The following is a 57,671-nucleotide window of genomic DNA, read 5'->3' as shown; positions in this document are numbered from 1 at the left end:
ACCAACTTTGGTATCTTCCGCAACCTGCTGTAATCTCTCCTCCGATAAAAATTCAGAGACCCTAATACTATTTCTTGTGGCGTGTGAGGTCAACGGTACCATACCGGTATCACTATGGCCACCTATGACCATACCATCAATATCAGATATTGGAGCTTCCATTGCCTCTGCCAATCTATACTTAAATCTAGCACTGTCCAAGGCACCGCCCATACCAATTATCCTGTTTTTTGGAAGACCGGTGGTTTTATGTACCAAATAGGTCATAGTATCCATTGGGTTACTGACTACTATAATAATTACATTTGGTGAATGCTGTAACAAGTTACTGGATACCGTTTTTACGATACCTGCGTTTATCCCTATCAACTCTTCCCTTGTCATACCCGGTTTTCTTGGAATACCGGAAGTAATTACTGCGATATGACTATCTGCAGTTTTTGCATAATCATTTGTACTGCCCGTAATTTTGGTGTCAAAACCCATTAACGATGCAGTTTGCATCAAATCCATCGCTTTTCCTTCAGCATATCCTTCCTTAATGTCCAAAATAACCACTTCAGAGGCAAAATCCTTGATAGCAATGTATTCCGCACAACTAGCACCTACTGCGCCTGCACCAACTACTGTAACTTTCATGTATGTCTATTTTTATGAATTAGTATTTATTAAATGGAAACGATCCATCTTAATATATTGATTTTATCAGCTCAAAAATAGGTATTTATTGACGAATTTCGGTCGGGAACGCCTTATTAAATTCTAGTATAGGGGTTGTAAAAACATCGATAAAATGCACATGTTGTTAAAAAAAAAGACGCTTTAACGAAGAAATCGGAAAATTGATGCAGTACATCGAATTTTAGTAATAACGCAAAAAGCATTGCGTTAATAATTGTGGATCCCAAATCCAACATAAATTAACCTACTTATGACTAAAAAGTTCCTCTCTTTGGTGGCTATTTGTGCCGTCATATTTTTGGCCAACTGTTCTAGGATAGAACAGAACAACGATCCCATTATTGGAATATGGTCGCAATCCAAAATTGTACCTGCAGAAAATTCATCTAAACAAACGATCCGTAAAGAATGGATATTCAATGATGTCTATTTAGGTAGATACCATGAAATCAACGGTACTACCATTTCCTTAAAAACCGATTTTAACTGGTCCAGACAAGGAGATACCTATACTATAGAATATAGGGGCCTTGACGGTAAACCAACCCATATCATTACCATAGTACAAGCCGATGATGGCACTACTTACCTTGAAAGTAACGAGGGAAGTACGTTGGCCGTTAGGGAATAAACGATTTTAACAGGGCCATGGGAAAAAGTCTGTCTGGAGCAATCTAGGCAGGCTTTTTTATTTTACCCTAATTTTGGCAGCATGACAACAAACAGTATCAGATTCTCTGTAAAACTCCACAAAAAATCCTTAAAGAATGCTCTTTAAGGATTTTTTATCAATGTATAACAAAACCTTATTTTGGTCTTTTGGCATTCATTATCTAAAACCAAAATTTATACCCAAGGTAGCAGTATTGAATTCTCCTAAATTATATTCCGCATTAAGCCTAAAAAAGCCCAGTTTAAGTTTTGTACCTACGGTACCGGTTACACCACTTACTTTTTTGGTTATGGAGAATGGGTCAATAAATTCCTCTGAAGTCAAGGGGCCTTCCGTAACCCTATAAGTACCCAAAACGTCTGTAACAGACTTTCCTAAAACGTATCCTAAACCACCATAAAAATTTATTATAGGGAGTTTTGTGGATACTACCGCACTAAAATTCCAACTATTGATGTTGGATTCTATACGCTGGTTTTCACCTTCCGCAATATTAACGTTTTCCAAATTATAGTCCCCGGAAATGTTGGTATACCCAATTACCGCAGAAATTGCTACGGGCAATATCTTATCCGCAGGTAACAATTTGGTAAAATCATGCTGTAAACCAATACCTACTAAACCTACAGAGGCATCTTCATATTGCATTTTGGGCAGAAAACGTGCCTTTATTTCCATTCCTTTGATTAAGCCTACACTTGCTTGAATATAGCCAGATGGCACAAAATCCACCCCTTCACCGGAAAGTCCGGATGGTAGTGTAAACTCTTTTCTTGTGGTAAAGCCAGCTACTTCACCTTCTACATATACCCTTGTACCGGTTATATCTCCCAAAGCCGTAGAAACCGCTCTAGCCGTACCAGGGTTCTCTACAAAATCCAGATTCTGATAATCGTTGGGATCAAGGATAAAGGTTTTCTTATCGGTCTTATTTTTAAATCCGGTTATATTACCAATAATTGAAATCTCAAACCCACCAAAAGGCTTTGCATCTGCAGTATTGTACCAACCTGTGGCCAAACTATAGACCACACTTTCGGAAAGGGGTTCCATATAGTCCGTGGTAAACTGCTCCGCATCTTCAACACCTGCTGCAAATACATCATTAAAATCTGTTTGCGCCATGAGGCCCAATGATGTGCATAAACATAAAACTGCAAGTAACTTCTTCATTTTTATAATTTTAGCTAAAAATAAAAAACCTGCGTTTTAGGCGCAGGTTTTTGTTGTGTAACTGGTATTTTCTATGTGTCAATGTTTGCATATACTGCATTCTTCTCAATAAATTCTCTCCTTGGAGGAACTTCATCTCCCATAAGCATTGAAAAGACACGATCGGTTTCTGTAGCATTATCAATTTGAATTTGACGTAAGGTCCTGAATTCAGGATTCATGGTCGTATCCCATAATTGCTCCGCGTTCATTTCCCCAAGACCTTTGTATCGCTGTATGCTTACACCACCACTGTAACTATCCGCTATGGCATCACGTTCCTTATCACTCCATGCATATTGCTTCTTCTGACCTTTCTTTACCAAATATAAAGGCGGTGTTGCAATATATACATGTCCACTTTCTATGAGTTCTCTCATATATCTAAAGAAGAACGTTAAAATCAAGGTTTCAATATGGCTACCATCCACATCGGCATCACACATGATAACTACTTTATGATACCTTAACTTATCCAAGTTTAAAGCCTTGCTGTCATCTTCCGTACCAATGGTTACACCCAGAGCGGTATACATATTTTTAATTTCCTCATTTTCAAATACCTTATGTTGCATGGCTTTTTCAACATTCAATATTTTACCTCGTAAAGGAAGAATGGCCTGGAAATTACGGTCACGGCCCATTTTGGCGGTACCCCCCGCAGAATCTCCCTCAACTAGGAATATCTCACATTTTTCAGGATCTTGCTCAGAACAATCCGACAGTTTACCGGGCAGTCCACCACCGCTCATAACATTCTTGCGCTGAACCATTTCACGCGCTTTGGAAGCCGCATGCCTAGCTTGTGCCGCAAGGATTACTTTCTGTACAATGGTTTTTGCATCATCTGGATGCTCCTCCAAATAATCCGTTAACATCTCTGACACTGCTTGGCTTACCGCTGCAGATACTTCACGGTTACCTAATTTTGTTTTGGTCTGACCTTCAAATTGGGGCTCAGAAACCTTTACGGAAACAATGGCAGTTAATCCTTCGCGAAAATCATCCCCTTGGATCTCAAATTTCAATTTATCCAACATACCTGAAGCATCGGCATATTTTTTAAGGGTAGACGTCAGCCCTCTTCTAAAACCGGATAAATGCGTTCCGCCTTCATGGGTATTTATATTGTTTACGTAGGAATGAAGGTTTTCCGTATAACTGGTATTATAGATCATAGCTACTTCAACGGGAATATCGTTTTTTTCCCCTTCCATGGCTATTACACCTTGTATCAATGATTCTCTATTACCGTCCAAAAATTTGACAAATTCCTTAAGCCCTTCATTAGAAAAGAACGTTTCACTTACATATTCGCCCTTTTCATCCTTTTGACGCTTATCGGTAATACTGATGGTTACCCCTTTGTTCAAGAACGAAAGCTCACGCATTCTGTTCGCCAAAGTTTCATAACTATATTCTATGGTCTGCGTAAAAATGGTATCGTCTGGATGAAAGGTTACCTCCGTTCCCCTTTCCGTAGTCTCTCCAATTCGTTTTACGGGATATAAGGCTTTACCCCTTGAATATTCCTGCTGCCAGATTACGCCGTCCCTATATACCGTTGCAGATAAATGATCAGACAGTGCGTTTACACAAGATACCCCCACCCCGTGAAGTCCACCGGAAACTTTATATGAATCTTTATCGAACTTACCACCGGCACCAATTTTGGTCATTACGACCTGTAATGCGGAAACACCCTCTTTTTTGTGCAAATCCACAGGTATACCCCTACCGTTATCCTTGGTGGTGATAGAATTGTCCTCGTTGATGATAACGCTAATCGTATCACAATGACCGCCCATTGCCTCATCAATGGAGTTATCCACTACTTCATAGACCAAATGGTGCAATCCCCGTACCCCAACATCACCAATATACATGGATGGACGCATACGTACATGCTCCATACCTTCCAAGGCTTGAATACTATCCGCCGAATAATTTTTCTTATTTGCTTCTTCGCTCATAAAATTAAGGTTGTTTTACTTCAAATTTTGCAATCTTACAAATATACGCAATACCCCATATAATATAGTGTTTCTGACCATTGGGCATTGGTAAGTTATCAACAATGATTGTGGAAAATTAACAATTACAACGTATTACCTGCCCATATGTATCTGAACAGTCCCATATACACCATTAATGGCAATACTGGACCTTTGGCTCACCTTATATAGAAATAGAAAGAATACCTAAACGAAATATATTCTAGTGTAGCAATATGCTAAGCAAATGCTTAAAAATTAACACTCAATCCTAAGAAATGACTGTATTGATTACAATTTAAACGGTATCCGTTTCTATTGTGTTTTTTTAAGATTTACTTTACATATAGCCTGTAACTTAGTATTATAATCATAAAACAAGTTAGCATGAATGAAGAACAATTTAAAGGAAAATGGAACATTGCAAAAGGTAAGCTAAAACAAAAGTATGGCAACCTTACAGATGATGATCTTACCTATGCCGAAGGAAAATCAGATGAGTTACTTGGTAGAATACAGGAAAAAACAGGGGAATCAAAAGAAAAACTAAAGAATTTTATAGATGCCCTATAATGTGGTAGGATTAAATCAAAAGCCCGTCCAAATATATTGGCCGGGCTTTTTTTTATCAGCTAATCATTAATTTATTAGTACGCATCTGTATGTACATTGGCGACCGCCCTTCCAGATGGATCGTTCATATTTTTAAATGCCTCATCCCATTCTAATGCAATTTGGGTACTACAAGCCACGGAAGCTTCCTGAGGAACACAAAGTGCCGCTGCATCCGACGGAAAATGCTCTTCAAAAATTGAACGGTAATAAAACTCCTCTTTTGATGTAGGCGTTTGTAATGGAAACCTGAATTTGGCATTGGCCAATTGCTCATCGCTCACCTCTTGGTTTACCACTTCTTTCAGCGTATCAATCCAATTATACCCTACTCCGTCAGAGAATTGTTCCTTTTGTCTCCATGCCACACTTTCCGGCAGCATATCTTCAAAGGCTTTACGTACCACCCATTTCTCCATACGTTCCCCATTGATCATTTTATCCTGTGGATTAATTCTCATGGCCACATCCATAAATTCTTTGTCCAAGAACGGCACCCTACCTTCAATACCCCAAGACGCCAAGGATTTGTTGGCCCTTAAACAGTCGTACATATGCAATTTGCTTAACTTACGTACAGTTTCTTCATGAAACTCCTGTGCGTTGGGTGCTTTATGAAAGTATAGGTAACCCCCAAACAATTCATCTGCACCTTCACCGGACAATACCATTTTTATACCCATAGATTTAATGACACGCGCCATTAAATACATTGGTGTAGAAGCACGTATGGTGGTAATATCATATGTTTCCAAGTTGTATACCACATCTTTAATGGCATCTAACCCTTCTTGTATGGTAAACTTTATCTCATGGTGTACGGTACCAATATGGTCCGCAACCTTTTGGGCAGCAGCCAAATCTGGCGAACCTTCCAAACCTACTGAAAATGAGTGCAATTGTGGATACCAAGCATCTGTTGTATCTCCACTTTCCACACGCTTTTGAGCATATTTCTTGGCAATGGCGGAAGTAACGGATGAATCAAGACCTCCTGACAACAATACGCCATAGGGAACATCTGACATTAATTGCCTGTGCACCGCAGCTTCAAGGGCTTCTTTTATTTTTTGAATGCTGGTTTCGTTTTCCTTAACCGCATCATACTCCATCCAATCCCTTTTGTACCATCTTTTTAATTCTCCGTCAGAACTATGTAAATAATGTCCCGGAGGAAAAAGTTCTATTTTTGTACATGTACCTTCTAGGGCTTTTAACTCAGAGGCAACATAAAACGTACCGTTCTTGTCCCAACCCATGTACAAAGGAATAATCCCCATATGATCACGGGCAACGAAATATTCATCTTTTTCGGCATCATAAATGGTAAATCCAAAAATACCGTTCATTTCATCAATAAAATCGACACCCTTTTCCTGATACAGAGCCAAAATAACCTCACAATCAGACTCAGTCTTAAAATCATAGGTGCCTTCAAATTGCTTACGTAATTCCCTATGGTTATAAATTTCGCCATTTGCGGCCAGTATCAATTTACCATTTGGACTCAATAATGGTTGCTTACCCGAAGCCGGATCTACAATGGCTAAACGCTCATGCGCCAATATTGCCTTATCATCTGCATAGATTCCACTCCAATCCGGACCTCTATGTCTTATTTTCTTTGACATTTCCAATAGTTGAGGCCTAAGTACTTCAGTACTTTCCTTAACATCAAATGCACATACTATTCCACACATAATCTGATTATTATAACATTTCGAATACAAATATCTATTTATACTTTCACATAACAAACAGATATAACATATATACTTACAATTTAAAACAATAAATTCTATTTTTACTTATGATTAAAATAAAAGCTTACAAAAAACTTGCCACTTCTTTCAATATTGTAATAATAAAAATTTAACCTCCTTTTACTATTCATACTAGTGGAATCTCCTTAATTTTAGGCCACTTAAAACAAATAGAATTATGAAAAAACTAACTTTACTAGCAACTTCAATGTTTGCGCTTCTACTAACAACGGTAGCTACGGCGCAAGATTTTTCAGGAATGGACAAAAGTCCTATGGACATGGCCGCTTTTCCTACTGATTACAAAGTAGCGGATAAAGCTGTACGTATTATTTACAGTAGACCACAATTAAAAGGCCGTTCTATGGCAGAACTTGCTCCTGCCAATAAAGTATGGAGAACCGGTGCCAATGAAGCCCCTGAAATTACATTTTATAAGGATGTAAACTTTGGCGGAAAGGACATTAAAGCCGGGACTTACGCCTTGTTCACCATGCCAGGTGAAAAGGAATGGACCGTAATTTTGAACAAAAAATTAAATCAATGGGGTTCTTATTTTTATGATGAAAGTGCAGATGTTGCCCGTATTAAAGTTCCAAATGGTAGCGACACCTCTTCAATAGAGGAATTTTCAATTGCCTTTAAAGAGGTTGAAGGTGGTGCCCATATGGTAATGGGTTGGGATAAAATCAGGGTAGCCGTACCTATTATGCTTTAAAGTAAATTATCCATACGATTTAGAAACCCCGGTTAAAGTTTTAACCGGGGTTTTTATTTCTTTAACGTACTATACCGTTTACGAAAGTCTGCTCCGCACGAATATTGGGTATATTTTCTAATGGGGCCGTCATTAAATCTTCACTATAAATGACAAAGTCCGCAAATTTACCGGGCTCAATACTTCCCTTTTCGTTCTCTTCAAAATTGGAGTATGCCGCCCAGATGGTCATGCCCTTTAAAGCTTCTTCCCTGGTCAAAGCTTCTTCCATATGAAAACCATCTTCTGGGTAACCACTGGTATCCCTTCTACCTACTGCTGCGTAAAAGGTCAAAAACGGACTCACATCCTCTACAGGGAAATCAGTCCCTAATGCAACCATGCCCGCCTTATTCAAAAGGGTCTTATAAGCATAGGCACCTTTAACACGATCGCCCAATCTGTCTTCTACCCAATACATATCGCTCGTAGCATGTGTTGGCTGTACCGAAGGAATTATACCTTCTTTAAAAAGGTCAAAATCCGTTGTTTCCAACACTTGGGCATGTTCTATTTTCCATCTTCTGTCGGTAGTTCCTTCCAATACTTTTTTATAGGCCCTTAAAACCGCAATATTTGCTGAATCACCAATAGCATGTGTATTCATTTGGTATTCTGAAATTGCCAATTTATTGGCCAAACGATTTAATTCCTCTACAGAGGTTACCATAGCACCATAGTGTGCCGGCAAATCGCTATATGGTTGTTTTAATGCCGCACCCCTAGAACCTAAAGCCCCATCTCCGTAGACTTTTACGGAACGTACGTTCAACAGATCGGTCTTTACAGGTCCTTTATTGATAAAATAATCGACATCTTCCTTGTTATTGCTAACCATAGCATATATTCTGATGGACAAATCACCGGCCTGTTGTAAACTATCGATCAATTCTATTGTTTCCCTATCTATACCGGCATCGTTTACCGTAGTAAGTCCATGATTCAAACAAATTCGTTCGGCATCCTTTAATGCTTTTATTTTTTCCTGTTTGGTCGGCAAAGGCATAATACTATCTATAAGCAACATAGGATTATCAATAAGAACTCCGGTAATACCGGAAAAGCCATCTTTCCATTTTTTTTGAATTTCCCCGCCATTTACCTTTGTACTCCAGTCTATACCGGCCATGTCCAACGCTTTCTGGTTTACCAAATAGGCATGACCATCTACCCGTTCCAAAACAACAGGTATATCGGGAAAAATGGTATCCAATTCCGCTTTGGTAGGAAATTCCTTTTCCTCCCAATCATTTTGGTCCCATCCCCTGCCCCTTAAAAATGATTTAGGATTTGCGTTATGGAATGCCCTGACTTTTTGTAATACTTCATCAAAACTTGTGGTCCCCACTAAATCCACCACCTGCTGATTTAGCCCTAAACCATAAAAATGGCAATGTGCATCAATAAGTCCCGGTGTAATTGTTCTGCCATCCGCATCGATCAGTTGATCAGAGGTATATATATCCCTAATTTCATCATTACTGCCCACAGCCAAAAATTTACCATCATGAACCGCAAAGGCTTGGGCTTTACCAAAATTTTCATCAACCAAATACACATTGGCATTTACGATGATAAGGTCTACCTTCTCTTTAAAATGTTCACATCCGGATATCACAACGAATAGAAGAAGAAGAATAAGTTTTTTCAAAATTGGGAAGTTTAGTTGAACAATAATATAGTTAACATCATTTAAAGATGTCAAAATAATATTGAAAACTAAGAAATTTTTTAAAAAAGATTTAAATCTTTAACGCACAGGCACTTGGCGTTTACCATAAATCTTGCTAGCGCCTTTTGCTGAATAACTTTCCCCAACTATACGATTGCCATCCAAAAGAAGTACAAATGAAACTCGTTCAAGCCCATCAATATTGACATTAAATTTGATGGCGTTCTCATTGATTTCAACATCTTGACCAGTTAAAACCCCATTTTTGAATTTCATAGCAACATCATAGCTCCCATTTTGTTTGGTTACGAACAATACGCCGTCCTTATATACTTCACTGATATTTTCGTTACCAAATGAAAAGCGCCAAACTCCCAAAGCACTGTCCGGTGAATGCTTGCCGGCAGCTACAATTTTATCTTCGTTTTTTAAATTTAAACTATCATTCATTACAGATGGAGCAAGTAGTATAACTTGAAGAAAAACGATAATTTTAATTACAATGTGCGCTATAAGCATTGGACTCAACATTCAATTATGTTCTTAAAACGTATGTTTTAACATAATATTTTATGTACCAATTGCTTTATGAGACGCTATACGTATGTTAGGAGCGGTTATTTTTTAGACTTAGGGGCTTTTTTTTCCTTAATCTTTACGTAAATAAGTTTTTTACGTCCTTTAGAATCTTCCCTGCGTTCAATTTCAAAATGAGGAATGGAGTTGATCAATGGGGTCAACTTTTGAAAACCATAGTTTCTAGAGTCAAAATTGGGTTGCTTTTTTTGCAGCAAACTACCTACATCACCTAAAAAGGCCCACCCATCATCGTCAGCGACATCATCTATGGTGGTTGCTATAAAACGTAGTGCTTTTGGCGTAATCTTATCTACCGTATTTTTAGTAGCCGGGGTTTCGTTTTTGGTATCTATAGACTCTTCCTCTGTTCTACTCTTCAATATTTCTATATAAATAAACTTGTCACAAGCAACAATAAACGGATTTGGCGTTTTACGCTCGCCAATACCAAATACCTGCATACCGGCCTCTCTCAACCTTGTTGCCAAACGGGTAAAATCACTATCACTACTAACAATACAAAAACCATTGACCTTACCTGAATACAAAATATCCATGGCATCTATAATCATGGCTGAATCCGTTGCGTTCTTACCTTGGGTATATCCATATTGCTGGATCGGGGTAATTGCATTTTCAAGTAGCACGTTTTTCCATTTTCCCAAACGCGGATTGGTCCAATCCCCATAAATTCTTTTTATGGTTGGATTACCATATTTGGCAATTTCCTCCATCATTTCCTTTACATATGCAGATGGTATATTATCACCATCTATCAATACTGCCAAATTTAAATCCATAAGGTTGTTTTATGTAAAGATAAGTGGTTTACCCTGTAATAAATAACGTTATAAAATTGATTCTTAATTTAACATGCCGCCATTGGCTAATAAGCGATGTTGGGACATACGTACTCCATGATTTTAAACTTTAGCCTAATTTATTTATGATCCGCAAAGTATTCATCTATAACATCCTGAAGAATTTCATGGGTCAACGGCTTATTTTTAAATCCGTCAATCGTTGAAATGGAGTCTGATTTATTTTTATCATCTGGGTTTAAGGATGTGGTAAGCATTACCAATATAATCTTACTTCTTTGCTCAACACTTAAATTCTCATAACCTTCCAAAAACTCCCATCCATCCATGCCGGGCATATTAATGTCAAGAAATATAATATCTGGTCTTGGATATGCTTCAAAATCTGTTTGTTCCAAATACTTTAAGGCATCATACCCACTTTCCAAATCAACAATCTTCTCGGTAATCTCTGCCTTGTTGATTACGCGTTTATGGATATAGTTGGTAGCATGGTCATCATCTATGAGCAAAATGCAACTTAATTTCTTTTTTAAAGGTATCATAATGGTTATGTTTTAAGTGTAAAGAAAAATTTACTTCCTTTTCCCAAGGAAGATTCTACCCAAATTTTGCCTCCATGCAAGTCAATAATCTTTTGGCAATGGGCTAGGCCAATACCCGTACCATCGTATTCATTTCGTGAGTGCAATCTTTTGAATATTTTAAAAATTTTATGTTGATGTTCCTTGGAAATACCAATACCGTTATCCGCTATACAAAACTGTATTTCATTTTGTTTTTTAAGGGAGCTTATCTTTATAATAGGACTCACTTCTTTTTTACCAAACTTTATGGCATTCAAAATAAGGTTTAAAAAAAGTTGGCGTACCTCATCTTTATATCCCATTACCGCAACATCCACAACATCATATTCAATGAGTGTATTGGTTTCCGTTATTTTTAAACTTAAGTCTTTTTTTAGATCTTCTATTATTTCTATAAAATTAACCTGTTGCATTTCTGCATCTTTTCCAATTCTGCTATAATCCAACAATGCCTTGACCAAATTCTGCATTCTTCCGGTAGCTTCCAAAATAAAATTTAAGCTATCCTTTCCTGTCTCGTCAAATTGAGTTCTATATTCATTTGATAATAGCTCAGAAAAACTGGTAACCGTCCGTAAGGGTTCCTGTAGGTCATGTGAAGCTATGAATGCAAACTGTTCCAGTTCCTTGTTTTTAGCCTCAAGTTTTTCCGCATAGGCAATCCGTTCATTTTCAATTCTCTTGAGCTCAGTAATATCGGTCCAACTAAATCGCTTAAAGGCTATGGTACCATTATTGTTCTTTGATGAGGAGACATTTAAAATTACATCTATGTCCTTACCTGAATTAGTTTTTAATTGAAGCTCCGCATTTTTGATACTCTTACCCTCGTTATATCCCTTAAGGGAATTCCTTAAGTTGGCCAAACTATTTTCATGGTGTAAAAACTCTATGGACCTTCCTAAAATTTCATCTTTGGAATACCCTAATTTGTTTGCAAGGGTTTCGTTACAACGAATTACCTCATTATTATTTTTAATACTAGCCAGCATCTCATTGGAGTTTTCATATAAGGAGCTATAGATACGTTCACTGATTTCTAGTTCCTTCTGGCTCTTTAACAATGCCTTGGTCCTTTCAAACACCTTTTTTTCCAGAAGTGATAATACCTTTTCCAAGCCTGCATAACCACTTTTTGCCGCCGATACCAAAGTAACGCAAACCCAAACTACTATTATGGCTATAAATGTATTGAACCCTTCTAGACTTCCTTGTGGTAAGGACGCTGATTTTTTCGACATACCCAGAATTATCAATATAGTACATAAAATTCCTATATAAATAGATATGTTTTTTGTGGGAAGTATCCAACTGTATAATATAACCAAACTATAAATGGCCCCAATAGCAATGCTGGAAGGCACATTAATATCTATAATGTAAATTATTGCCGCAATTAAGAACGCAATTGAAAACAATATGGCATTCTTAACATATAAAGGCGTTGCTTTTTGATCGGCCATAAACGAAACCTATATTTTCAGTTGTTTTTTCAACTGAGATATTTCAGCATCCTTTTCTTCCAATTCCAATCTTAATCTTGAATTTTCAAAATCATCTACCGAATTTGGTGCTTTCGCATCCAACAATTTGGGCAAATCACGGATCAAAGCAAATACGGTCGCAAAACTTATTATTGCCGTTAATAACCGTACCAAAGCACTTAACCTATATGCTGGCCACCAGAAGATTATTGCATCTAGAATATGAGTGGCGCCACATAAAATTATAAAAGCGGCAAAAAGCCAAAAAACAGGTAAAAAAGGCACTTTGGGTCTTTTTTGGACAAACCAAATTATTACGACAGGAATAATAAAGTAAGCCAACCAAATGGCTACATCACTACCTACGTACAGCCATCCATGAAAATCGCTCCATTTACCACAGACCCATCTTGGCGGCCAATCAGATGTGTCAAAAAGTTGCTGCAAAAAAGTTATAATTTCATTCATACTTAAACTTTTAAGATTTAGTCTTTAAATAAACTGCACTTACTATGGTCACCTTTTCCTACAATAAAATACTAATATAGTACAAAAGATGTTGTAATACCCTAACCGTTCAATGTCTATATTCATTGAAGAAATACCTATTATGCCTATAGAGTTCAATCATTTGAAGAATGCTTTAAACAAAAAGTTATTGAGGATTATTAGCCTTAATTGAGCCAATGGCCAAAAAAAGCAAAAAGGCCAATCCTAAAAAGCCGACCATTTTGTAAGAGCCAAAAGTAGAAAGACAAAAACTGAACACGCTTGGTGCCAATGCACTTGCCAATATCAAAAAACTCATAATTTTACCTGTTATACTCCCTAAATGTGTCCTACCAAAGAAACGAGGCCAAGCTACTGCATTCAATACCGCAAAAAAACCACCAAGTGTGCCAAAGCCAGCAATTAGCATAGGTACACCAACTGGAGTAGATAACAATAAAAACCCCAATGAGGCCAAAATACCGCCCAATAACATTAAATAGAGGTATAATTTTAAGGGTAAATAATCACTTAAAAAGTTAAACAAAGTAGAAACGGTTACCGCTACAACAGAGCCGGGCAAGAAAATTGCAATGGCATCTTCCTTTACAAATCCTTGTAAGGTAAAAATGGAAACAATATGAAAAGTAAGGCCCGTGATAAAAAAACTATTAAAGGCCAAGGTAAGTCCGTACATCCAAAAGGCACGCTCTTTTTTGGCTTCCTCTAACGTAAATTGTTTGGGCACGGTAGTTTTCCGTTGCTCTTGCGTATTTAAATGATTGACACCATCGGGCAGCAAACCGTGCTTTTCTGGTGATATTTTATAAAAAAGGAATATCAATATGCTAAAGAACAATAATCCTAAGGCCAAAAACTGCCAAGTTTGCGACCATCCATAACCTTCGATCAAACCATTGATCCATAAGGGTGAAGACGAAAAACCAAAAGAAAGGGCAACGCTACTAAAAGAATTGACCTTACCCCTATTTTTATCGAACCAGATCATTATTACATTCCTGGATGCCATTGTCAATACACCTTGACCGGCAAAGCGTAACATAAAAAATAATATAGTCATTAATACAAACGGCACAACCCAGGTATCAACGGATAACAACTCCTTAATATACGTACTCATGGACGCTGACCATGAGCATAAAAATAGGGTCAACCCTAAAGTAAGAGCCGCAAAAAAAGCTACATAGCGCGCCCCATAAACATCAAACCATACTCCTGCCCTACCAATGACCAAAGAGCTAACAATGGTACCTATCATATAGGCATTACTAAACTGATTTCTAGATAGGCCCAAGGCATCTTTAACCGGATCGGTAAAAACAGAAACACCAATAGTCTGCCCGGGTATACTGCAATAAATACCAATGGTCCCTATTACTAGAATAACATACCCATAAAAAACGGGACTTTTGGCGGGATCTATTAGTTGCTTTTGAAACAGGTGGTTAAACATATGCTGGTTACTGACAGTAAAAATACACCATAGCCACTAGCCCATAAAATTAACGGCCTAAGGAAACTTGAGAAAATCGTTATAAAAAGTTTAAACAAGGTAGATTTAAGGTCAAAGATTTTATACCTAACTTTCTAAACCTAACAACATAAATTTCAACTATGAATACTTGGAAATCATTCTTACTATTAACAACAATCATTATGATGGCGTGTTCCAATCAAGGGTACGCACAGGAAAGGGAGTTCTACGAACTTAAAACCTATACCATAAAAAACGAGGATCAAGAACAACGTATGGACCACTATTTGGAAAAGGCGTACCTACCTGCTTTAAAAAGAATGGGTATACCCCACATAGGTGTATTTAAAATGCATAACGACAAGTTTATACCAAGTAATAAAATATACATTTTAATACCTTATAAATCACTTGCCGAATTTGAAAGCACCGAGAAATTATTGGCATTGGACAAAGCCCATTTAACCCAAGGTGCAGATTATATTAATGCTAGTTTTGACAATCCACCTTACGAGCGCATTAATTCCGTGTTAATGCGTGCTTTCCCTGATATGCCCAAAATGAGACCTACTACCGTTGAAGGCCCAAGGAAGGACAGAGTCTATGAACTAAGAAGTTACGAATCTCCTACTGAAGCCCTGTACAAGAACAAGGTACATATGTTCAATGAAGGTGGAGAGGTTGAACTTTTTGAAAGTTTGGGCTTTAATGCCGTTTTTTATGCAGAAGTGATTTCTGGTGACCGCATGCCCAATCTTATGTATATGACTACATTTTCGGATATGAACAAACGAAATGACTTGTGGAAAAATTTTAGCGATTCACCCAAGTGGAAAGAAATTTCATCCATGAAAAAATACCAGAACAATATGAACAAATTAGATAAAGATTTGTTGTACCCAACCCCGTATTCTGATTATTAATTAATTTTCCAAAATAAATTCTACACGCCGGTTGAGCAATCTACCGGCTTTTGTTTTATTAGAAGCTATAGGTTTAGCACTACCATGACCCTGAATATGAATTCTATCTCCTTGAATTCCATTTACGGTTAAGAAGCGACCTACCTCCTTTGCCCTCATTAGGGACAATTCCTTATTGAATATCTCTGTTCCTATGGAATCTGTATGGCCGGTGATGGTGATTTTTAAATTAGGATTGTTTTTTAAATACTGCACAATACCATTCAATTCTTGCTGATACTCGGTTTTAAAGGTGCTTTTATTAAAATTGAAATGAACATCCTTGAAAACATGAACACTATCCAATTCATAATTGGGAGTGGACCGGTCCAAGCTATCGATAGGTGTAACCGAAACCATATCAAGATAATAATAAGACCCCTTGGTCAATTTTCTTTTGGTCTGATATTTTTGTGTTCTCCGATCGTTGTAAAAATTACCGATGATGATAAAGTTTTCTGTTCCATTAGCAACGAATTCCTTTGAAAGTTTTACCCATTCAACCTCATCCGCAAAAAATTTGGAATACTTAATTTCCAGTTTATTGGAAGTATCCCCTTCTACTTTTGAAAAATGCATATTTGATAGCACTTTTGAGGTCTCTATGGACACCGGAAATTCAGAAAAACGTATACCAAATTGCTTCACTGCAAAATCTGACCGTTCTGCCAGACTAATGTAAAACGTAACCGTATAACGTCTGCCTTTATCCAAGGTAGAAAACAGCTTGCCCTGAATATATTCCCTATAATTATCCGGGGCAAACATATAAAACCCTACATAGCCCTTCCCAAAATCTGCGGACTGTTGACCGTTAAAATTTTTGGGTGTCCCCATTGCGGTACTACAGCCATTAAAATAATCAGTAGAACCAAGGGTAGGCATATTCCAATCGCTAACATCTTGAGCTAGGTTTCCAAGCTTGACCGGGCATTGAACAAATTTTTCAAAACTTGGATTTACCACTACGTTCTGGCCAAGAACAGTAGTACTGCCAAATAACAAGAGTAGAACTATTACTTTATTTAGTGTGTTCAACAACATTGGGTCGGTATTGCACCCTAAAGTAGTAAAAAGTGTCCATAGGAAAGTTTTCTATACCTAAAACAAAAAAATGCCCTTCCCAAATATGGAAAAGGCATTTTCAACAATCCAAAACCTAACCAAAAACCTTTTAGTTATTGTACAGATATAACGATGCAGCAGAAGCAAGGTCATTACTGACCGCTGGCGCAATATTACCATTTGCATTCAAGGCATCTGAAAATCCGAGAACCTTACCATTACCAATTTCGGCAATGAACACCGTTTTTGTATTATGATCATAGGCCACATCTATAGGATTACCCATTTGTGTCAATGAACCTGCTACCCTTGTCTGCTCAGAAAGTGCCAGTGCACCTCCATTTTCAATAGCACCCAATTTAGTTGAAAAATCTTGGGTTACCTGAAAACCACCGTCGGTATTAGCATCAGCAGCATCCCCTATATCTGTCATTACCAATACATCATCAGCTTCACTATAATCGATACCATGTGTTCTAACTATACCATCAACAGTAATTCGTTTAGTAGGTGTAATGGCCCCGTCTGTAGTATTCGTAGCCAAAAAGTCTTCATAGACCGCCAGATCGCTCGTAGAATCCACTACAGCCAATAAAGTGTTCCCCATAAAGGTTATGCCCCAAGTATTGAAACCTGCATCGAACGTATTCAACAAATTAAAGCTTGAACCATTATACTCGTATACATAAAACTTGTTTTCAGTATTACTGGAAACAACTACCTTATTACCAAAAACGGCAATCTCCCTTGGGCTCTCTAAATCTGAACCACCGGTAAAATCAGCAACTAAATTTGCTAAATCTGTAACCGCAGCAAAACTTCCATAATACTCCAAAGCCATGCCTGACCTTGACGCTTGTATAATAGCATCGTTCATGGCGTTGTAATAAATACCTTCAGAAGAATCTGAACCTGTAACTACTGTTTTAGTCAACATTCCGTTGGCATTATAGACACTAACATTACCATTTGCAGTACTTGTTACATATAAGCTAGTTGACCTAGCAGTAGTAGAATCGCCGGTATTACCATCAGTTTCATCACTACTGAAATATATAGAGGATGCAGACGGTAAATCCTTATTAAAAGAAGGGGTTAGATTACCACCGGAGCCTATATCTGTATAACCTAAAACTTTTCCATTACCAATTTCTGAAATATACACTGCATCAGTTTCTGAATCATAAGCAACGTCAATTGGGTTACCCATTAAAGTAGATGGTCCGGCAACACGTACCTGCATTCCTACCGGTAGCAATTCCCCATCTGAAAGTGCATCAAATTTGGAAGAAAAATCGGTAATGACATGAAATCCACCATCATCTAAAGTATTTGCAGCATCACCAATATCGGTCAAGACCATAACATCATCAGACCCATCGTACACAATACCGTGCGTTCTTACAATACCTTCAATTGTAACTCTTTTTGATGGTCTAACTATACCATCCGTAGCATTTGAAAGAAAGTTATAGAATACGGCCAAATCTCCTGTTGTATCCACTACGGCATATAGGTCATCTCCTTTAAAGGCAATACCCCATACCGGAAATGGTACCTCAACAGTGTTCGTTAAGGACAATCCCGTACCGTTCATTTCATAAACAAAAAATCTATTGGAACCATTATCTGCCACTACGTAGGTAGAACCATTAACTGCCAGTTCCCTTGGGCTTTCCAGATCTGCACTACCCGTACCACTTGGTGTTACGACTGTACCGTCCATAAGCGTAGATACTTCTGAAAAAGCTTCCAATAATAAAGCGGACCTTGATGCCTGTACCACAATATCCGAAGATGCGTCATAATAGATACCTTCTGCCGCTGTAGTAGTAGTGACCAAGGTAACCAACGAATCTCCTGTAATACTAAATTTAGAAATGTTACCATTATTGTTATTGGTAACAAAAAGGTCTGTTCTACGACCTAAAACGGTCATACCGTCCTCACAAGGTTCACATAAAGAACCTCCACAATCCACACCGGTCTCGTCACCGTTCATAACGCCGTCGTCACAAGTTTCCGCGGTTGGAATTTCCATATTATCATCATCACTGCATGATGCAACAAATAACAATGTAATTAACATTGCACATAAATAAACTGATTTTTTCATACTTAATTGGATTATATTAATTAATAGTTGGGCACCCCTACCTACGAGAATATGCAAGCAAGGTTTTAATCCAATTGTTAAATATTTATTAAAAGAAAAAACCGCTAAACTTAGATGGAGACCATACGGTTTAGCGGTTTTGAAATGTTTGGAATTTGTCCTAAAAATCGAACTTATAAGTAGCTCCTCCAAGCACTTGAATACCTTGGACCTGAAAATTGGCCCAACGCTGATACTGATTGTTTGATAGGTTGGCCCCTTTTACAAAAAAAGAAAGCTGGTCGTTAAATCTATAACCTACATGTGCATTGGCATCAAAATACCCTTCTAATGTAATTGGGGTATCTATACCTGGTTGTGGAATGGCCGCACCAGAATTTGTATCGCTTGCAAAATCTTCTCTTTCTCCAACATAAAACAGATTGGCCCCCATAAACCATTGTTCGCCAATTTGATAATCCATGAATAATGAGGCTTTTAAATTAGGTAAGTTCCAGGCGGGGTTACCCGTTTCCGTGGTATAGTCATACACTTCGGCATTGACACCTAAGGTGAAATTACGGTTCACATCTACATTTAGTTCCCCAAAGATTCCAAGGGTTTTTATATCGTCATAAAACACCCTGAAGGAATTCCCTAAAAAATATCCGTTATCTTCACTTCTAGAATCTTCTTGTGGGTTTAATATAAATAACGGTTTTCTATTTTCTGCCGCATACGATCCTTTAATGTTATAACTTAAATTAGGTAACAGTTGCCCTTTAAATCCAACATAGGCATTATATTGACTATCGGTTGGCGCTACAAGCAATGTTGGTGACACAAACGGGTTGGCTTCCACAAAATCATAATACGAGTTTTGCTTTAATTCTCCGGTTACACCACCATAAGCAATAACAGATTCATCTAATAATCTGTAAGATGCCGTTACCGCTGGATAGATATAAAAGTTGCTTTCGCTGTTTTCCAAATCCATTCCGTACACCACATTTATACCAAGATTTAAAGACAAATCATCACGGAGCATTTTTAATGACGGATTAATGCCTGCCTGTAAATTACTATAGTCAATTGGTGAAGAATTAACGGCAGGGCCATAGCCATCGTTAGCAAAAGAACCCCCAACATAATCAACTTTTAGCTTAACGCCAAAAGCCTCTTCATTCATGGGGAATTCAAAACCAGTCGTTAAAATCGCCCTATTTTCTCCTGAACTTAACGCATCAAAAAACCTACGGTACTTTATATCCGCTCTCTTGAAATAAGCGTCCTCTACATTTATATGGGCACCTGCTTCACCCATAAAATAATTTTGTGTTTCATCTATACCGCTCAGCTCACTATCGCTAAATTCCCCTTCAGGTATTCCGTACCAATTGTATAATTGATGTTGCAGACCAATAGCCGCTCCCCAATCCAAATCACGGTCACGTTTTGCATATGATGCATCCAATCTTGTATCGTAGAAGGTATCTTTCAATTCCACATCTTTAATTCCACCACGAGATGATAGGTGATTAAAACCTATATCAAAATTCTCATCCCTATTAATGGTCCTACTTGTGTAAAACTCACCTAGCACATTGCCATAGTTACCCGCTCCAAAAGAGGCATAGGAATTAAATAACTGTGGTGGTGGTAGTTTTTCTACGGTAGACGCCGTTCCTTTTGAAGGTGTAAAGGTAGATGCTACAGGTACCGAAAAAATACTATAGGTAATGGGTTTCTTTTGCAAAACGATAGAATCGTTCAAATTGGGAACCGATTTAATTTTAAATGCGTCTGACACGGTTGGCGTATATGCTTTTGTAACCGTTACTGTCTCCGTGCCCAAATCATTGTCCTCATCATCTTGGGCAAAACCAATTTGCATGCCAAGGGACAGAAAAATTAAGGCAATAATATATTTATTGTACATAGGTGTTCTTTTACTGGTGTACATGATGTTTAATTAGGATTAACCGATGAATTACTTTGGGACTCTTTAGATTTAATGATTGCCAACTCCGCTTTGGCGTCTTCCACGATTTCCGGATACTGTCCAAAATTGTTTATGACACTTTCCAAAATATAGGTAGCCTGGTAGGCATCTTTAAGGGCATAGTAGTTTTTGGCCATTAAAACCAACCCTTTACCGCCCCATTCCTTATAGGTAGCGTAGTCCTTTGCCAATTTTTGTACGGCAATGTTAGAATTTTCATACGATCCTTCCTTATGCTCAAAATAGGCATCATAATACAATGCCTCTGCAGCAGTGGCTCCAGATGCAATCTTTAATACTTCTGCATACGCAGCTTTTGCCTTTGTCTCGTCATTGGTAGCTATGGCGGAACGTGCGATCATAATTTGCGCATCACTCTTAATACGGTTATCAATATTTGAAGTGGCCAAAACCTTATCCGCATATTCCAATGTTTTTTCATAGTTGCGCTGTCCATAATAGCCTTTCATTAAATTGGAACGGGCAAAAGTCCTGTTCTGTTGAATGTTGGCCTGGTTTTCCAATTTTAACAAATACGGCATTGCGGTTGCATAATCATCCTTACCAATATATACCTCACAGACCCTTGTCAAGGCTTGTTCGGCATACTCACTAGTACTACGGTCCGCCACATATTTATAGTAAGGAAGTGCCTTATCTTTTTCTCCTTTACCAAAGTAGAGTTGGGCCAAACTAAAGTTGGCATCAAGCGCATGTAGACCGTTTGGAAATTGTTGAATATAATTGGTATACCCACGTATGGCCGCATCTATATTTCTGTCCAGATTTTGTTTTTGTGCGGCATCAAAGGTTGCATTGTCCAGCTCGGCATCGGTCACTTCAACAAAATCAAGACCGCGAACCCATTCTGCATACTCATCTACCCTGCCCAGATCTACATAGACCAATTTTGCGGTAGCCACTGCCTGTATAGCCTCTTGGGTTTTAGGAAAATCACGAACAACCGTTTTAAACTTTACCAATGCGGCATCGTTGCGGTTGGCATTGTAATTCACCAAACCCTGCCTCATCAAGGCTTGTGGCACTAATGAGCTACCCCTATATTCCTTGATCAATCTATCGTAAGCTTCCAATCCGTCACTTTCCTTACCTTGGGCAACATAGGTGTTCCCCAGTTCAAAAAGCGCATCGTCCTTAAAACTGGAACGTGGATATTGTGCCACGAACATTTCTAAACTTTCAATTTTACTGGCACTACGGTCAACATAACCATAGCTCATGGCTTTTTGGTAAGCAGCGTAATCTTTCTCCGGTCCGGTCAGTTCAAGGGCCTTGTTATAAGTTTCTATTGCCGGCCAATATTTACTGGTAGCATAGTAGCTATCTCCCAACCTTAAAAACCCGTCGTGCAATTTTTCTACCTCTACATCCCTGTTTTTTACAAATGACCCAAAATAGGTAATGGCATTGGTATACTCCTTTTGCTTAAAAAAGGCATATGCCAAATTATAGTCTATATCCTTGTACATTTCGGTATTTTTTGCGGATGGATTGTTCTTGAAGGCCATAAAACCCTTTGCCGCTTCATCAAATTTATTGCTGTTATAATCGGCTTCGGCCTTCCAATAATTTGCCCTTGCCTTGAACAGCATATCTTCCGCACTTGCAAGTGATTTGCCAAAACTATCGGAAGCTGCCATATAATCGCCCTCCATATACAGTTCAATACCCCTGTAATATGCCACTTTTTGGTAAACGATCTTACTGGCATAATTTCTGTTCTCCTCCAATAACTGCATTGCGCCCGCAAAGTTTTTGGATGTGATGTAAGAATCTACAAGCAAAGTTTGCATTTCTTGTTGATGCTCATCATTAGGATAGGTTTTCAAATAATTTGTTATTACCGCAGGTACCGCCTCGTAAGCATTACCCACTTCATAACTTAAACGTGCATAATTCAAAAATGCATCTTTCTGAATCTCTGCATTATAGTCCATTTGCGAAGCATTTCTAAAGGCATTCAATGCTTCCTGCTTTTTATCCAGTTTCAAATAACATTCCGCCAAATGGTAGTATGCATTTTGAGCCACGCTGTTGGTACCGCCTATAATTTTATTGAATTGGGCAATGGCATTTGCATAGTCCCCGCCTTTGTAATAGGCATATCCAAGATAGTAATAGTCCGTATTGCTCCATTTACCCCCTTTGCCGTTATATTCCTTTAAATAAGGAATGGCGTTTTCATACTGATCAAGGTTAAAATAACTTTCACCAATGATCTTGTTGAGTTCAGAAACTTCCTTTCTGTCAGATTTTGGCAATTGTTTTTTGGCCAAGGCAATGGCTTCCTCAAATTTACCGAGCTTAAAATTCATATCTGCCTGATAGTAGCTCAGTTTTTCCTCTAATACGTTTTGATCGGTAATTTGGTCAAAACGTTCATTGGCCGTTTCATAATCATCTTCCTGATATGAGATATAGCCTAGGTAATATTTGGCCTGCGAACCATAAACAGGTGATGTGGTGACTTTTTCAAGGTATTTTTCGGCCTGTTTTGTTTTGCGTGATGAAAACAGGGAATACCCGTAGTTGAAATTGAACTTGTCCATTTCTCCACGTGATAATGAACCTTGGTCCACCTTATCGTACCATTTTAAGGCATACGGATACTTTCCCGTTTGAAAATAGTATTCGGCCACATCGGCAAAAGCGGAATTCCGTTTAGTAGAGGTAGGATATTTTTCAACAAAATCCTCCATTAATCTATCTGCACCAATTTGATTTAACCGCACTGCCGCATTGGCTGCATAGTAGGCACTATTGGCAGCGGTCTCCTCATCTTTTGTGGACACTTTGACCTTATTGAAAATGGTTTGTGCCGCTTGGTACTGTTCGTTGTTGTAAAGCGCTAAGGCGTCTTGAAAAGCTTTCTGTTCGTGCGTGTAAATTTTAGTCTCTTGGGCAGTGGCCAAAGCAACCAAACCCAACACCATTGGAAAGAAAGCGGTGATTTTTTTAAACATAGTGTTCTGTTACTATTTAAATATACCGGTTATCACATGTGATAACGGCAAAAATTGTTCCTAAGTATGTGCAATACCACTGCAAAAGAAAAGAATTTGAAAAAGGGTTCATTATAATCAATAGATACTTATTACTTTTATATCAACATTAGCACTATGGGAGAGATTGTTTTAGAACTTAAGGATGCCTCTATATTTCAAAAGGAAAGTTTGGTATTGAGCGAAGTAAGTTTAAAAATAGAAAAAGGAGAGTTTGTATACCTGATCGGTAAAACCGGAAGTGGCAAAAGTAGCTTTATGAAAACCTTGTACGGCGATCTACCGTTGCAAAAAGGGGAAGGCCATATTGTGGAGTTCGATCTAAAGACCTTAAAGGAAAAGGATATTCCGTTTTTACGAAGAAAATTGGGAATTGTTTTTCAAGATTTTAAACTTTTACCAGACCGGAACATTAATCAAAATATGTTGTTTGTCCTAAAGGCGACCGGATGGACGGACAAGGCCAAAATGGATACCCAGGTATTGAACGTGCTTGAAAAAGTGGGCATGAAGACAAAGGGCTTTAAATTTCCGCATGAACTTTCTGGTGGTGAGCAACAACGAATTGCCATAGCACGTGCTTTATTAAATGACCCGGAATTGATCATTGCCGATGAACCTACCGGAAACTTGGATCCACAAACCAGTGTAGAGGTCATGAAAGTTTTACAGGAAATCAATAAATCTGGCAGGACCATTCTTATGGCAACGCATGATTATGCCCTAATTCTTAAATACCCGGCAAAGACAATTAAATGTGATGCCAATAAGGTGTTTGAGGTGGTACAGAGAGCGGTTTAATTAAAAAATGTTAGCTCATTATGACCTAAATAGAACGTGAATGGAGAATTATATTGGAAAAATAGTTTCGCCTTATAATAAAGTCGATTTTATTGATTCTGTTAGACTTTCAATATCACAAGATAATATAGAAATAGAGTTTCCTTCAACAGAACGCAATTTCAATAACATAAAAACAATTATTGGTATTTTCAATGGAATTGGAAAAATCACCTTAGTAAATTGTCAAAACACAGCAAGGTCCAGTGGTGCAGGCGGAATAATTAAGAAGTATAATGTAGAATACTTATTTAAGGGTGGACATATTCATAAGCCCGAGTCTATTTATTTCGACAATGTAAATATAAAGATGTCAGGTTTACTTGATTGGACCAAAATTTCGTCTATAAACTTTACTGGAAAAGATTTATCAATTAAAAAGGTTAAGAGAATCACCATTTATAAATCAGATAATTATACAATAGAAATTTTTCCCTCCCACAATATAAGTTTAAAGAGAGAATTTAATGAAATCAATTTCAAAGAAAATATTGGTTTAAAAATCAGCTCTTTAAATAAAGATATTAATGTTTGGGATTACCTCCATTTAATAAAAGAATTAAAAAAAATTTTTTTTATTTTATCCAATAGAGATACTAAAATTGATGACACAACTTTCAATAGAAAAGAGGAGTTAGGCATCACCCTTTTTTGGGCAGGTAGTAATTCGTTAGGATCTCCATCCTATATAAATCCAAAAATTACGTTTGAGGATATTAAATTAGAATTGAACGAAATCATCCATAATTGGTTTGACAAAAAGGACTTACACACAAGCATAGAATTAATTTTAGAAAAAACAATCAATACTCAATTAAGTTATGAAAATTATTTTCTAAATAATTGTTTTGCGATTGAAACATTACATAGAAGATTCAATAATTACAAACTATTCGATAAGTCTGAATTCAAATCTATTAAGGAAAATATATTAAAATCAATTGAAAATAATGATTTGAGGAAATTGATAGAAAATAACTTAGCACATATAAATGAACCTAACTTTCGGAATAGATTAACTAATTATGAAGCTGATTTTTCACATTTACTTCCTGAAAATCAAAATGTGAAAAATTACATATCGAAAATCGTAAAAACTAGAAACTATCTTGTACACAGAGGAAATAGTAAAAATATTTTTGATGAATTCGATATGCTATATGCCTCTTTTTTTATTGAAACTGTTGTTAAAATAAATGTTTACAGAATCTTAGGGATAAAAAATAAATTGATTGAAAAATTACTGATTGAAACAGGTGAAAAAATTAATAGTTTATATCAATCTAATGACAGAATGCGTTTTGAAGATTAAACTTTTAAAAATCCTTTATAAATATAACAACAAATGATTATAGACGTACATACCCATATAAACAACTATCATGAAGATAGAGTGGTGTCATTAAACGAAAGTTTAGACAAGCTTTCACAAAACATGAAGGATAATAACATTGATTATTCTTTAGTACTCACGTCATATAAAGTCAATGAACATAGACCAAGTACCAAACATGTTGTAGAAGCTATAAAAGGGTATAATAATCTTGGGGTGGTTTCAGGTATTAGTTACTTACACTATAACCACAGAGATGTTATTGAGATTAGCGATTACCTTGAAAAAGGATTCATTAAAGGCTTAAAATTCTACCCAGGTTATGAGCCATTTTACCCGAATGATATTCGTTTCAAATTAATGTATGAAATGGCGATTGAATATGATGTACCTGTAATGTTTCATTCTGGTGACACCTATGCCCCAACTGGTAAAATTAAATACTCCCACCCTATTCATATTGATGATTTGGCTGTTGACTATCCAGAGTTAAAAATCGTGATTTGCCATGTGGGTAATCCGTGGATCAAGGATTGTATGGAGGTCGTTTATAAAAACAAAAATGTCTACGCAGATATATCCGGATTGGTTTTGGGTGATTTCTCAGATAAGTTTGAACGCTACATGAAAAAGGAAATCGAAGAAATGATTACTTATGCTGGCGACCCTAAATACCTACTTTATGGTACCGATTGGCCTATTTCGAATATGAAATCGTATCTAAAATTCATGGATCAACTTGATTTATCAAACGAGAAGAAAGAACTCATTCTTTGGAAAAATGCTGCTGAACTTTTTAAAATTGATATTAGTCAACTGTAGATACAATTCCAAAACACCTATGAATACCCAAATTTCAGGTATTACAAACTAGCCTCTGAAAAACCCAATCCATATTGCTCGGTAGGATATAAAATTCCTTTTTCCAACTTAAAAATAGCATGAAAAGGATCATCTATAATATCTAAATGACCGTCTAAATCTGCATATACTATGTTAGGCCTTGATAAGGCAAAGTGCAAACCTGCAGCTATACCTAATCCGCACTCGTCTATACAACCAACCATGGCATCTAGCTTGGCCGCCTTTGCCACGGAATTAATATGCATTCCTACCCAGATACCCCCAACTTTTTGAAGTTTGATATTGACCATATCCACACGTTCGTTCTGTGCCAAACGAAAGGCATCTGTCAATGTTTTTAGGCTTTCATCTGCCATAACGGGAATACTAACTTGATCGGTAACTTCACCCAATCGTTCCTCTGATTCCACTTTGGTGGGTTGTTCAAAAATTTCAATCCCAATCGCTGCGGTCGCTTTGACAAAATCTACCGATTCCTTAACGGAATAACCTTGGTTACCATCAAATCGTAAAGCTATATCCGGGTATTTTTCATGCAGCATCCGCATTTTAGCAATATCCTCTTCAAGATCGTTACCGCCTTTAATTTTCAAAATCGTAAAACCCTGCTCAATAAATGTACCCGCATAGGCCAAGGTTTCATTTACCCCCATTATACCAATAGTAATGCTTGTGGCAATGTGGTTACGGTATCCTCCCAAAAATTTATACAAAGGTACTTCTGCCTTTTTGGACATTATATCAAACAATGCCAGGTCTACCATGGCCAAGGCAGAAGAACGTTTGCCCAATAACTGTTTTAACTCCAACAACAATAAGGCATAAGTAAATGGGTCTTTCCCTATCAAATAAGGAATAATGATATTTTTAATGGCATGGGTAACCTCCGCCGGAGATTCATTGGTGACCACAGGATCGGGAGCGGCACAACCATACCCAACAATTTTACCATCGGTTTCAATTTTCAGGATAAAATTACTAGTGCGATCAATAGTCTCGTACGCAATGGTATAAGGATCGGAAAGTTTAAGGTCCAAACGCTCATATGAAATATGGGTTATTCTCATTTAAGTTTGGTCATTAAAAGTGCAATCAGGTCTTCTGCCCCATACTCCAACACATCATAGGCCGGCAATTTGGTCTCTAGGGTAATTGCCTTGCAAACGTCCAAGATTTCACTTTTTTCCATTCCTTCATGATTCACGGTAATGGCAATGACTTCCTTACCTGAAATTACCTGTATTGCATTGATCTGTTCTTCTAGCGAATGCATTTTATATCCGGGAAAACCGTCATATTCCATACGTTTGGGCGCATGTTGCAGAATGACATAATCCGGTCTTCCTGCGGCCAGAATTTCAAAACCACCAGGATACGCCGGGTTCATAAGACTACCTTGGCCTTCAATTACAATAACATCCGGATCCTCATTCTTGTAGGCACTCACCACGGCATGTTCTATCTCGCCAGAAACAAAATCATTGATACAGCTATCCATGACCATACTGTATTTTGCACCTTGCATCCAGCCGGTTTGTCCCGTTCCGATCATTTCGGCCTTTTTGCCCGCCTTACGGAATGCATGTACCAAAATCCAAGCTGTGGTCCGTTTGCCTAAAGCAGAATCGGTACCCAATACCGCTAATTTTAAACATTCCACTTTTTCGATATCCCCGGTAAAAAAATGGAGTTTATCGCGATCCGGCGTTTTTCTGATATCCCTGATCGTTACTTTTTTCTCGTTGGCCAAAGCCACCAATTCCGGATCATTGGTCAAAAAATCATGTAGACCGCTATCTACGTTCCAACCCTGTTGCAATGCTGCCTTGATCGTAGATTTGGCCACTAGAGGCAATCGGCCTCCATCTGGCGCAAGGCCAATGACCAAATAACTAGGCAACTGATTGGTTGCGCCAAGTGTTGAAATGGCCGTTTCAATGTCTTTAAAAACGGGTATTCCGTTAGGTCTACCGTCCAATACATCACCGGCATCCCTACCCGCATATTTTTCGTCTAGGACTCCAACTATCTCGTAGCGCTCCGTAAAACGGACCAAACCATGGGCGGTTTTTCCATTGGGCGTATTAAAGGCACCTTCACAGTACACCAGAGCCTTACCATCTATCACTTTTTTCATCTCTCGTATTAATTTTTTGCGGTGAGCACGGCCACAAAACGGTCAGGCTCAAAATTCATTTTTTCATCCAGTTCCAGAAGACCGATCAACCCCGCAGTGGATGCCGGTAAAATTCTGAACCCTTCCTTTTTATATAATAGGGAAGTCATTTCCCTTAATTTTTTGTCACTGATATTGAATGCCTCTCCTTCAGATTCCCATAGTGCATAAAGCGCCTCCTCCCCGTCAAAACTATGCCAATTGATCAAAGGTTCATTGTATTTGGTCTCCTTGATAACCGTGGGATTTAAATCTTTACAATGGCGCAAGCCCTGCAGATAGGATTCAACAATAGGATTTTTATGGGACGAAGATGCAGCGATCATTTTTGGTATTCGTGATGTCTTGCCTCGTTTATACAAATTTACAAAGCCCCTATAAACTCCGGCGAACAAGGTTCCGTTGGATACCGGTATGGCGCAGTATTTAGGTGCATCGCCCAAATCCTCAAAAATCTCTTGGGCAATCTGCGCATAGGCCGATATTTGTAATGGGGTATTGGCTCCGCCGGGATTGGCGTCATACCAACCATTCTCAATCGCCAACCTAGAACTTTCCGTTACCACATCCTCATAACTTCCCGGTATACGAATTATTTCCGCACCCAAGGCCTCCATTTCCATTACACGGTCCGTATGGTAACTCTCCGGAATGTAAATTTTACAAGCAATCCCGGCCAAATCAGAAGCCAGGGCCATAGCAACGCCATAATTGCCACAAGTAGCCAAACTTACAATAGTAAACTCCCTTCTCAACGCATCGTATAACTGAGCAAAGGCTATGCGGTCTTTTTGCGTTCCGGTAGGATTATCTCCTTCATACTTTAGGTACAATTGGCGTACATCAAACTCCCGCTCCAAGGTTTTTGCACGGTGAAGCCCTGTATCACCTACCTCTAAACTTATAATGTCCTCAAAACATTCCAAACGGTCTACCAAGGATTTACGGGTATCCTTGACCATATCACTGAGCCTACGTGCCTCTGCGGACACTTTATTTTCAGCCGTTTTTACACCGTCTTTAAGATTCATACCTATATAAAAATTCTTTTTTTAATATACGGTAATTAATTTGATTACCCCTTTAGAATAATAGTATTAAAATACCATAATTTAAGCTTGCATAGGTACTCCAATAATCGAAATAAATTTAAAAATTAACATCAATATTTATGGTGGCACTTGGCAATAGGCGATTTTATTATGTGAAACCTGTTCTCAATTAATTCAAATTTTAACAGTAGCACAATAAGCGCTTTAGCTAATTTTGACTACTTTTTTAAAATAGGCAACAAATCAATGAAATCAACCTCGTTAATTTTTCTTTTTACCCTTTTGTCCAGCACGTTAATGTATGCCCAAGATGAGTTACCTCTTCGTATGGACAATTCCAAGATCAGGCCCTTGCAAAAATTATTGGATAGCTCATTGCAGACCAATTTAAGGGATGAACTTACCTCGCATCCAGAATGGAACGACCTTATCATACAAAAGAAAATGGCGGTTGGTTTGGTGGATCTGAGTAATCCGGAAAAAGTTCGTTTTGCCCGCGTTAACGGCAACCATATGATGTATGCGGCAAGCCTTCCCAAGATTGCCATACTATTGGCCTCGATGGATGCTATTGAAAAAGGGGAATTAAAGGAAACTGCGGAAATTAAAAAGGATATGCGCTTAATGATCAGTAAATCTGACAATGCGGCTTCTACCCGTATGATTGATCGCGTAGGTTATGAAAAATTGGAAGCGGTGATGACTGATCCTAAATATGCTTTTTACGATGAGCAAAAAGGAGGCGGACTATGGGTTGGAAAACGTTATGGAAGTGGCGGGGACACCAATCGTGAACCCTTAAAAAATTTAAGCCATGCGGCATCGGTTACCCAGGTATGCAGGTACTATTATCTTTTAGCCAATGGTAAATTGGTAAACCGAAAAAGGTCCAAACAAATGTTGGATATTATGGAAGATCCGGAACTGCACCATAAATTTGTAAATACCCTGGACCAGATCGCACCCAATGCCCGTTTGTTCAGAAAATCAGGTTCATGGAGAACCTACCACTCAGATTCCATATTGGTTTGGGGAGAAGACAATAACAGAAGATACATATTGGTAGCGTTGATAGATGACGCCAATGGGGAACAAATTATAAGGGATTTGGTAAAACCCATTGAAAAGGTGTTGAAAAAGCCTGTACTTTAGGACTTGGAACAAAGAACCCTTTTTCTGCATGGTAGAAAGATTGATCAAAAAAATATTCGATGTACGTGAAGGCGAGTTCAAGGTTTCACTTTGGATGCTCGCCTACATTTTTTTGGTCATTGCCGTATTACTGATCATTAAACCCACTGTAAATGCCCTGTTCCTGTCTGAATTGGGTATTGAACAATTACCGTTCGCCTTTCTTTTAGTGGCCGTTACGGCCGTGGCAACATCCTATTTCTATTCTAGGGCAGTATCCAAATTTCCCTTAAAAAAGGTCATTGAGACCACCCTGATCAGTTCCATAATCATCTTGATAGGGTTGGGAATACTATTGTCATTAAATGTGGTTAGCGGTATATTACTCTATTTTTTCTATATCTGGGTGGCCATATATGCCGTTCTGTCCGCTTCCCAATTTTGGGTGTTGGCCAACTTGGTCTTCAATATCAGGGAAGCTAAAAGGTTGTTTGGCTTTATAGGTTCAGGTGCCATCATCGGTGGTATTTTTGGGGGTTACCTTACCTCTATTCTAGCTCCGCTCATTGGCAATGAAAACCTCATGTTCGTAGCGTCCCTACTCCTTTTTTTCTGTATTCCCCTATTACGTAAAATCTGGCATATACGGGTAAAAAAGAACGGTAGCGTCAAAAAACACAAAACTGCCTCTAATATTAGTGAGGCACCGTTACGGCTTATTCTTAAATCAAAACACCTTACCTATATAGCTTGCATTGTATCGGTAAGTGTAGTGGTGGCCAAATTGGTAGATTACCTCTTTAGTGAATTTGCCTCCACAGCCTTTACGGACGCGGACGAATTGACCGCATTTTTTGCATTTTGGTTTTCTACCTTCAACCTGCTGTCCTTGGTCATTCAACTTTTTTTTACACATAGGATCGTAGGTATTTGGGGCGTTGGCTTTTCCTTACTATTATTACCATTGGGCATTTTTGGCGGAAGCATGTTGTTTTTAATGCTTCCCGAGCTTTCTGCCGTTGTGGTCATCAAGGCGATGGATGGAGTCCTAAAACAGTCCATTCATAAAAGCGCTTCAGAATTACTGACACTACCCCTGCCTTTCGATTTAAAAAATAGGACCAAGTCGTTCATAGATGTTGTCGTTGATAGTTTGGCCACCGGTATTGCCGGATGCCTTTTGATATTTGTAGTCCGTGGGCTGGACCTACCTTCTATCTATATCGGGGCACTCATCATTGCACTGGTATGCCTTTGGCTGTACTTTATTTACAAGGTACGTATAGAGTATTACAAGACCTTCAGGTCCAATTTGGAAATGCTTACGGACTCCTCAAAAAAGACCAAAAAAATTTCAACCACCAAAGTTTCCGTTGTCTCGGGAATGCGTACGGTATTTGCGAACGGTACAGAAGCTCAAATTCTGTTCATGTTGGACAAACTCATGGAAATCAATGACAAGCGTTTTGCCGCAGATGTGGAACAGTTGTTAGGACACCAAAGCAATAAGGTTAAATTATCCGCTATTCAAAACCTATACTTTTTAAATTCCAAAACAATGACCGCCAAGGTTTCCGAACTGTTGCTTATTGATGATCGTGAACTCACTATTGCAACCTTGGCCTATATCCTTAGCTTTGCCCACAAGGACAAATCGTTTGTGTTCGATGCCTATTTGGAACATTACAATGAACGAATAGCCATGGCGGCGCTTTATTGTCTAGCAAGGGCGGCCAAAAATAATTATTCCCTTAAACAGCGTTATGGTTTGGTTGACCGCATTTCCAAGGCTATCGACAAAATAAATGATAGGGATGATAGCTATAAAGAGGCGGTAATTGAAATTTTAGGCATTGCCAATTTACCCCTATTTTACAACACATTGGGTACGTACCTGTACGATGACATTGAGCATGTAGTACGCACGACCATAAAAGCTATTGGCACGGCAACAGATTCGTTTTTGGTGCAACTTATCATACCTTTTCTGGTCCAAAAAAAGTATAGGTCAACGGTCATGGAAGCGTTTAAACTTTTTGGTCCTACTATTATTCCCCTTCTGGGCAAACAGGTTCAAGAACGCAAACAGCCCTTGGAGGTTCTGCGTTTTATACCAGCGGCAATACAATCGTTCCATTCCAAGGAATCCGTCCATCAATTGCTGGGTATATTAACGGATAATGACCTAACGGTACGCGTAGAAGTAGTACGGGCCTTGAGTGCCATACGGGCCAGTCATCCGTATTTAAAATTTAATAGGTATAAAGTGGTTTCCGTAATATTTGATGAATGCAAATTGCACCATCAAACCTTATCTGCCATGCATACCCAAATAATTATTTCCTATCGCAATAGAACAAAATCCAAAAAGGAAATCACTGATGCGGAGAGAGATGCCCGTACCAGTCTTTTGGAACTTTTGGAACGCCGTTTGGATACAGGACTGGAACGCATTTTTAAACTCTTGGGCCTAAGGTACCAACAAAAGGATGTCGCCATTGCCTATGAAGGGCTACTGAGCCAAAAGCAAGAAGCCCAACAAAACGCCATAGAATTCTTGGACAATTTGCTGACCGGAGAGCTAAAGCGCAAATTGCTTCCCATAATAGAGGAAAGCGCCATGGATATATCGTCCGAAGAGGAGTTGCAAAAAATAAAGCATAAGATTCCAACGGAATTGGAATGCTTTAAATTATTGTTACAGAGCAATGACCTAAAGATTAAGTTGGCCGTTCTGTACCTCATAGCCCAACAGAAAGAACCTAAGTTCCTGCCCATGGTTGAAGGTCATCTTAATGACCCTGACCCAAAGATCAGAAGTTTTGCCTTAAATGCGTTTACCTCGTTATCTCCACAAAAACCGTAAGTATTTTTTACAGGATTACACGAAGCGTATACCTTGTTTGGCACAAATTTCGGCCACTTTTTCAAAATTTGGAGGTCCTGGCGGTAATGCTGCTAATTCTTGAAACATAAGTTCTATTCCAGAGGGCAGTGCGGAAGTTATCATTTTTGCTTTTTCCGTACCTACTACCTTCCATGTATGGGGTATATTTTTTGGTGCAAAAGCAATATCACCGGCCTTAAGCACTTCGCTCTTACCACCTACGGTAATTTCAACCTCACCCTTTACCACCCTAAAAATTTCATCTTCCTTGGTATGTATATGCGGAGGTATACCTACCCCGGGTTCCACATTGTCCACCCATTCAAATATTTGATTCCCGGTTTCTGCGCCCAATAACTTATGGGTCTGTATATCCCCGATCACATTGAACACATCGCCATCCGCATCCCTAATTACTTTGGGATCATTCATCTTGGGCAAGTTGACCGCCATACCTTTTTTTTGACCGAACATAACCCCTGACAATAAAGTGAAAACCACCCCATTACCTGACTGTTGTATAAATTTTTTTCTGTCCATGAATATAATTTTCAACCAAATTACCCATAAAACGTTATGGGAGAAATGTGAAAATCACGGTATAACCATAGAATTTAGGAAGTAACGCTCTTTCTTAGTTCAGATGGACTAACTCCTGTTTGGGTTTTAAAGAAATAACTAAAATAATCCGGGTTAGAAAAACCCAGTTCATATCCAATTTCCTTAATGGTTTTATTCGTGAATTTTAAGGCATGTCTGGAACGGATCAATAATTGTTCAATTATGATATTCTTGGAACTTACGTTCAGAACTTCCTGAACGCACTCATTTAAATATCTGGTGGAAATATTCAATAAAGAAGCATAAAAAGATACCTCGTGCGATTTTGCCAAATGTTGATCCACCATTTGTTTAAAAGCATATACAATATTGGCCTTGGTATGGTTTTTATCTACAATCGTCTTTATATTACATTGCCCATCACAATAAACAAAAAAGGTATTTAAAAGCGATATCAATGCATCTTCCTTATTATTTAGATGAGAACCCAAGAGCTCATCTATCATTTCCAAGATGGCCTGTGTTCGTTTTTCAATTCCCGGACTTAATTTAAGTAAGGGTACCGTACCGGTATTGAACATCCTTATCTGACTAATATGCAGTTTACTCAGTAATGGGTGGGATAGCACCTCATCCGCCATGTTAAGGATATAGCCAGAATTAGAATTGTCATCTTTGATATACAGTTTCCAATTCACTTTTTTGTCCAAAAAGAATATGGAATTGGACATGTTTGGATAAAGGACGCCATCAATTTCCAGTCCTTTGATCTCATCTTTGACCCAGCAGACGGTATAATAGCCTTCGTTATATTTTTGGGAAACATTTTTGACTATCTTCGATATGGTTATGGTATCGTTTTTCATCAATAAAATGTTGGTTAATTGTACCGGCCATTAATTGCCCGATGTACCTAAGATACAACATTTTAAACTTTAAAAAAACTTAGGAATTCTCCTCCAATTCCATGATCAAATTAGCAATTAAAGCTGTCCATCCCGTTTGGTGCGATGCTCCCAAGCCTTTACCGGAATCCCCGTCAAAAAACTCATAGAAAAAATGCTGGTTTTTAAAATGTTCATCTTTTGTGAATAGATGCTGGCGGTCATCAGAATGGTATTGGAACTTTCCATCTGCATTGCGCTGAAATAACTTGATCAATCTTTTGGAGATTTCGTTCGCTATTTCATTCAAATTCATCTTTACACCGGAACCTGTTGGAAATTCGTAAACATATTGCTCACCATAGAACGAATAATACTTTCTTAATGATTGTACGATCATATAATTTAAAGGTAACCAAATAGGACCGCGCCAATTGGAATTACCTCCAAACATGTTGGAACGGCTTTCCCCTGACTCATATTGAATCTGGTGATGTCCATTATGTTGAAAAACATACGGATGCTTTTCATGGTACTTGGACAACGAGCGAATACCAAATTCAGATAAAAATTCATTTTCATCCAACATTCTATACAAAAGCTTTTCCAGCCTAAAACCACGCATAATGGAGAACAGGTAATTTCCGTCCTGGTTATATTCTTCAATATTGGATACCAGGGAAGCCAAATCTGGTCTAGTCCTTACGATTTCTGCCGCCCTAATTTTAAAATGCTTGAGCTCTTCAAACAAATCTTTATGGATGATTTCTACAGCAAACAGTGGTATAATCCCTACCAAGGACCTCACCTTTAACCGATCTGTTGTACCGTTGGACATTTCTACAACATCGTAATAAAAATTATCCTCATCATCCCATAATGAAATATCTTTCTTGCCTATATGGTGCATTGCCCATGCTATATTCAAGAAATGTTTGAAGAATTTGGCCACACTATCTTCATAGATAGGATTGGTCTTGGCCAGCTCCAACGTCATTCTCAACATGTTAAGGGTGAACATGGCCATCCAGCTAGTAGCGTCTGCCTGTTGCATACGGGTTATACCGTCTGGCATATGGTTGCGGTCAAACACTCCAATATTGTCCAGTCCAAGAAATCCGCCTTCAAAAAGATTGGTGCCACTTTTATCCTTTTGGTTTACCCACCAGGTAAAGTTGACCAATAGTTTTTGATAGGCTTTTTCCAAGAATAACGTATCTCCTTTACCGGTACGTTTTTTATCCTTATCATAAACCGTCCATACCGCCCAAGAATGAACAGGAGGGTTTACATCACTAAAATTCCACTCATAAGCAGGAATCTGTCCGTTTGGATGCATGTAGTTTTCACGCATTACCAACAGCAATTGTTCTTTGGCAAAATATGGGTCTATCTCTACAAAAGAGGCCATATGAAAGGCAAGGTCCCATGCCGCATACCAAGGATACTCCCACTTATCGGGCATTGAAATTACATGTCTGTTCGTAAGATGTTCCCAGCTGGTGTTTCGCGTATCCGTACGATAAGGTTTAGCCTCACCGGCACCGCCAAATAACCACTTGAATACATCATAATAGTAGAATTGTTTGGTCCATAATAATCCGGAAAACGCCTTCTTGGCAATTTCTTGCTGATCTGCCGGTAGTTCTTTTTTAAGAATATCGGCATAAAATTCTTCGCACTCGGTTATTCTCTTTGTAAATATCGCATCAAAATCACCAAATGGATCGTCATTTTTCTTTTTGCTCAAACGAACCTTAATTGATTTTTCTTCCCCAGATTTTAATTTGAACTCGTGCCATACCGCAAATTTAGACCCTTTATTATTGGGGTTAACGGTAGCCTTACCCTTTACCACATGGTTATTAATACCGTCCTTTACATAATCCACCTCATTGGGAACACTATAAATGCGCTCATTATTGGTCTCATTCTCACAGAACAGTTGCTTACCGTTCTCATGATAAAAATAATACCTGCCATTTCTGGTACTTCTGGATTGTACGGCCGTACCAGAAATTGATTTCATCTCCGGACGTTCAAAACGGTTATTATGTTTCCAAAAATTCCTAAACCAAAGATGGGGCAATACATGAATACTTGCCGCTCTTGGCCCCCTGTTTACGACGGTTACCTTCATTAAAATATCCCCAACATCTGCTTTGGCATATTCTATATAACAATCAAAATAGGCGTTATTGGCAAACGCCTTGGTATCCAAAATTTCATATTCTGCATCTTCCCTACCACGTTCCCTGTTTTTCTTCAACAGTTCTACATATGGAAATTTTTTGTGCGGGTATTTATATAAATACTTGGAATAGGAATGTGTAGGGGTAGATACCTGATGAAAATAAAGCTCTTTTACATCCTCCCCATGATTACCCTCATTATTGGTCAAACCAAATAAGCGCTCTTTTAATATTGGGTCCTTACCGTTCCAGAACGCAGGTGCCAAACATAGAATTTCCCTAGAATCACAATAACCGCCAATTCCTTCTTCTCCCCACCTATATGCATTACTACGCGCCTTGTCATGGGTTACAAAATCCCACGCATTTCCATTAGCGCTATAATCTTCCCTTACGGTACCCCATTGCCTTTCAGCAAGGTAGGGCCCCCATCTTTTCCAGTTCTTGTAATTATCTTCTACGGCTAGCCGTTCCTCTTCTGCATTTTTATAGGCCATATGATCTATATGTATTACTACTATTAAAAATTCCAATTTAGATTCCGTAATCACTTACGATATAGAACCTTAAAAAGTTGGACAATTTATGATAATCTTAAAAAATAGAAACAAAAATACTACATGTAGCTCCAATTGAATGTCAAACTACACCCGCATTTGAACAGTATTGCCTAATCGGCAAAAAATGTGCTAAAAATCATCAACTTTAAAAATAAAATCAATAAATCTTATGAACTTGAAGTACAGCATTAATTCTTGCATGTATCATCATCCATAGCCCATTACCAAGAAAATAGCAGGGCTCTTACAGTCATAAACCATTAACAGTTCCATGCTTTAAAAAATCATATATTTAAGGATGAAAATTACCAACCAGCTCTTAACCCTGTTTTTTATTATAGGTTTCAACGTATTATACGCACAGGGCGATAGATTAAATGATTATGTTCAACCCTTGGACGGCTCTCAATTACAATTGGAAATGGCCGCTATACCTGCAGGGAAATTTTTAATGGGAAGTCCGGCATTAGAACACAATAGAAATAAGGATGAAGGTCCTGTACATGAAGTAAGCTTATCCGCATTCTACATATCAAAGTACGAAATAACCTGGGAAATCTATAATCTGTTCGTTAACAGAACCATTGATTCTGTCGTCCAAAATAATAAGGCTAAGGACTTGGAATTGGGTATGGACGCCATTGCCGGGGCCACCGTTCCTTATGTAGATATGAGTTTAGGTATGGGGACGGGAAAAGGTTTACCCGTTGGTAACATAACGCATTATGCCGCCGCACAATTCTGTAAATGGCTATCTGCCAAAACCGGTCATTTTTATAGATTACCTACTGAAGCGGAGTGGGAATATAGTGCCCGTGCCGGAACCAGTACGGCCTATTATTTTGGTGACGACCCCAATTTATTAAAAGATTACGCCTGGTATTATGAAAATAGCAACGACACCTATCATCCTGTAGGACAAAAATTACCCAATGCTTGGGGATTGTACGATATGCACGGAAATGTTACAGAGTGGACCTTGGACCATTATGTACCAGAGGCATATTCAACAAGGGTGGTACATACCCAATCTCCTTGGGAACAGTTGGCTACTTCATATCCTCATACGGTACGTGGTGGTTCATATTATGATGATGCCGAATATGTACGAAGTGCCGCACGGTTAGGGTCTACGGAAAATTGGAAAATGAGGGACCCCCAATTTCCAAAAAGTAAATGGTGGAATACCGATGCACCCTTTGTGGGCTTTAGGGTCGTAAGGGACCCTAACATACCCAATGAAAACGAGATACATAAATATTGGGGCGAATAGCCCCTACCAAACCTAAAACCAAAAAATTATGATCAACTCAAAAAATGACAACACAAAACGTACCGAAAATTCAAGACGAGGGTTTTGCAAAAACACCGCACTTGCAGGCGCCGGATTATTATTGCCAGGGCTAGATATCCCTGTAATGGCAAATGTATTAAATGATAAAAAATTAAAGTTGGCCGTAATAGGTTGTGGAGGGCGCGGTACTGGAGCCGCCAACCAAGCATTAAAGGCAGATGACAATATAGAATTAGTGGCCATGGCCGATGCTTTTCAAGACCAATTGGATAAAAGTTTGGGTAGCCTACAGAAAGAATTTGAGGGCACAAATAAAGTGAATGTAAAGGATGCCCATAAATATGTTGGTTTTGATGCCTATAAAAAAGCCATAGACCAAGCCGATGTCATAATTCTTGCTACTCCTCCAGGTTTTAGGCCCTATCATTTTGAATATGCCATAAACGCTGGAAAGCATGTATTCATGGAAAAACCTTGCGCAGTAGATGCTCCCGGCATTCGCAAAGTATTGGAAGTAGCCAAGATTGCCAAGGAGAAAAAATTAAATGTTGTTGTTGGCCTACAGCGCCATTACCAAAATAATTACCTGGCCATAGCCGAAAAGATCAAGCAAGGTGAAGTGGGCAAAATAGTTTCTGGGCAAGTGTATTGGAACAGTGCCGGGGTTTGGGTAAGGCCCCGGCAAGAAGGCCAATCGGAACTGGAATATCAAATGCGGAACTGGTATTACTTTAATTGGTTGTGCGGTGACCACATTTTAGAACAGCACATCCATAATATAGATGTGGCAAACTGGTTTATTGGTGAATACCCAATTTCTGCCCAAGGAATGGGCGGCAGATTGGTACGGACAGGAAAGGACCATGGTGAAATATTTGATCATCATTTCGTTGAATTCACCTACCCCAGCGGAGCTGTAATAGCCAGTCAATGTCGTCACCAACCAGGTACATGGTCCAAAGTGGGCGAAAATTTTCAAGGCACAAAAGGCAGTATTGAAATGAGAGATGCCGGTGCCGCAACCATTGTAGGTTTAGATGGAGAAAAAATATTCGACTACCGCAATAGAAACGACCCAAATCCGTATCAAGTAGAGCACGACCGATTATTTGCTTCTATCCGAAACAAGGAAGTCATCAGCGATACGGAAAATGGAGCAAAAAGTACTTTGACCGCTATCATGGGCCGTATGGCAACCTATTCTGGAAAAGTAATTACATGGCAAGATGCCATGGCATCACAAAAACAAATTATGCCCAATGAACTTACTTGGGACGCTACGCCACCAAGTGTACCAAATGCGGGTGGCAATTACCCCATTCCTACTCCGGGAGTTACGGATGTATTGAGTTAGAAAACAAAGCGTTATGTATTAAAAGTCTTATAGTGAAACATCGATAAAAATAATATTCCACTATAAGACTTTTAAAGGATTATATTCCATAAAAAAGCCTTTTTTAAAGATAGAACTTTTACCCTTTTTGAATAATCTTATCAATATTTCCTGCCAAATACATATGGTCACTAGCAGAATTTTTACGCAAAACATTGGTCATTAGCACCACCATATACCTGCAATTATTAGTATGCTCCACTATAATAACAGAGTTCATATAATTGGTAACGTTACCCATGTACTTTCCACATGCCTCTCCTTTGCTACGATCACATTTGTAAAGTGAACCTGATTTAAAGTACACCGCAGCTTCCTTTAAGGCAGGTGCTTGTGCATAGCGTATTCTTCTATCGGTCATGTACATTAACCGTTTCATTTCCAAACTAGACGCTTCATCCACAACCTTTCCTTGCTCCAACTGTACCAAAAATTTCATTAACCCTTGTGGTGATCCTATACTGCCCCCTTTATCACCGACATAGGTATTTGCCCCACGTGTAAAAAAGCTCCCTAAACGCCATTCATCGGCAGTAATGCCTAAATCCCGTAAGGGTAAATTGACCACATCGTTTCCTAAATCCGTCAGTTCCTTCTTAGGGGTTTCCTTAAAATAAGTATCAGCTTCTTCTTGCGTTAGATCAGGATATTGTTCACCAAAAGCGGCCATCAACAATACTTCTCTCCAGACAATGCTTGCAGCACCGTTATTACTAACGGACAACATATGATCCGCCCATTCATAAAGCGTAAAAACATCACTGGCTATAACTTGGCGTTTAACCAATGTGTTTTTTTCAATATTATAGATAGGAATGGTGTGTTCATCCGTTAATCCCCATACACCCGCTTTAACCGATTTATTTTTTAAAAGTTCGGTTCTCAATTCAAATGAATCCGGATATATTTTGGCCAATTGAGTAAAAAGTCCGTTAAGAACGGCCAATTTACCTACGCTACCTGGTTGATATCCTGCAGTTTCGTTGCGTTCCGCATAGCGGATTTGCTGAGAATCGGATATATCCAAAACGGTCAACGAATAACTCTTGTCCAAACCACGGAACAGTGCACTGATTTCTTTCTGAAAATCTGCATCAATCTGCATCAATGCCATAGCGCTATCTTCCTTTCTATCCAGAAGATTCAATTGAATCTCGCTGTATGATTTTAAGGCTCCGTTAGGTAATGTCGTGGCGTCCTTAATTTCACCACTCTTAATCAGTTCTAAGCGTTTTAAGCGTTTGATACCTGTACGTTCGTAACCGTCTATTGGATAATATGCATAAGGTGCAAATGCAGAAGCCGTTAAGACGACTACCAATACTATTAATACTTTTTTCATTATAATTTTGTACTTAAGGGAATTTCTTTACCTGTATTTATTTTGGGGGTAATGGATTCCAGATACCCTGAACTTAATGCTTTTTTATTTTCAACAAACGGACGTATTTGAAACAACCATAACTTATCATCCTTAAATCCGAGTTCAACATCATACGCCCCATCATAATCGGAATTGGTCTCATCCACTAAGGTCATACGGATCGTTTTTGCCAAATTTTTTATTTCCCTTATATTTTTTTCATTGACGACCCTTGTCTGAAAGTTAGCCACCTTTTTCGCAGTACCCCCTGTTATGGGCAACGTATTGTACAAGGGTTCCCGTGCCGGTGCCAGCAACCTATAACCTTCATTGGCATAAACGGTATACGTTTCCGCAGATTGACCATCTACGGCACCGCCCGCGCCCCTACTAAAAGCTATGGTAAGGTCCTCTTCATTTCCGGAATTAATTCCTTTGGTTATCAAAACTCCAGAATAATCCACATCCACACTGGGTATGACCAATATTGAAGGAAAAACGTTCTCTGGGTTCAATAGATATTTTTGACGCCATTTAAAGCTACGCTCCGTATAGGGTGATGCCCACACCTCTTTAATGCCATTTAAGATTTTTTCCTTGTCCAATACATTGAACAATGTAAGATTTAAGCCGGCACCCGTAAATTCCTTTAAATCCTCCATGTTCGTATCACTGCGCAAAAACACGGGGATGTCTCCAAAATCGGCACCCAGCACCTGTTTAAATGATTTGTCCAATTGGACCATAAAATCCTCCTTTAACGGCATTTGCTTAATAGCATTGCGCAAAGTCTCCAATTGGAGCAATTGGTAATTCTCTACCTCCGGCTCTGGTACTGCAGTGTTTATCATGCGTTCAGCTTCGGCGAACATTGCATTTAAAAACTCCCAATAGGAAACACTTTGTCCAGGCATCCGTTGGTCCATATGGTCCCTAAAAATTCCAAACGGAATTACCAATCCTTCTACCACTTGATCGGGAAACATTTTCTTTAACTGCCCTAAATTGGCCGCTTTAGGCCCACACAATGCGCCAGAGTCACTGGCATCTACATTACGCATATTCAAGACTTCTGTATTTTTTAATTGTATTTTTTCTATAGGTACTTCTATTTTATCGGTATTACGTTCCTTTTTCACAAAAAGCGCGCGCTCTTCCGCGGTCATTTCACTTTCTGGCTTAAGGATAACATTTCCTTTATTGGATACGGCATAGAATACCCTATCCCCATCATATTTTTTTAAGCTTTGAAGATTGCCATCAGAAAGGGCGGCATTTGGTATTCCAAGATTTCTGGCCAATAATTGTACGTGAGAAACCATATTCCCCTCAGCCACGGTGGCAATACCCGCCACTGGTTTTAAGTCTGATGGGGAACGCTGGAAAATATATATTTTATCGGAAGAAACTTCAATGTCCTCAGATGAACCGTCCACTACCACCAGTTCACCAAATGCATAGCCGGGGTTTAGTCCCCTGAACGTACTTTGGTTGGCAATATCCAATACTTTATTGGTCAGTGCAGACTCTTTGGCGATGAAATTTCCCAATTCTCCCACACTTTCACCCAAATGTAGCGCTATGGAACCCCTTATACGGTCATCTATAAAGGCATACGCCTTAGGTTCAAATGTAGTATATACATCAATGATCTCCTGATAGTTAGCCTTAACCATAGCGGCACTCCATTCCACAGCCGCCCTAGCCGTTTCCAATATGGTAGTCAATTCTGCCAAACTCAATTTTTCCTGGCCATATTGGCTCAAGGCGCCTGAAATCTGTTCCCATTCCCAAAGTTCAAGATAGCCAGCTCCAACGGAGGCCGTGGTCAGGGCACATATTTTTTCAAGTTGCCCGGTAACGGTAGTTGGTTCCCACAAAGATGCATTTTTGAACAAAAGCTCTTCTAGCTTTAAGGAAATATCCAGCAATTGCAATCTTGCCAAAGGCCGTTTTTCCAACAAGAGCCCTTCCCTTATCTCAAAAAGCAGTTGTGCTGTTTCGTTTACCAAATAAGACGGCGTTTTATTGACATCAAGTCCTTTTGAAAATGCAAGTACCTTATCACCAAGCGCGGTGCCCTGTACCAAGTTGGAACTATCAAGCAAGGCCTGTATATCTAACGGTTTAAAAAAAGTCTGCATGGTTACTACCAGCGCATTTATTTTCTTGGAAAGGTCTACGGTCAATACCTGTTGATGCTTATTTTTAAAATCAATTACTTTTTGGATATCCGATACTTCCGGCTGGCTATGAATTTTGGTGCGTAAATCCATAAATGGCGTGTATTGGTCTGAAACAACTTTGGATTCACTCCGCATTTGTTGCGCTATGTTATCATCGCCATTATGCGGTACATCCTTTAAGGTTTGCCGTATAAAATAAAATTCCCGTTCAAGAAGTTCATCCTTGGCCAATAGCCATTTGTAAAAAGAAATTCCCCGTGCTTCCTCATCCTCTACTTGCAGCGCCCCTCTATAATACTGACCTTTTTGATTTATCCAACCGTTATCTACCAACCGCAGGTATTTATCTAACTGGTATTGTTTTAGTCGCGAATGGTTATGGGTCACATCCCACAGTTCCTCATTAGTGGTATAGGCCAAAATCTGCCCTAAAAAAATATGGTTGCTTTGCGCTAAAGAAACCACCTCATCCTTATAACGGGCATGTTGTTGGCCGGGTCCAATACGTTCAGGACAGGGATCTTTGGGCTGCCTTACGCTGCCGTCCGTACAAAACCAACGTATATCCTTATATGGACCGCGTACATCATTTTTAAACCGTGCCACCATCTCATTTATCCTATTAGGGTTCATTGCAGATTGAGCATAGACAGATTGGACATTCACCAAGCAGATGGCAAACAGTAGCTGATAAAAGGAGCGTAAAAAAATCTTTTTCAATTGTTGGGTTTTGGTTTCGGCACCAAAGGTAGTATCAAAATATACTATTAGGGGTCGTATTCATAAAATAATTTGCACCAATAACAATAATAGCGCACTGGCATACAGTTCCTTAAGCCTTAAAAAAAACATTCATAATAAAATGATAAAAAAAATCGTTATTCAAATATTTAGATTTCATTTGTATCGACATTTCAACCTTATAAAAAGGGTGTGAAAATCAACAAAAAAAATCAATAACTAAACGTATAAAAAAATGAAATCACTTTTAACGGTACTGTTTTTAACCTTAACTTCCTTAACCAGTGCATATAGCCAAGATGCCGAAAAAATGGACGCAACTTTTGTAGGCTATGAGGATGACATGTACGTATTCACGGATAATGAAGGGTATAGGGTTGAGTTCAACAACATTTCAAAAGAAGCAAGCCAAAAATATGATCTAACCGATCCTATGTATGTTGGCAAACAGTTTATCCTAACATTTACGGTAGACACCGAAATGGACGAAGATGACGAGGAGATTCAGGTAAGTACGATCGTGACGCTGATGATGCCTCAATAATTCAATGAAAAGGACCTAAGGTCCTTTTTTTATGCCCATGTGTTAACGGGTGCCATACTATAAACGCATTAAAAAAGCAACTTCAAAGAGCCGAATCTTTTTCGTTTCTTTGTATTTCAATAACAAATTTTAAGATGACTTTACTAGGTATTGATGTAGGAGGATCAGGAATTAAAGGCGCATTGGTAGATGCAAAAACAGGAAAAATGATTTCTGAACGCTATCGAATTCCTACGCCAAAACCCAGAACCCCCGAAGCAATGACCGATGTTATTGCGGAAATTGTTACGCACTTTGACCATAAAGGAAAAGTTGGTTGCGGCTTCCCTACCATCATCAAAAACGGGGTCTGCAAGGCAACAGGCAACCTAGATCCTAGCTGGTTGGGCGTAAACGTGGAAAAAGTTTTGGAAAAGAAAACCGGATTGGATTTTACTGTACTCAACGATGCCGATGCCGCAGGTTATGCCACCATGAACTATGGTACAGGAAAGAACAAAAAAGGCTTGGTCATCATGATCACTATAGGTACAGGACTGGGAAGCGGTGCTTTTCTGGACGGTAGATTAATCCCTAATTTTGAATTGGGACAGATTCCCTATAAAAAATATGAGAAAATAGAAAAATGGGCAGCTGGTTCCGCCAAGGACAAAGAAGGACTTTCCTATAAAAAATGGGGAAAGAGATTCAACACTTTTTTAGAGTATGTTGAATTGATTGTTTCTCCGGACCTTATTATTTTGGGAGGTGGGGCGTCCAAGGATTTTGACCAATTTAAATCGCAGATTAAAATAGAGACTAAGGTAATTCCCGCCAAATTACAAAACCATGCAGGAATCATTGGCGCTGCCGTTGCCGCCTTGCATAAAATATAATGTATCATAAACCCATAAAAAAATCCCAAAGCTATCTTTGGGATTTTTTTTTATGGGCCGCTCTTTTAATTTAGTATCTTGGCATCTACAGGCGCATCAAAAAAATTGATGGGTAAATCAGACTCAAAGGAAACATCAGAGAAATCAATTTTTGTGATGTACGTACCTGGTTTGCCTTCTTCCGTGGTCCAATAGGTCTTAAACCCACCCGGTAAAATTATTCCGTCCACTTCTTGTTCGCCAATAAATTCCGTAAATTTTTCAGGGGCGTGACCACCGTCCTTAAAATATTCAGGATAAGAAACAATGTACCTCATAACGGCCACCTTGTTGGAATCCTTACCTATATATAAGATATAATAATCATCTGGCGCATCACCGGTTCCCGCATCAAAAGTTACCTTGACCACATGATATTCCACGCCTTTAAAAGTCTCTGGTTTCAATAGTTCAAGATTTACCCCTTCCCCATTCAGAATAAAAGGATGACCTATAAAGTACAATGGCGTCAAAGCCCAGAATTTGGTATCATAGGCAAAGGCGGTGCTATCCTTGGCCTTTACCCAAGCCTTTTCACCTGTCCACCCAAAACGTGCCGTAGAATCCGTTGTGCTGGTATGTACCGCACGGTTACTCCATGTATCCACAGTTTTGTAACTATCCCTAACGGTCTTACCGTCCTGGGGTTGATAATTAAAACGAAATGAAATGGGTCCGTTGGCATACCAAGTATCCAAACCGCCATGTGCTTCCATAGCGTTCCAAATTACCTTACCGGCTTCTGTTGTAGCCAATTGCTGCTTTGCTTTTGCCACCCTAGTGGATACCCATGCCTTAGGAATTGAAATAGTTTTTTCTTTCTGGACTTCAGTTTTGGGTTCTTGTGTATTTGGCTTCGTTGTTTCCTTACAAGAAACAAAAAAGGAACATACTGCAAATAGCATTATTGGGTAACTTATTTTCATAGTTGGGTGCCGGTAGATTAGTTACCAATTAAGATTACACGGCTTTATGATCTAAACTGGCTGTTTTTCTTTGCTCGTAATTCTGTGCCACGACCTCGTCAAGCGCAGCCGGGTCCTCAAAATTCAAGCGATTTTCTTTCAGTCGCTCCTCTCCCCCAAAAATTACTTGGATCTCTTTATTTAACATTCCTTCCAGGGAACGCTTGGCCACAAGCTCCGGAGAATCCATCTCCCGATCCTTGAACTTTTGCATCATATCTGTATTCGTAGCCGTAGGAAAAGAACAGGTAACACTAATATTGAATGGCGCAAGTTCCCGCCTCATAGCGTCTGAAAATTGACGCACTGCGGCCTTGGTGCTTGCATAAACCGAATAAAAGGGCATTCCAATTAACCCCAATCCGGAAGAAATATTCAAAATAGCGGCTTCCTCCGCAGATTTTAATAAGGGAATACAATATTTGGTGAGTAAAAGTATGGATGTATAGTTTATAGCCACCTGATCATAAATGTCCTCGTCAGGTATGTCTTCCAATGGTCCTGCAGAAACAATGCCCGCATTATTGATCAGGATATCCAAATGGCCCCATTTATCTTCAATACGCGCGGCAGTTTCCCGTAATACCTCTATATTGGCCACATCACCGGCAATCCTCAAAAACTTTACGTCTTCAAATTCTTGGGACAACTGCTTAAGATTATCCCTGTCACGGGCAATTACCGCAATTTTACTTACCCCTCCGTTTACGAGTTCACGTACCATACTTTTACCGATACCCCGTGTACCACCGGTAATAAGTACATTTTTACCTTCTAGTTGCATAATTACTTAGTTTGAGTTGAGTTTAATTTTCACTTTAAATTAGATAAATTTCCGTGTAGAAACGAAGAAATTTGAAGGATGCACGGATTATTAGGAAAGTAAGAAAATCTATCTTAATTTTTTGCGTTTTTCTTAATCAAACAGTTATTATGGCCTATACCTTAGCCGTTGTAAATGTGGATATTCAAGATAAATGCTGATGTTTATAGTGCATAAAAAAGCCACCCGTTCAGGTGGCTTCAATTTATTTGTAAAATATCCTTTATTTTAAAAGAGACGCGTTACGCAATCTTGTTACGTTTACGCTCATTCTCCGTTAAATAAATTTTACGTAGACGTAAGAACTTTGGCGTTACTTCTACATACTCATCTTTTTGAATGTATTCCAATGCTTCTTCCAGTGAGAACTTAATTGCAGGAACAATCTTGGCCTTATCATCTGCCCCAGAAGAACGCACGTTGGATAACTTTTTGGTCTTGGTAATGTTCACGGTCATATCATCTCCACGAGAGTTTTCACCAATTACCTGGCCTTCATAAATATCCTCACCCGGATCTACGAAGAACTTACCACGGTCTTGCAATTTATCTATGGAGTAAGGAATAGCTTTCCCTTTTTCCATGGAAACCAAAGAACCGTTCTGGCGTTGTGGAATGTCTCCTTTCATAGGTTGATACTCCAAGAAACGGTGTGCCATAATGGCTTCACCAGCCGTTGCGGTCAATAATTGGTTACGTAGGCCGATGATACCACGAGATGGAATTTCAAACTCACACAACATACGGTCACCTTTTGCCTCCATTTTGGTCATTTCACCTTTACGGATAGATACCATCTCTACTGCTCTACCGGAAACTTCTTCTGGTAAGTCAATGGTCAAATGCTCTATAGGCTCACATTTAACACCATCTATTTCCTTAATAATTACCTGTGGTTGTCCGATCTGCAGTTCATAACCTTCACGACGCATTGTTTCTATTAACACGGAAAGGTGCAAAACCCCACGGCCAAAAACCAGGAATTTATCCGCACTATCGGTTTCGTTGACACGTAATGCCAAGTTTTTCTCCAATTCCTTGGCCAAACGATCTTTAATATGTCTAGAAGTCACAAATTTACCATCCTGTCCAAAGAACGGACTATCGTTAATGGTAAAAAGCATACTCATTGTTGGCTCATCTATTGCGATAGTTTTCAATGCTTCCGGATTTTCCAAATCGGCAACGGTGTCACCAATTTCAAAACCTTCAACCCCAACCAAGGCACAGATATCACCAGTTTCTACTTCTTGTACTTTTTTACGTCCTAAACCTTCAAATACGTATAGCTCCTTAATTTTTGATTTAACGATACTACCATCTCTTTTCACTAAGGAAATAGGTTGACCTTCTTTCAATGTTCCTCTTTGTAACCTACCAATAGCAATTCTACCGGTAAACGAAGAGAAATCCAACGAGGTAATCAACATTTGTGTATTACCTTCCTTAGGTTCAAAAGTTGGGATATGCTCAATGACCATATCCAATAAAGGTTCTATGTTTTCAGTTTGGTTTTTCCAATCCTCGCTCATCCAATTGTTTTTTGCAGAACCGTAGACTGTAGGAAAGTCTAACTGCCATTCTTCTGCGCCAAGCTCGAACATCAAATCGAAAACTTTCTCATGCACCTCTTCTGGAGTACAGTTTTCCTTATCTACCTTATTAATAACCAAACAAGGCTTTAAACCTAGGTCAATTGCTTTTTGCAGTACAAAACGCGTTTGTGGCATGGGTCCCTCAAAAGCATCTACCAATAACAATACCCCATCTGCCATATTCAATACACGCTCAACCTCACCACCAAAATCGGCGTGACCGGGAGTATCTATTATATTTATTTTAGTATCCTTATAAATAACGGAAACGTTCTTGGAAGTAATGGTAATACCACGTTCTCTTTCCAAATCGTTATTATCCAAAATTAAATCACCTGTGTTCTCGTTTTCACGAAACAAGCTACAGTGGTACATTATTTTGTCTACCAAGGTGGTCTTACCGTGGTCAACGTGCGCAATGATCGCAATATTCTTTGTAGTGGACATAAGGTCTATTTTAAGCGTGCAAAGATACTTCAAATTTTAATAGCTACACTTAATCTTATGTTATTTTTATCTTATTGATTTTGAGCAGGTTCTATCAATAGATTGTAGTTATTTTCTACCACCTATGACCCAGCCCAATCGGGCGTCTACCAAAATACCCGTAACCTTGTCAAATTCATTGATAAAAATACCCGGGCCAAAGGCCAAACTAAAATAGAACCCTTTTTTATACGTACGCTGTAAACCATATACCAATGCTGCATTGTAATAGTAATCAGAAGCATATTCCAAATTCCCGATCAATGGGGTTCCAAACTGGAATTGGTTCAAAAAAGATATGTAATTACCAGAATTACCGGATATATTCTTTCTTTTTCGCAAACGTCTTTCAAAATTGATATAGTTTCTAAAATCTGCCGCAAAACCCGGATAAATTCCAAATTGGGTCTCCGTATTGGTTGCACCCCTTAGGGCAAACCCTATAATTGCTTCCATGTTTATGGTAGATTTATTGCCTACCCCTACTTCATAGGATGCTCCTGGCAATAAGGCATTTACCTTGAAAATGCCTTCTTCTACCAATCTATTGGTTTGGGCGTTGGCATAAAAAATTGACAATAACAGTACAGGTAAAAAGAAAAGTTGTTTCATTGGTCGGATTGATTAATTTATGTGGACGTACAACAATAATTGGACCACTTTAATCAAAAACCGGTTTTCTTGATGTTCTTTTTGTAGGTACCCAACCAAATGTAAAACCGACCAAAGGACCGTAGCCACTTGGCTCCCCATCACCTCTATAATAACCTGCCCCAAGTTCCGCATTAAAATTAAAACCTTTTGGATATGTACGTTGAATGCCGTACACCATGCCATAAAACCCAAGATTAAAATCATCTGGTCCGGTAATATTGGTTGTCAGCCTGGCTTGCGAAAAAAAAATTGCCTGGGCCGCTGCAATATAGTTACCAGAATTGCCGCTTACATTTTTGTTTTTATTTACCCTTCTATTAAAATTATGATAATAACGGTATCTATTGTTCAAGGCAAGTCCTATTACATATCCAGGTTCATAAGTGGCCATACCCAGACCAAGTGCCGTAGACACACTTTGATTTTTGAAGAGTCCCAGTTCATAGCTCAACCCCGGACTGAACAGATCCAATTTAAATTGATGCCGTTCCAGATGAACGATTCCCGTTCCTTTTTCCGTAACCCCATTTATTTGGGAATGTACCCCTACACTCCATAATATAAGGATTACCATACCTAATTTTTTCATGTCCCAGGATTTAAGTTGCCTTTAAATCTAAAAACTATGATATGGATTAGTACTATCTTTATATAAAATTTATGATATGGACTTGAACAAGATTCCCCAAATAAAGTATACGGATAGTCAAAATTTCTTTCTTCTTGCCGGCCCTTGTGCCATTGAGGGCGAAGAAATGGCAATGCGTATCGCGGAACATATGGTAACCCTAACCAATACCCTCCAGATTCCTTATGTCTTTAAGGGCAGTTTTAAAAAAGCCAACCGTAGTAGATTGGATTCGTTTACGGGAATAGGTGATGAAAAAGCTTTAAAAATTTTACGTAAGGTATCCGAAACCTTTGAGGTACCTACGGTGACCGATATACATACGGAACAGGATGCCGCCATGGCTGCGGAATATGTAGATGTTCTACAAATACCGGCATTTTTGGCACGCCAAACCGACCTTGTCGTTGCTGCAGCCGAAACAGGAAAAACGGTGAACATTAAAAAAGGGCAATTTATGAGTCCGGAAAGTATGAAACATGCCGTAAACAAGGTTACGGAGACCGGTAACGAACAAGCGATCATTACCGATCGGGGCACCATGTTCGGCTATCAAGATATGATCGTGGATTTTAGGGGCGTACCCACCATGAAGCAATTTGCTCCTGTAGTATTGGATGTAACGCATTCCTTACAACAGCCCAATCAATCTTCCGGGGTTACGGGCGGCAGGCCTGCGTTAATAGGTACTATGGCCAGAGCCAGTATTGCAGCAGGTGTAGACGGACTTTTTATAGAAACACATTTTGATTGTGCCAATGCCAAAAGTGATGGTGCCAATATGTTGGATCTAGCCTTAATGAAAAAACTATTGACAGATTTAGTGGCTTTGAAAGGGGTAGTCAACCAATTTTAATCCAAATCAGCACGTTTATAAAAACCGTTTTTACGTACTGAATACGCGTCTTGGAGTACATCGGTCAAGATATTGTCATCAATCTCCTCCAAAGAGCTATAACGCAATGAACGTACTACTTTTCGCTTTTCGGAAACTAGTACGTTCAAATGTTTGGTAAGGTGTGCAGAATTCCAAAAAGCAATATCCACAAATTTATGTTTATGGGACGCGTTCAAATAACAGATAGGCGATTTACCGATATAAAAACAGGGAATATTCCATTTATATTTTAATTCAACATTGGGCAAGGTCTGCTCGATCTTCATTTGCAAATGCATTAATATACCCCTATATGGTTCTGGTTGGTTAAAAATATAAAGCTCTGCCGGATTCATAGATTACGTTAAGAAGTTCATAATAACATCTTTACATAGATGATTTAAGTCTCAAATATATAATTTTACCGTTTTTAAACTTTAAGAATGTCAAATAAAGTACCCTTTATTATAATTATAATTCTCACATTTATAACTCCTTACCGTTCTTTTTCCCAAGACAATGATGATATAAAATGGTATTTCAACAACAGTAAAAGTTTAAGCGAACTTTGGGAATTGGACGATGAGCACCACCGTGGCACATTCATCATTACGTCTTACAAACCTATTTATTTAACGGCCGTAAAATATTCTACGGACACCAATAGGTATCCGGTAGCGGAAAACTCCACCAAATCGCTAGACGCCCCTGTAAGCCTAAACACATCGGAATCTAAGTTTCAGGTAAGTTTAAAAACCAAGATTTTTCATAAAATGTTTGATGGTCGTATGGACCTATGGATGGGCTATTCACAGACCGCCTATTGGCAAATATATAATACGGAACGCTCAAGGCCGTTCAGGGAGTTGAACTATCAGCCGGAATTGATCGCCAATTTTCCGGTATCCTTTAAATTTCTTGGGTTTGACGCTAAAATGATCGGTGCATCCATCATCCACGAATCCAATGGACAGTCAGACCCTATCTCCAGAAGCTGGAACCGTATCGCTTTTCATGCCGCCTTTGAACACCATAATTGGCAAGTAATGTTAAAACCTTGGATACGGTTAGGGAGCAAAATCGATGATAACGAGAATATTTCCGATTTTATTGGCCGTGGTGAGGCCAATATCGTATATGACCTGGGTAGACAGCGGTTTAGGGCAATTGCCAGACATTCCTTGAATATTGGCGATAAAAGTAGGGGCAGTTTACAATTCACCTGGTCGTTCCCCATATTCGAGAATTTTAACGGACATCTACAGGTATTTGATGGGTACGGGGAAACGTTGATTGACTACAATCATAGACAGACCACTTTTGGGATAGGGGTTTCATTGATTAATTAACCATTATTTAAACTTCTGCACCCATTTTTAAAAGATTGAAATTCTTGATTTTTATACATTTGACAAAACAACCAACGTATGAAAACGTACCTGACCTTACTCTTTATCCTTAGTTCCGTGCTGTTCATTTCTGCACAAGAACATACCCACCAAAGCTTGCGCCCGCTTTCCTTTCCGGATATACCGGGTTATAAAAGCTTAAAAACCGATTTACACATCCATACCGTATTTTCCGATGGTTATGTTTGGCCCAATATTAGGGTTATGGAAGCACTTAGGGACAATCTAGATGCAATTTCTTTAACGGAACACTTGGAATACCAACCACATTCAAAAGATATTCCGCACCCAGATAGAAACAGGTCTTACAATATTGCGATAGAAGAAGCCAAGGAACATGATCTTATAATCGTTCACGGCTCGGAAATAACCCGCAGCGCACCCATGGGGCATAATAATGCCGTGTTCATTACCAATGCAAATCCAATTTTAAAGGAGAAAGCCGAAGATGCCTTCAAGGAAGCCAAAAAACAGGATGCCTTTGTGTTTTGGAACCACCCTGCTTGGTACAACCAATCCCCGCAGGGAAATCCGATCTTGAGCGATTTTCAAAAAGAACGCATTAAAAAAGGTGAACTTCATGGTATAGAGGTTATTAATGCGGTAGATTATGCTCAAGAATCTTTAGCACTTGCACTTGAACATAATCTAACCATTATGGGTACCAGTGACATACACGGACTCATAGATTGGGACTATACCGAAAAAGGCAACCATAGGCCCATTACCTTGGTTTTTGCAAAGGAGAAAAGTTTGTCCAGTATGCAAGAAGCCCTATTTGCAGGAAGAACCGTTGCTGTATATAACGGACTAATGGTGGGTAAGGAAGAGTTTTTGGTTCCGCTTTTAGAGGCAAGTATCAAGGTGAAAGAGGCCATCTATCATGAAGACACGGAAATTGTACAGATTATATTGGAAAATACCACAAGTAGTTCCCTTTTATTTGAAAATGCAATGGACTTTTCTTTCTATAGCAATTCTCCGGTATTTGAAATTCCCGCTTTTGGCACGTTTACCTTACAGGTAAAAACGTTACAAAGACTACCTAGACTAAAATTGTCCTTAAAAGCAATAGGCACTTTTGTAGCTCCCAGAACATCACCAATAATCTCTTGGGAGATCATCCCGGAATAGACAGTAATTCTATTCCTTACCGTCCACGTAGTCCTGTAAATAAGCATAACGCTCCGTAAGTTTACCGTTCTGCGTCATACGAGCTCTTTCAAGTACACCATCTTTATCTTCGTTAAAAAAGGCAGGAATTACATTTTTAATAAAGGCCTCACCAAACCCTTCACTTGCATCTCGCGGAAGTTCACAGGGTAGATTATCAACTGCCATCACTGCAATGGCCTCTTGAGTTTTAAAATCCACCTCTGTTTCAGATATCGGGTCATACCCATAAATGGGTTCTGCAATCGTAGAAGGTCTAATAGTGGTTGCCACGGGGCCATCAATATCACAACTTACATCTGCCACGACCTTAATTTTAAAATCAGGGTGTTTGGCATCTTCCCTAGTAAATAAATAAGGGGCTCCCTGTCCGTAGAAATGACCGGCAATATAAAAATCGGTCACCTTGGCAAAACGGAAAAAATTGGATCTATATTCTTCTGGATGGGCAAAGAAGTTGGCCTTATTGCCCCGTACGCCATCCTTTCGTTTATTATATTCCCCCGCATCTATTTGGCAATATACGGGTTCATTAAAATCATTTTCCAAATATTCCGTAACATTCACCCTGCGCATACCCATACCGTCCAACATTTCACGGGCACCATTACCTACTCTTCCCCTACCCGTCAACAATACCTTGATATTGGGCAGCTGTATTTTTTTGAGCTCCGCTATTAATGCGGCTTGGTCTTCCAGGTCATTGGCCTTCGGTAATTTAAACGCCCCATATTTTAGTCCGTAGGCCCTAAATCCGTTATACGCCCCTACGATACCGGCATATCTGCCAAATGCAACCACCCGTTGCTCCTGTGTATTGGTAATGACCTCATGGTCATACATTTCTATATTCTTCTCCAAAAGGGCCCGTAACAGTTTTCTGTTATAGGGCTGCTTTTTAATAGTATGAGAAAAGAAGAAATACTTTTTTCCAGGAATTAGGGCGGCTATAGGCACTTCCTTTACACCCAAGAGTACATCACATTCCTGCATGTTATCCGTTAGCGCTAAACCTACTTTCTTGTATGCTTCATCTGGATAGGCACGTATGGGAGAAGGTTCTACCAAAATTTGGGCCTGTGGAAATTTATTCAGGACTTTTTGACATGCTTCTGGGGACAGTACCACGCGTTTATCCGGCGGATTTTTACGTTCTCTTATGATTCCGAACTTCATATGGGGTTTGGTATAAATATTGCACTAAATTATGCAATTAGATACATATGTTCTTATGTAGCTATAAAAATTATAGGGGTTCGTAAACTTTTGTTAGCTTTGCTGCCCGCAGGAAATCCTTCATCAGCTTTTTGTTGTAGAGGGATGAAATGTCAAGGACTATGGATCTAGGATGGTGTGCGTTAGGGATAGAGGCAAGTACCGTGTACTGCCGAAAGCCCGACCCTTTTGAAAAAAGGGAAACGCCCCGGCACTGGTGCAAAAAAGTTCATTAACATATTGGGGCCGACCGGTTTTGACAGCGAGACTAGTTGGAATGTAAGCATACCGAGCGCTGGGAAACAGCTCGTTAATCTCATTTTTCACACTTTTAATTGGCGAAAATAATTACGCTCTTGCCGCTTAATCTGAATTATAGTAAGATTGGCCTCGTCCCTACAAGGTAGGGAAGCGAGATGTTCCTGAACAGCCCTTGTTGACGGCGGTTCTTATAGGAGCACCAGAAAAGTCAACACAAGGATACCTGCTCGCTTTGGCGGTATCACCAAAATCTTAAGAAGATAAGCATGTATTAGGCGGTTTCTGGTCAGGTACATGTCGAAAATCAATCAGAAACTAAGTATGTAGAAAGCATTGCGATTACTTGTTTGGACGAGGGTTCGACTCCCTCCGGCTCCACTAAAACAGTACCGAAACGATTCAAAAACTCCTTAATCTTATGATTATCAGGGGTTTTTATTTTATACGGTTTCATTTAAATCGTTTTGAAACCGTATTTTATGTGACCTATTCGGTGAGTACTTTTTTTATAAAAAAACACTCACCGATTTCCTTGTAATTAACTGATATAATGTTAATTATGAAAATTATATTTTCCTTTTTTGTACCTTTATTTCTGTTAAAAAGATATTTAAAATGGGTCATTCTTTCTCACAGTTATTTTACCTCAAAGGAAAACATTTTGAAAAAGATGTGAAAGTACCAATATACCTGCGTTTGACAGT

47 protein-coding genes and 1 other RNA gene (2 of these 48 running past the window's edge) are annotated in these 57,671 nt (G+C 38.9%); 18 read left to right on the top strand and 30 right to left on the bottom strand.

Annotation, left to right across the window (positions count from 1 at the left end; genetic code table 11):
- On the bottom strand, window positions 1-639 hold the 5' portion of the coding sequence (gene mdh / locus JM81_RS16185; protein ID WP_089259571.1) for a malate dehydrogenase. The gene continues 288 nt to the left of window position 1, outside the view; 639 of the gene's 927 nt are visible here — the first part of the coding sequence; the start codon lies at window positions 637-639; its stop codon lies beyond the left edge, outside the window.
- A 292-nt stretch (window positions 640-931) separates the two neighbouring features.
- Here mdh and JM81_RS16180 point away from each other — a divergent pair, with 292 nt between their 5' ends.
- Window positions 932-1,312: a hypothetical protein gene (locus JM81_RS16180; protein WP_089259570.1), complete on the top strand. Its 381-nt coding sequence runs from the start codon at window positions 932-934 to the stop codon at window positions 1,310-1,312.
- Between the two features lie 198 nt (window positions 1,313-1,510).
- Here the strand turns inward: JM81_RS16180 and JM81_RS16175 are convergent, their stop codons facing one another.
- Window positions 1,511-2,527 (bottom strand): DUF6588 family protein, encoded by a 1,017-nt coding sequence (locus JM81_RS16175; RefSeq protein ID WP_144804942.1) that lies wholly within the window; start codon window positions 2,525-2,527, stop codon window positions 1,511-1,513.
- A 71-nt stretch (window positions 2,528-2,598) separates the two neighbouring features.
- Window positions 2,599-4,539: a DNA topoisomerase (ATP-hydrolyzing) subunit B gene (gene gyrB / locus JM81_RS16170; RefSeq protein ID WP_144804941.1), complete on the bottom strand. Its 1,941-nt coding sequence runs from the start codon at window positions 4,537-4,539 to the stop codon at window positions 2,599-2,601.
- Window positions 4,540-4,947: 408 nt separating this feature from the next.
- On the opposite strand from gyrB, the gene JM81_RS16165 reads away from it, so the two are divergent.
- On the top strand, window positions 4,948-5,133 hold the full coding sequence (locus JM81_RS16165; RefSeq protein ID WP_089259567.1) for a CsbD family protein: 186 nt from the start codon (window positions 4,948-4,950) through the stop codon (window positions 5,131-5,133).
- Between the two features lie 74 nt (window positions 5,134-5,207).
- On the opposite strand, the gene asnB is transcribed toward JM81_RS16165, so the two are convergent.
- A complete protein-coding gene (gene asnB, locus JM81_RS16160) occupies window positions 5,208-6,872 on the bottom strand; it encodes an asparagine synthase B (RefSeq protein ID WP_144804939.1) in 1,665 nt (554 codons plus the stop codon).
- 241 nt (window positions 6,873-7,113) lie between these two features.
- Here asnB and JM81_RS16155 point away from each other — a divergent pair, with 241 nt between their 5' ends.
- Window positions 7,114-7,653: a DUF2911 domain-containing protein gene (locus JM81_RS16155; protein ID WP_144804937.1), complete on the top strand. Its 540-nt coding sequence runs from the start codon at window positions 7,114-7,116 to the stop codon at window positions 7,651-7,653.
- Between the two features lie 61 nt (window positions 7,654-7,714).
- Here the strand turns inward: JM81_RS16155 and JM81_RS16150 are convergent, their stop codons facing one another.
- The 7 genes from JM81_RS16150 to JM81_RS16120 all read right to left on the bottom strand — a co-directional run bounded on the left by JM81_RS16150 (window position 7,715) and on the right by JM81_RS16120 (window position 14,798).
- Window positions 7,715-9,343 carry an amidohydrolase gene (locus JM81_RS16150; RefSeq protein ID WP_144804935.1) on the bottom strand — a complete coding sequence of 543 codons (1,629 nt, stop codon included), beginning with the start codon at window positions 9,341-9,343 and terminating at the stop codon, window positions 7,715-7,717.
- 99 nt (window positions 9,344-9,442) lie between these two features.
- Entirely contained in the window at window positions 9,443-9,883 is a 441-nt protein-coding gene (locus JM81_RS16145) for a hypothetical protein (protein WP_144804933.1), read from the bottom strand.
- A 98-nt stretch (window positions 9,884-9,981) separates the two neighbouring features.
- A complete protein-coding gene (locus JM81_RS16140) occupies window positions 9,982-10,743 on the bottom strand; it encodes an NYN domain-containing protein (protein ID WP_089259563.1) in 762 nt (253 codons plus the stop codon).
- 140 nt (window positions 10,744-10,883) lie between these two features.
- Window positions 10,884-11,309, bottom strand: coding sequence for a response regulator (locus JM81_RS16135; protein WP_144804931.1), 426 nt, complete (start codon window positions 11,307-11,309; stop codon window positions 10,884-10,886).
- Window positions 11,310-11,314: 5 nt separating this feature from the next.
- Window positions 11,315-12,814: a sensor histidine kinase gene (locus tag JM81_RS16130; protein ID WP_144804929.1), complete on the bottom strand. Its 1,500-nt coding sequence runs from the start codon at window positions 12,812-12,814 to the stop codon at window positions 11,315-11,317.
- A 9-nt stretch (window positions 12,815-12,823) separates the two neighbouring features.
- A complete protein-coding gene (locus JM81_RS16125; RefSeq protein WP_144804927.1) occupies window positions 12,824-13,303 on the bottom strand; it encodes a hypothetical protein in 480 nt (159 codons plus the stop codon).
- Window positions 13,304-13,490: 187 nt separating this feature from the next.
- The gene (locus JM81_RS16120) at window positions 13,491-14,798 is read right to left on the bottom strand and encodes an MFS transporter (RefSeq protein ID WP_144804925.1); all 1,308 of its coding nucleotides are present in this window, start codon (window positions 14,796-14,798) and stop codon (window positions 13,491-13,493) included.
- Window positions 14,799-14,959: 161 nt separating this feature from the next.
- Here JM81_RS16120 and JM81_RS16115 point away from each other — a divergent pair, with 161 nt between their 5' ends.
- Window positions 14,960-15,742, top strand: coding sequence for an NIPSNAP family protein (locus tag JM81_RS16115; protein WP_144804923.1), 783 nt, complete (start codon window positions 14,960-14,962; stop codon window positions 15,740-15,742).
- Here JM81_RS16115 and JM81_RS16110 read toward each other — a convergent pair whose 3' ends face one another.
- The 4 genes from JM81_RS16110 to JM81_RS16095 form a co-directional block, all read right to left on the bottom strand.
- Entirely contained in the window at window positions 15,743-16,819 is a 1,077-nt protein-coding gene (locus JM81_RS16110; RefSeq protein ID WP_186435594.1) for an OmpA family protein, read from the bottom strand.
- A 136-nt stretch (window positions 16,820-16,955) separates the two neighbouring features.
- On the bottom strand, window positions 16,956-18,962 hold the full coding sequence (locus JM81_RS16105; RefSeq protein WP_144804919.1) for a hypothetical protein: 2,007 nt from the start codon (window positions 18,960-18,962) through the stop codon (window positions 16,956-16,958).
- Window positions 18,963-19,122: 160 nt separating this feature from the next.
- A complete protein-coding gene (locus tag JM81_RS16100) occupies window positions 19,123-20,880 on the bottom strand; it encodes a TonB-dependent receptor (protein WP_144805672.1) in 1,758 nt (585 codons plus the stop codon).
- A gap of 29 nt (window positions 20,881-20,909) precedes the next feature.
- Window positions 20,910-23,927, bottom strand: coding sequence for a tetratricopeptide repeat protein (locus tag JM81_RS16095; RefSeq protein WP_144804917.1), 3,018 nt, complete (start codon window positions 23,925-23,927; stop codon window positions 20,910-20,912).
- Between the two features lie 156 nt (window positions 23,928-24,083).
- Between JM81_RS16095 and JM81_RS16090 the strand changes: the two genes are divergently transcribed.
- The 3 genes from JM81_RS16090 to JM81_RS16080 are packed head-to-tail and all read left to right on the top strand — an operon-like array spanning window position 24,084 to window position 26,961.
- Window positions 24,084-24,767 carry a cell division ATP-binding protein FtsE gene (locus tag JM81_RS16090; protein WP_089259555.1) on the top strand — a complete coding sequence of 228 codons (684 nt, stop codon included), beginning with the start codon at window positions 24,084-24,086 and terminating at the stop codon, window positions 24,765-24,767.
- Between the two features lie 40 nt (window positions 24,768-24,807).
- A complete protein-coding gene (locus tag JM81_RS16085; RefSeq protein ID WP_144804915.1) occupies window positions 24,808-26,118 on the top strand; it encodes a HEPN domain-containing protein in 1,311 nt (436 codons plus the stop codon).
- A 33-nt stretch (window positions 26,119-26,151) separates the two neighbouring features.
- Window positions 26,152-26,961: an amidohydrolase family protein gene (locus JM81_RS16080; RefSeq protein WP_144804913.1), complete on the top strand. Its 810-nt coding sequence runs from the start codon at window positions 26,152-26,154 to the stop codon at window positions 26,959-26,961.
- A gap of 41 nt (window positions 26,962-27,002) precedes the next feature.
- On the opposite strand, the gene JM81_RS16075 is transcribed toward JM81_RS16080, so the two are convergent.
- The 3 genes from JM81_RS16075 to JM81_RS16065 are packed head-to-tail and all read right to left on the bottom strand — an operon-like array spanning window position 27,003 to window position 30,210.
- Entirely contained in the window at window positions 27,003-28,070 is a 1,068-nt protein-coding gene (locus JM81_RS16075; RefSeq protein WP_144804911.1) for a mandelate racemase/muconate lactonizing enzyme family protein, read from the bottom strand.
- Window positions 28,067-29,140 (bottom strand): DUF1611 domain-containing protein, encoded by a 1,074-nt coding sequence (locus JM81_RS16070; protein ID WP_144804909.1) that lies wholly within the window; start codon window positions 29,138-29,140, stop codon window positions 28,067-28,069. Before JM81_RS16070 ends, JM81_RS16075 begins: the two co-directional genes overlap by 4 nt.
- 8 nt (window positions 29,141-29,148) lie before the next feature.
- Complete coding sequence (locus JM81_RS16065) at window positions 29,149-30,210, bottom strand: pyridoxal-phosphate dependent enzyme (protein WP_144804907.1); 1,062 nt, start codon at window positions 30,208-30,210, stop codon at window positions 29,149-29,151.
- Between the two features lie 267 nt (window positions 30,211-30,477).
- Here JM81_RS16065 and JM81_RS16060 point away from each other — a divergent pair, with 267 nt between their 5' ends.
- Together JM81_RS16060 and JM81_RS16055 are read left to right on the top strand one after the other, a co-directional pair.
- Window positions 30,478-31,383: a serine hydrolase gene (locus JM81_RS16060; RefSeq protein WP_144804905.1), complete on the top strand. Its 906-nt coding sequence runs from the start codon at window positions 30,478-30,480 to the stop codon at window positions 31,381-31,383.
- Between the two features lie 28 nt (window positions 31,384-31,411).
- Window positions 31,412-34,228, top strand: coding sequence for an NTP/NDP exchange transporter (locus JM81_RS16055; RefSeq protein WP_144804903.1), 2,817 nt, complete (start codon window positions 31,412-31,414; stop codon window positions 34,226-34,228).
- A gap of 15 nt (window positions 34,229-34,243) precedes the next feature.
- Here JM81_RS16055 and JM81_RS16050 read toward each other — a convergent pair whose 3' ends face one another.
- The 3 genes from JM81_RS16050 to JM81_RS16040 form a co-directional block, all read right to left on the bottom strand.
- The gene (locus tag JM81_RS16050) at window positions 34,244-34,789 is read right to left on the bottom strand and encodes a cupin domain-containing protein (protein ID WP_144804901.1); all 546 of its coding nucleotides are present in this window, start codon (window positions 34,787-34,789) and stop codon (window positions 34,244-34,246) included.
- 74 nt (window positions 34,790-34,863) lie between these two features.
- A complete protein-coding gene (locus JM81_RS16045) occupies window positions 34,864-35,676 on the bottom strand; it encodes a helix-turn-helix domain-containing protein (protein WP_144804899.1) in 813 nt (270 codons plus the stop codon).
- Window positions 35,677-35,755: 79 nt separating this feature from the next.
- A complete protein-coding gene (locus JM81_RS16040; protein ID WP_144804897.1) occupies window positions 35,756-38,383 on the bottom strand; it encodes an MGH1-like glycoside hydrolase domain-containing protein in 2,628 nt (875 codons plus the stop codon).
- A 361-nt stretch (window positions 38,384-38,744) separates the two neighbouring features.
- Here JM81_RS16040 and JM81_RS16035 point away from each other — a divergent pair, with 361 nt between their 5' ends.
- Together JM81_RS16035 and JM81_RS16030 are read left to right on the top strand one after the other, a co-directional pair.
- Window positions 38,745-39,719, top strand: coding sequence for a formylglycine-generating enzyme family protein (locus JM81_RS16035; protein ID WP_144804895.1), 975 nt, complete (start codon window positions 38,745-38,747; stop codon window positions 39,717-39,719).
- A 28-nt stretch (window positions 39,720-39,747) separates the two neighbouring features.
- The gene (locus JM81_RS16030) at window positions 39,748-41,094 is read left to right on the top strand and encodes a Gfo/Idh/MocA family protein (RefSeq protein ID WP_144804893.1); all 1,347 of its coding nucleotides are present in this window, start codon (window positions 39,748-39,750) and stop codon (window positions 41,092-41,094) included.
- 118 nt (window positions 41,095-41,212) lie between these two features.
- Here JM81_RS16030 and JM81_RS16025 read toward each other — a convergent pair whose 3' ends face one another.
- The gene (locus tag JM81_RS16025) at window positions 41,213-42,475 is read right to left on the bottom strand and encodes a serine hydrolase (RefSeq protein ID WP_144804891.1); all 1,263 of its coding nucleotides are present in this window, start codon (window positions 42,473-42,475) and stop codon (window positions 41,213-41,215) included.
- The gene (locus tag JM81_RS16020) at window positions 42,475-45,402 is read right to left on the bottom strand and encodes a PEP/pyruvate-binding domain-containing protein (RefSeq protein ID WP_261375100.1); all 2,928 of its coding nucleotides are present in this window, start codon (window positions 45,400-45,402) and stop codon (window positions 42,475-42,477) included. The genes JM81_RS16025 and JM81_RS16020 overlap by 1 nt, the downstream gene beginning before the upstream one ends.
- A 256-nt stretch (window positions 45,403-45,658) precedes the next feature.
- Here JM81_RS16020 and JM81_RS16015 point away from each other — a divergent pair, with 256 nt between their 5' ends.
- Entirely contained in the window at window positions 45,659-45,967 is a 309-nt protein-coding gene (locus JM81_RS16015) for a hypothetical protein (protein ID WP_144804889.1), read from the top strand.
- Between the two features lie 134 nt (window positions 45,968-46,101).
- On the top strand, window positions 46,102-46,842 hold the full coding sequence (gene ppgK, locus JM81_RS16010; RefSeq protein ID WP_144804887.1) for a polyphosphate--glucose phosphotransferase: 741 nt from the start codon (window positions 46,102-46,104) through the stop codon (window positions 46,840-46,842).
- Between the two features lie 65 nt (window positions 46,843-46,907).
- Here the strand turns inward: ppgK and JM81_RS16005 are convergent, their stop codons facing one another.
- The 5 genes from JM81_RS16005 to JM81_RS15985 all read right to left on the bottom strand — a co-directional run bounded on the left by JM81_RS16005 (window position 46,908) and on the right by JM81_RS15985 (window position 51,993).
- On the bottom strand, window positions 46,908-47,807 hold the full coding sequence (locus tag JM81_RS16005; RefSeq protein WP_144804885.1) for a DUF6503 family protein: 900 nt from the start codon (window positions 47,805-47,807) through the stop codon (window positions 46,908-46,910).
- A gap of 34 nt (window positions 47,808-47,841) precedes the next feature.
- Window positions 47,842-48,630, bottom strand: a complete 789-nt coding sequence (locus tag JM81_RS16000; RefSeq protein ID WP_089259540.1) for an SDR family NAD(P)-dependent oxidoreductase — start codon at window positions 48,628-48,630, stop codon at window positions 47,842-47,844.
- A gap of 281 nt (window positions 48,631-48,911) precedes the next feature.
- Entirely contained in the window at window positions 48,912-50,711 is a 1,800-nt protein-coding gene (gene typA, locus JM81_RS15995) for a translational GTPase TypA (RefSeq protein ID WP_089259539.1), read from the bottom strand.
- A 108-nt stretch (window positions 50,712-50,819) separates the two neighbouring features.
- On the bottom strand, window positions 50,820-51,362 hold the full coding sequence (locus tag JM81_RS15990) for a hypothetical protein (protein ID WP_144804883.1): 543 nt from the start codon (window positions 51,360-51,362) through the stop codon (window positions 50,820-50,822).
- Between the two features lie 49 nt (window positions 51,363-51,411).
- Window positions 51,412-51,993 (bottom strand): hypothetical protein, encoded by a 582-nt coding sequence (locus tag JM81_RS15985; RefSeq protein ID WP_186435593.1) that lies wholly within the window; start codon window positions 51,991-51,993, stop codon window positions 51,412-51,414.
- A 76-nt stretch (window positions 51,994-52,069) separates the two neighbouring features.
- Between JM81_RS15985 and kdsA the strand changes: the two genes are divergently transcribed.
- Window positions 52,070-52,888: a 3-deoxy-8-phosphooctulonate synthase gene (kdsA, locus tag JM81_RS15980; RefSeq protein WP_144804881.1), complete on the top strand. Its 819-nt coding sequence runs from the start codon at window positions 52,070-52,072 to the stop codon at window positions 52,886-52,888.
- Here the strand turns inward: kdsA and JM81_RS15975 are convergent.
- Window positions 52,885-53,265, bottom strand: a complete 381-nt coding sequence (locus tag JM81_RS15975) for a DUF1801 domain-containing protein (protein WP_089259536.1) — start codon at window positions 53,263-53,265, stop codon at window positions 52,885-52,887. The two genes, kdsA and JM81_RS15975, sit on opposite strands and share 4 nt — an antisense overlap.
- 87 nt (window positions 53,266-53,352) lie before the next feature.
- Between JM81_RS15975 and JM81_RS15970 the strand changes: the two genes are divergently transcribed.
- The gene (locus tag JM81_RS15970; RefSeq protein ID WP_144804880.1) at window positions 53,353-54,258 is read left to right on the top strand and encodes a phospholipase A; all 906 of its coding nucleotides are present in this window, start codon (window positions 53,353-53,355) and stop codon (window positions 54,256-54,258) included.
- Window positions 54,259-54,336: 78 nt separating this feature from the next.
- A complete protein-coding gene (locus JM81_RS15965) occupies window positions 54,337-55,452 on the top strand; it encodes an Sb-PDE family phosphodiesterase (RefSeq protein WP_144804878.1) in 1,116 nt (371 codons plus the stop codon).
- Window positions 55,453-55,461: 9 nt separating this feature from the next.
- Here JM81_RS15965 and JM81_RS15960 read toward each other — a convergent pair whose 3' ends face one another.
- Complete coding sequence (locus JM81_RS15960) at window positions 55,462-56,667, bottom strand: NAD(P)-dependent oxidoreductase (protein WP_144804876.1); 1,206 nt, start codon at window positions 56,665-56,667, stop codon at window positions 55,462-55,464.
- A gap of 281 nt (window positions 56,668-56,948) precedes the next feature.
- Here JM81_RS15960 and ssrA point away from each other — a divergent pair.
- Window positions 56,949-57,348, top strand: a transfer-messenger RNA (tmRNA) gene (ssrA, locus tag JM81_RS15955).
- Window positions 57,349-57,582: 234 nt separating this feature from the next.
- Window positions 57,583-57,671 carry the start of a site-specific integrase gene (locus tag JM81_RS15950; RefSeq protein ID WP_144804874.1) on the top strand. The gene runs 1,162 nt beyond the window's last position, so 89 of the gene's 1,251 nt are visible here — the first part of the coding sequence; it begins with the start codon at window positions 57,583-57,585; its stop codon lies off the right edge, out of view.

Source organism: Maribacter sp. MAR_2009_72, assembly GCF_007827235.1.
In the GTDB taxonomy this organism is placed as follows: domain Bacteria; phylum Bacteroidota; class Bacteroidia; order Flavobacteriales; family Flavobacteriaceae; genus Maribacter; species Maribacter sedimenticola.
Note: the sequence above shows the minus strand (reverse complement) of the source record. Positions and strands in the feature narration are given on the sequence as shown.

Excerpts from the sequence above, each read along its gene's own strand:
- JM81_RS16180 (WP_089259570.1), top strand. The coding sequence starts at position 932 with ATGACTAAAAAGTTCCTCTCTTTGGTGGCTATTTGTGCCGTCATATTT.
- JM81_RS16175 (WP_144804942.1), bottom strand. The coding sequence starts at position 2,527 with ATGAAGAAGTTACTTGCAGTTTTATGTTTATGCACATCATTGGGCCTC.
- gyrB (WP_144804941.1), bottom strand. The coding sequence starts at position 4,539 with ATGAGCGAAGAAGCAAATAAGAAAAATTATTCGGCGGATAGTATTCAA.
- JM81_RS16165 (WP_089259567.1), top strand. The coding sequence starts at position 4,948 with ATGAATGAAGAACAATTTAAAGGAAAATGGAACATTGCAAAAGGTAAG.
- asnB (WP_144804939.1), bottom strand. The coding sequence starts at position 6,872 with ATGTGTGGAATAGTATGTGCATTTGATGTTAAGGAAAGTACTGAAGTA.
- JM81_RS16155 (WP_144804937.1), top strand. The coding sequence starts at position 7,114 with ATGAAAAAACTAACTTTACTAGCAACTTCAATGTTTGCGCTTCTACTA.
- JM81_RS16145 (WP_144804933.1), bottom strand. The coding sequence starts at position 9,883 with ATGCTTATAGCGCACATTGTAATTAAAATTATCGTTTTTCTTCAAGTT.
- JM81_RS16140 (WP_089259563.1), bottom strand. The coding sequence starts at position 10,743 with ATGGATTTAAATTTGGCAGTATTGATAGATGGTGATAATATACCATCT.
- JM81_RS16135 (WP_144804931.1), bottom strand. The coding sequence starts at position 11,309 with ATGATACCTTTAAAAAAGAAATTAAGTTGCATTTTGCTCATAGATGAT.
- JM81_RS16130 (WP_144804929.1), bottom strand. The coding sequence starts at position 12,814 with ATGGCCGATCAAAAAGCAACGCCTTTATATGTTAAGAATGCCATATTG.
- JM81_RS16125 (WP_144804927.1), bottom strand. The coding sequence starts at position 13,303 with ATGAATGAAATTATAACTTTTTTGCAGCAACTTTTTGACACATCTGAT.
- JM81_RS16120 (WP_144804925.1), bottom strand. The coding sequence starts at position 14,798 with ATGTTTAACCACCTGTTTCAAAAGCAACTAATAGATCCCGCCAAAAGT.
- JM81_RS16115 (WP_144804923.1), top strand. The coding sequence starts at position 14,960 with ATGAATACTTGGAAATCATTCTTACTATTAACAACAATCATTATGATG.
- JM81_RS16105 (WP_144804919.1), bottom strand. The coding sequence starts at position 18,962 with ATGAAAAAATCAGTTTATTTATGTGCAATGTTAATTACATTGTTATTT.
- JM81_RS16100 (WP_144805672.1), bottom strand. The coding sequence starts at position 20,880 with ATGTACAATAAATATATTATTGCCTTAATTTTTCTGTCCCTTGGCATG.
- JM81_RS16095 (WP_144804917.1), bottom strand. The coding sequence starts at position 23,927 with ATGTTTAAAAAAATCACCGCTTTCTTTCCAATGGTGTTGGGTTTGGTT.
- JM81_RS16090 (WP_089259555.1), top strand. The coding sequence starts at position 24,084 with ATGGGAGAGATTGTTTTAGAACTTAAGGATGCCTCTATATTTCAAAAG.
- JM81_RS16085 (WP_144804915.1), top strand. The coding sequence starts at position 24,808 with ATGGAGAATTATATTGGAAAAATAGTTTCGCCTTATAATAAAGTCGAT.
- JM81_RS16080 (WP_144804913.1), top strand. The coding sequence starts at position 26,152 with ATGATTATAGACGTACATACCCATATAAACAACTATCATGAAGATAGA.
- JM81_RS16075 (WP_144804911.1), bottom strand. The coding sequence starts at position 28,070 with ATGAGAATAACCCATATTTCATATGAGCGTTTGGACCTTAAACTTTCC.
- JM81_RS16070 (WP_144804909.1), bottom strand. The coding sequence starts at position 29,140 with ATGAAAAAAGTGATAGATGGTAAGGCTCTGGTGTACTGTGAAGGTGCC.
- JM81_RS16065 (WP_144804907.1), bottom strand. The coding sequence starts at position 30,210 with ATGAATCTTAAAGACGGTGTAAAAACGGCTGAAAATAAAGTGTCCGCA.
- JM81_RS16060 (WP_144804905.1), top strand. The coding sequence starts at position 30,478 with ATGAAATCAACCTCGTTAATTTTTCTTTTTACCCTTTTGTCCAGCACG.
- JM81_RS16055 (WP_144804903.1), top strand. The coding sequence starts at position 31,412 with ATGGTAGAAAGATTGATCAAAAAAATATTCGATGTACGTGAAGGCGAG.
- JM81_RS16050 (WP_144804901.1), bottom strand. The coding sequence starts at position 34,789 with ATGGACAGAAAAAAATTTATACAACAGTCAGGTAATGGGGTGGTTTTC.
- JM81_RS16045 (WP_144804899.1), bottom strand. The coding sequence starts at position 35,676 with ATGAAAAACGATACCATAACCATATCGAAGATAGTCAAAAATGTTTCC.
- JM81_RS16040 (WP_144804897.1), bottom strand. The coding sequence starts at position 38,383 with ATGGCCTATAAAAATGCAGAAGAGGAACGGCTAGCCGTAGAAGATAAT.
- JM81_RS16035 (WP_144804895.1), top strand. The coding sequence starts at position 38,745 with ATGAAAATTACCAACCAGCTCTTAACCCTGTTTTTTATTATAGGTTTC.
- JM81_RS16030 (WP_144804893.1), top strand. The coding sequence starts at position 39,748 with ATGATCAACTCAAAAAATGACAACACAAAACGTACCGAAAATTCAAGA.
- JM81_RS16025 (WP_144804891.1), bottom strand. The coding sequence starts at position 42,475 with ATGAAAAAAGTATTAATAGTATTGGTAGTCGTCTTAACGGCTTCTGCA.
- JM81_RS16015 (WP_144804889.1), top strand. The coding sequence starts at position 45,659 with ATGAAATCACTTTTAACGGTACTGTTTTTAACCTTAACTTCCTTAACC.
- ppgK (WP_144804887.1), top strand. The coding sequence starts at position 46,102 with ATGACTTTACTAGGTATTGATGTAGGAGGATCAGGAATTAAAGGCGCA.
- JM81_RS16005 (WP_144804885.1), bottom strand. The coding sequence starts at position 47,807 with ATGAAAATAAGTTACCCAATAATGCTATTTGCAGTATGTTCCTTTTTT.
- JM81_RS16000 (WP_089259540.1), bottom strand. The coding sequence starts at position 48,630 with ATGCAACTAGAAGGTAAAAATGTACTTATTACCGGTGGTACACGGGGT.
- typA (WP_089259539.1), bottom strand. The coding sequence starts at position 50,711 with ATGTCCACTACAAAGAATATTGCGATCATTGCGCACGTTGACCACGGT.
- JM81_RS15990 (WP_144804883.1), bottom strand. The coding sequence starts at position 51,362 with ATGAAACAACTTTTCTTTTTACCTGTACTGTTATTGTCAATTTTTTAT.
- JM81_RS15985 (WP_186435593.1), bottom strand. The coding sequence starts at position 51,993 with ATGAAAAAATTAGGTATGGTAATCCTTATATTATGGAGTGTAGGGGTA.
- kdsA (WP_144804881.1), top strand. The coding sequence starts at position 52,070 with ATGGACTTGAACAAGATTCCCCAAATAAAGTATACGGATAGTCAAAAT.
- JM81_RS15975 (WP_089259536.1), bottom strand. The coding sequence starts at position 53,265 with ATGAATCCGGCAGAGCTTTATATTTTTAACCAACCAGAACCATATAGG.
- JM81_RS15970 (WP_144804880.1), top strand. The coding sequence starts at position 53,353 with ATGTCAAATAAAGTACCCTTTATTATAATTATAATTCTCACATTTATA.
- JM81_RS15965 (WP_144804878.1), top strand. The coding sequence starts at position 54,337 with ATGAAAACGTACCTGACCTTACTCTTTATCCTTAGTTCCGTGCTGTTC.
- JM81_RS15960 (WP_144804876.1), bottom strand. The coding sequence starts at position 56,667 with ATGAAGTTCGGAATCATAAGAGAACGTAAAAATCCGCCGGATAAACGC.